Raw genomic sequence first — 57,316 nt, forward strand, 5'->3', positions numbered from 1 at the left:
CCAAAAATTAAGAGGATTACTAAAATAATAGCTGATAAAATTGCCCATTTCTTTTTATTTTGTGGTTCATCATCTGCTTGAGCAGAACGAGATAAGGGTTGAAGTTGATCTTCATTTTCTTCATAAACCACTGCAACTTCGGAGTTATCAACCTCAGCCATTTCCACAGCTTCCAATTCATCCTTAAAAGGTTGCTCGAGAACTCTCGTTTCCTCTTCTTCGGCTTCTTGGGCAACGATTTCAGTTGTATCTGTGGCTACTGCAAGAGCAATTGCTTCCTCTTCCGGACTTAACACATTTTCTTGTTCAGTAGTTTCTCTCACTTCTTGGATCATATCATCCAAGCTTTGAGTAGACTCCTCTTTTTTCGTTTGTAAATTTTCAAATTTGTCTGCTTCGATTTCTTCACGGTGTTGCTTGATATATTTATCTAAGATGGTATCATCTGGAGTCACACCTGCTTCAACCTCTTCGTTCTTACGAATAGCCTGACCAACCGTTAAATCTTTAGCTTCTTCAAATTCAAATTTAGATTCTTGCTCATCCTTGTGATGGCGATTGTGTCTTTTCTTACTCATTTGCATTCCTTTCTATTTCGACATCTTGTCTTTTCACTCGTTGACCAAAATATTGATATAAATCAACTTTCAAAGTACCATTATAGAGTTTCCGTTTTTTATCAGCCTGACTACCAAATTTACTTTCAAAAGCTTCATCACTGGTCAGGATAAATTTACTCCAGGTTTTGAGTGGAGCAAATACGTCTCCCATCTCAGCATAGAGCTTTGTTACTCCTGCGTCATCTGATAATCGTTCCCCATATGGTGGATTCGAAATAATAACTCCATTAATCTTATCTGTTCGCAAATCCTGCACGCGCATCTGCTTAAAGTGGATATCCTTAGAAACCCCCGCAGCCTGAGCATTTGCCTTAGCAATTTCCACCATGCGGCCATCGATATCACAGCCCATGATGTCTAGCTCAATCTCACGATTAATCTTCTTGCTAGCTTCCGTACGAATCTCCTGAATCAAACGATCACTAACCCAATTCCATTCTTCGAAAGCGAAGGAACGGCGTAAGCCTGGCGCCATATTACGAGCAATCATAGCAGCTTCAATACAGAAGGTTCCTGAACCGCAGGTTGGATCAATTAAGGGTTTATCTGGATACCAATTTGATAGTTGCAAAATCGCCGCTGCCATATTCTCTTTAATAGGAGCTCCACCTTTTTCAGTACGATAACCTCGTTTGAAAAGACTAGAACCACTGGTGTCAATCATGACCGTCGCAACATCTTTAAGAATTGAAACCTCTATTTTAAACTCTGGACCATTTTCCATCAGCGGAACACCTTCTGGTCGAGCATAATGTTTCTGCAATTTCTTGACAACTGCCTTTTTAGAAATAGCTTGAACACTAGGTTCATTATGAAGTTTTGATTTGACACACTTAGCCTTTGAAATTGGAAAACGCGCTCCAAGTGGTAAATAGTTTTCCCAATCTAAGGCAAAAACTCCTTGAAAAAGTTCTTCAAATGTTTTTGCAGGAAAAGTCCCAACAACAATCTTAATCCTATCTGCAGCTCTTAGCCACAAATTAGTTTCAATAATTGCCTTTACATCCCCTTCAAAGCGAACGCGACCATTCTCAACTTGACAATCATAGCCAAGTGCACGTACTTCACGACCTACAACAGCCTCTAAACCCGCTGCAACAGTCGCTATTATATTAAATGTTTGTTTCATGTCAGTCTTTAAAGACCTTTCTCTTGTTCACCTTTAAAAAATGAGGTTGAGAAAATTTCTCAGCCCCAACCTATATGCAATTTTCTATAAGCCATGTTTTGTTCCAGAAGTGACTAGGACCACTTCTTTCGATAATCATCTGTCTACCACTAACAGCTAGAAGCTGCTAGCAGTCAGAGTACTACGTTCGTTTCCGCGCACTCCATGCCCCGACCAAAATTTGGGTTGCTAGCTTGAGGGGTTTACCGCGTTCCACTCTCTCTGTTTCCAGAAAGACTACGTCACTGTGGCACTTTCAGAGCTACTAAAACATATCCGAAAACTTAGTCTCTTCACTCGCCGTAACGATCTCTCGTCCCTAGGCTTATGGTTTCGCCTAGCACAAACACTACAGGCATCACAGCCTGTGCTAGCATGGACTTTCCTCATGAAAAGATAAACTCTCCACGCGATTATCCAAAAATTGCACTACTGAATGATTCTTAGAAATCTGAGTTTTCTACGATTTGTTTACCAAATACTTCTTTTTCAAGACGATTCAAGCGTTTCAAGATATCAAAATTAGTCATAGAAGTCGTACTTCCAAGCTCAGCAGGTTCAGACGTTACAGATACAGGTGCCGCCTGAGGTTTGTTCGCCAATTCTTCTTTCAATTCTGCGACTTCCAAGCGTAGTGATTTAACCAACGCTGCATAGGTTTCATAGTCCTTGATAACATCATCTAAGAATTCATCTACCTCTGCTTTACTGTATCCACGTACTTCTCTTCCGAAATCCTGCTCAAAAATATCCTTTGCTGTAAAAATAATACTTGCCATGTCTCTCTCCATTCTCAGTTACTAGTATTATTATATAAAAAAAGGCAAACAAAAAGCAAGGTCAAAGCCTCAATTTTCGGAAAAATTTTCTGCTATTTCGTTTAAATCCTCAAATGTTAATCTTTTTGTCATATAGTTGTCTTTCTTTTTCATCAGTTCGTAAAAAAATCTCAGTTTTGTTTCGTTTTCTTCATCGTAAAAAAGATAGGCTCCATCTGTGTTTTCGAGTAAAAAAGTCTGATAATCTCTCAATTGGCCTTTGTGTTCATAGTTCGGATAGGCGTATTTAACAAAATCAACTTGTTTAAATCCACTAAGTTTGACCCGATTCCCCTCATTCCAGTTTGATCCATGTGTCTCAAAATCAAAAATGGTCGCTAGTTGAAATCCATAGTCTTCTTTCATATCTCTAGCCACTTCTAAGACCCAGTGCTCAAAACCAAGAGAGCCTGTGAAAACTAGCCATTTCAACCCTTCCTCAGCTAATCTTTTCAAATCTCTACGAATGGCTTTTTTGATAATTTTCAACCGAATATCCTTTTCATTAAATAATCCCAAATCAAAAGCTGAGTATCCCAAAACCAAGGCTGTATGCATTTTTTCACCCTTTCTGTTGACCTTTGTGGTATAATAAAGTGATGTTATTGTACCAATAAGGAGGACTATGGTCAACTATCCACATAAACTTTCATCTAAACCAAGTAAAACTTCTCTACCTCAAACTAAAAATTTCGCGAATCGAGGGATGAGCTTTGAAAAGATGATTAATGCTACCAATGACTACTATCTATCACATAGAGTAGCAGTCATTCACAAAAAGCCAACCCCAGTTCAGATTGTTCGGGTCGACTACCCTCAACGGAGTCGCGCTAAAATTGTTGAAGCCTATTTTAGACAAGCTTCAACTACTGACTACTCGGGTGTTTATGAAGGATTCTACATTGATTTTGAAGCAAAGGAAACTCGACAAAAAAATGCGTTCCCGATGAAGAACTTCCATTCTCATCAGATTCAGCATATGGAACAGGTCCTTGAACAAAAGGGGATTTGCTTCGTCCTAATCCATTTTTCTTCTTATCAAGAAACATATTTATTACCGGCGATTGACCTCATCCGTTTTTATCAACAGGATATGGGGAAAAAATCAATGCCGCTTGATTATATTCGAGAGCACGGTTATGTAATTGTACAACAAGCTTTTCCTCAAATACCTTATCTCGATATCGTCAAACAACATTTACTAGGTGGTAAAACAATATGAACAAACAATTTTTCTGGCGCATTGCTAAATATCTAGGAATTGGATTCTTTGTAGCCTTTATCGCTTCGATACTCATTGGTGGGAGTGTCTTCTTTTATTATGTATCTAAAGCACCAGAACTTTCGGAAAGCAAACTAGTCGCAACAACTTCAAGTAAAATTTACGACAGTAAAAACGAATTGATTGCTGACTTAGGAGCCGAGCGTCGTGTCAATGCTCAAAGCAATGAAGTTCCAATTGAATTGGTCAATGCAATTGTCTCTATCGAGGATCACCGTTTTTTTAACCATAGAGGAATCGATAGCATTCGAATAGCTGGAGCTTTCCTGCGAAACTTAACTAGTAGAGGTGGCCTCCAAGGTGGTTCAACCTTGACGCAACAGTTGATAAAATTAACTTACTTTTCAACTTCTTCGTCAGACCAAACAATCTCACGTAAAGCCCAAGAAGCTTGGCTAGCTATTCAGTTAGAAAGAACTGCAACTAAACAAGAAATTTTGACATATTACATCAATAAGGTATACATGTCAAATGGTAACTATGGTATGCAAACTGCAGCTCAAAGTTACTATGGTAAAGATTTAAAAGACCTATCAATTCCACAACTTGCTCTTCTAGCCGGAATGCCACAGGCACCTAACCAATACGATCCTTATTCTCACCCAGAAGAAGCAACAGAACGTCGTAATCTAGTCCTATCAGAGATGCAAAAGCAAGGTTATTTAACAGCTGAACAATATGAAACGGCTATAAATACACCTATCACTGATGGTTTACAAAGTCTAAAATCTGTTAATAGCTATCCACAGTACATGGATAACTATCTTAAAGAGGTTATTGACCAAGTAGAACAAGAGACAGGTTATAATCTATTAACAACAGGTATGGAAGTCTATACCAACGTCGACCAAGACGTTCAAAAACGACTTTGGGATGTATACAACACGGATGAATATGTAAACTATCCAGATGATGAAATCCAAGCAGCTTCTACCATTATTGATGTATCAAATGGTAAAGTTATTGCTCAACTTGGTTCTCGTCACCAAGCTAGTAACGTATCTTTCGGTATTAACCAAGCTGTTGAAACTAACCGTGACTGGGGTTCTACCATGAAACCAATCACAGACTATGCCCCTGCACTTGAATACGGAATTTACGACTCTACCGCAGCAATCATAAAAGATGCCCCTTATAACTATCCTGGAACAGATATTCCTGTTTATAACTGGGATAAAGCATACTATGGAAACATCACACTACAATATGCAATCCAACAATCGCGTAACGTACCTGCCGTTGAAACACTTGAAAAGGTTGGATTAGACCAAGCCAAGACTTTCCTAAATAGAATCGGTATTGACTATCCGGATATGCACTATGCCAACGCTATTTCAAGTAACACGACTGAGTCAAACAAAAAGTACGGAGCAAGTAGTGAGAAAATGGCTGCCGCCTACGCTGCTTTTGCTAACGGTGGTATCTACCATAAACCAATGTATATCAACAAGATTGTCTTTAGTGACGGTAGTTCAAAAGAGTACTCTGATCCTGGCTCACGTGCCATGAAGGAGACTACTGCCTATATGATGACAGAAATGATGAAAACCGTATTAACCTACGGAACTGGTCGTGGCGCCTATATGTCTTGGTTACCTCAAGCAGGTAAGACGGGTACATCTAACTATACAGATGATGAAATTGAAAATTACATTAAGAGATACGATTATGTCGCACCTGATGAAATGTTTGTAGGATATACCCGCAAATATTCAATGGCTGTCTGGACCGGTTATTCAAACCGCCTCACTCCAATCGAAGGAGATGGATTTAGAGTAGCGGCCAACATCTACCGATCAATGATGGAATATCTTTCCGAGGATGATCACCCAGGTGATTGGACAATGCCTGAAGGTCTGTATCGTAATGGTGAGTATGTCTTCAAAGTTGGCGCTCGTAGTAACTGGATCCCTCAAACAACCCAACAAGCTACTACAGAAGCTCCTACTACAACAACCGAAAATCAAACTACAGTAGCTGAAACTACTAGCCCAAATAATGGACAAAACCAAACTGTTCCAAATACAAATCAAAATCCTCAACAAAATCCAACTCCTCCAGGACAACAATAATCTTAAAAGACCTAGGAAACATCTTCCTAGGTCTTTTATTAATGAAAAAGTGGAGTTAATTACTAACTCCACCTTCTTTTATTTTACATGGTTTGCAAGATCTTCTTGCGCTTTTTTATTAGATTCTTCTTTTTCTTTCTTCCATTTATCTTGAGCTTTTTGATATTCATCAGCAGTTACTGGTTTATCTTGAAGTTCAAGGTACTTGTACAAGAGGGCTTCACTCATACCCTTGTTACCTGAGTATGCAAATGGAAGGGTGAATGGTACCATCTTAGACAACATTGGACGTCCAGTTTGAGAAGTTGTTGGAATAATCAATGCACTATCTGTCAACCAAGCTTGGGCAGCAGCATATTTATCATAACGTTTTGAAACATCTGTGTCTTCATTGTCAGCTTCAACAACCATCTTTTCGTAATCTTCCAAACCAACTTGTTTGGCAGCGGCGTTGTTTGTACCAGAATCAAATCCTAGATAAGTCTTAGTATTTTCACCTACAGACGGTTTGATGATATCAAGGTAAGTAGATGGGTCAATATAGTCTGGTGACCAACCAACGTTATCTGAGAGATCCCAATCTTCTCCAGCAGCTGTTTCAGCAAAGTAGGTAACATTAAGAACTTCATCTTTTTGAAGTTGTTGAATGTCAATAACAACATTGTCAGTTCCTAACGTTGCTTCAAGCGATTGTTTCAATGATTGAACACGTTGAACTTTAGTAGTATTAGTCTGGTCGACTGGCATATCCAAGTGGATTGGGAATTGAACACCTTCTGCTTGAAGAGCTGTCTTAGCCTTTGCAAATTCTGCTTTCGCTTTTTCAGGATTGTAAAGACCATCTTGAGCGTCATCTAGATTGACATCTTTCCACTCATCACCATAGGTTACCAATTTTTCTTTAACTAATTCACCAAAGTTTTTACCATCTGCTTGAACAAATGTTGGTGGTACGAACAAGTTGCGAAGAAGTTTGCTTGCTCCACTTTCTCCATTGACTTGAGAAGCATAGGCTGTTCTATCAAAACCAAAAGCAATGGCTTGACGGAAGTCTTTGTTTAGGAGAGCTTTTTTAGTTGATGTCTTTTGCTCATCTGTAGTCTTAGAAGTGTACTTGTAAGACTGACGGTCAATATTTGTCCCAACTAAGAAAGTAGCAGAATCCTGTGGTGTATAAACGATGTTATCCTTAAACTCTTTTTCAAGTTCAGGATATCCTGCACTTGTTGGGAAGAGACGAGCCATTGAGAAGCCGCCATCCTTAAAGGTGTCTGCAAGTTTGCCTGTATCTTGACCATCCCAGAATGATAGTTTTACTTTATCAATATGAACATTGTCCTTATCCCAGTAGTTTGGATTCTTTTCAAATTCTACTGAAGATTTTGCTACCAATGATTTCAACAAGAAAGGACCGTTGTAAAGAATACTGCTTGGATCAGTTGCTTTGGCAAAGTCACTTCCTTTAGAAGTAAGGAATTCTTCATTGACTGGTGCAAGAATACCCATGGTTGTCTTAGAGTTCCAGAAGCTTTCTGGTTTATTCAGAGTATATTGAACCGTCTGATCATCAATTGCCTTGATTCCAACTTCTGAGAAGTCTTTTACTTCACCTTTGACATAAGCATCAAGACCTTTAATGGATTCTTGAACAAGATAAAGGGCTTCTGACTTATTATCAGCTGCATATTTAAGACCTGTTACAAAGTCTTGAGCTTTCACAGGTGCATACTCTTCACCTTCAGAAGTGTACCACTTAGCATCTTTACGGATTGTATAAGTGTAAGTCAAACCATCTTGAGATACTGACCAGTCTTCTGCCATAGATGGCACGAAGTTCCCGTAACGGTCATTCTCCATCAAACCGTCAACAACATTACTTGTGATATTAGCAACCGCAGCCTTACCTGTTGTCAGATAGTTGAGGCTATCTGGATCTGTTTCATAAACGTAAGAAAAAGTTTTCTCACCTTTTGCACTAGAGCCTGAACCTGAACAAGCTGCCAAAACACCTGACGCTAACAGAGTCACTCCTGCTAGGGCCATTACTTTTGAAAATTTCATAATAAACTCCTTTTTGACTTTTTATACATTATAGTCCCTTTTTCGCCAAGTGTCAATACAATTTTCAGAATTTTTCAAATTGATTTGAAAATTTTTTCTTCCTATAGTTTTAATATGAAAATCTTTTTAGGAAAATTTCTATCATTGACATTTATCAACTATAGCTTTATGATATAATGAAAGAAGAAAGTTGAAAGGAAACACTATGTCAAAAGAAGTTATTGTTGAAAGTTTTGAACTAGATCATACGATTGTAAAAGCTCCTTATGTCCGCTTGATTGGAGAAGAGACTGGACCGAAAGGAGATATCATTTCTAACTTTGATATCCGCTTGGTTCAACCAAATGAGGACTCTATCCCTACTGCTGGACTTCATACTATTGAGCACCTCTTGGCTAAGCTGATTCGTACTCGCATTGATGGTATGATTGATTGTTCCCCATTTGGTTGTCGTACAGGGTTCCATATGATTATGTGGGGACGTCATTCTAGCGCTGAAATCGCGGCTGTCATCAAGGATTCACTGAAGGAAATTGCAGAGACAACAACTTGGGAAGATGTCCCAGGAACAACTATTGAATCTTGCGGAAACTATAAGGACCACAGCCTCTTCTCGGCTAAAGAATGGGCAAAATTAATTCTCCAACAAGGAATCTCAGACGATGCCTTTGAACGTCATGTCATCTAATAATAAAAAAAGAAACCAGCTTTTGAACTGGTTCCTTTTTTTATTTTCAAAATCTTGATTTAGGCTTTTTCGCGAATGACCAAAACACTATCTTCCATGTCAGCTTCAAGGTGTTTAGCATCAAGATTATCCAAATGGAAATCTGTTACTTTGTCACGGATTTGTTGTTCAACCACCCGACGGAGTGGACGAACACCCATCACTTCATCGTAGCCTTCTTCAGTCATGTATTCTTTGGCTGCATCGCTCACTGCCAAGTCAATTTCTTTCTTAGAAAGAGTCTTATTGACATCAATCAACATCAAATCAACAATCTTAGAAAGATCTTCCTTGCTCAAATGTGAGAATTCGATAACAGCATTGAAACGGTTCAAGAATTCTGGACGGAAGTATGGTTTCAAACGATCCATGAGTTCTGGTTTGTCCGCATCTTCTGTCAAGTTAGCTTCATAACCAAAGCCTGCATTTGAAGTTGCGATAATCACAGTATTCTTGAAGTTTACAGTGTTACCTTGACCATCTGTCAAACGACCATCATCCAAGACTTGGAGGAGAAGGGTGATGACTTGAGGGTCAGCCTTTTCAATTTCGTCGAGAAGGACGATTGAGTATGGATTGCGACGGACGCGTTCTGTCAAGGTATTGTTGTTGTCATCGTAACCAACATAACCTGCAGTTGTACCAATCAATTTAGATACGGCTGTACGGTCGCTATATTCTGACATATCTAAACGGATGATAGCATCTTTCGTTCCGAACATATCAAGCGCTAATTGTTTGGCCAACTCAGTCTTACCAACACCAGTCGGACCTACAAAGAGGAAGCTACCGATTGGACGGTTTCCTTCGTCAAAACCTGCACGGTTACGACGGATAGCTTTTGCTACTGCCTCAACAGCCTTGTCTTGACCGATAACTTTCGTTTGCAAACGATGACCCATATCTTTCAATCGTTCGATATCGGTTGCACCCATTTGTGATACTGGGATTCCAGTCATCCGTTCGACAGACTCAGCTACATCATTTACAGTAGCTGTAACCTTGTGATCTTCTGTATGATTAGCAATTTGCTTTTCAAGCTCTTCGATACGCACTTTTGCATTTAGAGCTGCTTCGTAATCTTCTTTAGCTGCTGCAGCTTCTTGCTTAGCTTTTTCTTCTTCAATTTCATGTTCCACAGCATGCACATCTGTCACTGGATGTTGTGCTGCCAAGTGAGCAGCTGTCACATCCACAAGATCAATAGCCTTATCCGGCAAGCTACGTTGTGGAATATATTGAACAGAGTAATCAACGGCAGCTTTCAAGACTTCATCTGGCAAAATAACATTGTGGTGTTGTTGATAAAGATCTCGAATACCTTGAAGAATCTTGAAAGTATCTTCAGCAGATGGAGCATTAACCTTCACTTCGTTGAAACGACGAGCAAGGGCTGCATTTTTCAAGATAGTATTACGGTATTCATCTTGAGTTGTTGCCCCAATCACTGTCAATTCCCCACGTGAAAGAGCTGGTTTCAAGATATCAGCAAGACCTTTAGACCCTTGACCATCACCTGTGCTACCAGCACCAAGAATTTGGTGAATTTCGTCGAAGAAAAGGATAATATTTCCAGCTTCTTTGACTTCGTTTACCAAGTTTTGAATGTTTTCTTCAAAGCTACCACGGTATTGAGTACCAGCTTCAAGTCCAGAAATATCAATAGAAATGATCTCTTTGTTCTTGATAGCTGCAGGAACGTCACCGTTCACGATAGCTTGGGCCAATCCTTCTACTACTGCAGTTTTACCAACACCAGCATCACCGACGAGAACTGGATTATTCTTTGTGCGACGAGAAAGAATTTCAGAAGTTTCTTGGATTTCTTTATTACGTCCAATAACCGGATCTAACTTACCTTCACGTGCTTCTGCTGTTAAGTTACGTCCAAGTTTTGCAAGAATCCCATCTTGTTTCATAGCTTTACCTTGAACGTACTGAGCTTGTTCACTTCCTTCGCTTGGAAGTTGACCAGTTTGACGGTAAATAGCGAATTCTTCAGGCGTTACTTCACGGCCGTTAATCAAGTAACGACGATTTTCTGAACTGTATCCACGCATACCACCCATCAATTGGTTAAATAGATCATCCATGTTGTTAAAGTTATTAAAGTTGTTATTCATATTTCATACCTCGTTTGTTTTCAAATTTACTTAGTCAAAATAATTTGACTTTCTCTGACCTTTGTTTTAAAAAATTTAGATTAGCTATTTGCTACTCTACGTATAATTTCAGGTTTTTCTTTATCCAATACAGGTTTTGCAATTGGACTTCTAAAAATACTAATGTTAACCATAGGTTGTACCTCTTTTCTAGGTTTTACCCATACTTTGATCTTAAGATAGTATATACAATCATCTTAAAATCAATGTTTTCTAAGGACTTTCTTATCCTTATGTTCTTAGTATATCACTTTGGTCAGTTTTAGTCAACATATTTGACCAAATTTGACTAATTTTTTTTTAAAAAAATTTTTATAACAAAAAACCAGTCAGAGTGACTGGTTTTTGATTTACTATTTATAAATCTTAGCTCAATGCATCATCCATTGAAAGAACTTCGTGGAAGACACGTTGTGTTAATTCAGTTTTTTGTTCTGGAGTGAGGTATTTAGTGTTTACACAGTATCCAGAGATACGTACGATTACGTCTTCACCTGACATGATCTTTTCGTAAACATCGTTCAAGTCCATAACGTTCAAGTTAACGTGTTGTCCACCGTTTTCGAAGTAACCATCAAGGATTGTTACTAAGTTATCAACTTGTTCGTCACGAGTTTTACCAAGAGCACGTGGTGAAACTTGAGTTGTCAATGAGATACCATCAGCTGCGTAACCAAAGTCAAGGCTAGCAAGTGAGTTCAAGTTTTGCAACCATCCACCTTTAGCTTTGTTAGATGGGTTAGCACCTGGTGAGAAGAATTCAAGTTTAGACAAGTTCACAGAACCATCTTCGTTGAGGTATACACCTTTGTGGACTGGTGAGTTACCAGTTTGTTTAGAGTAAGCAACGTTAGATGTGATTGTCAAAAGTGATACAGTAGCTTCTGCGTCTTTGTAAAGTTTGTGGCTACGTAGACGAGTTGTGTAAGCTTCGATCAACCATTCTGCCAATTCGTTTGAACGTGGGTCATCTTCACCCCAACGTGGGTATTCACCGATTGTTTCGTAATCGTAGATGTAGCCATTTTCGTCACGGATTGGTTTAACTGTAGCGTACTTGATAGCTGACAATGTATCAACAGTGTTAGCAAATCCACAGATACCGAATCCCATGTTAGCACGTTGTTTAGTTGGCAAGAAGGCCATTTGAACAGCTTCGTAGTTGTACTTATCAGTCATGTAGTGGATGATGTTCAAAGCATCTACGTAAGTGTCAGTCAACCAGTCAAGAGATTTTTCAAAGTTTGCTTTAACTGATTCGAATTCAAGAACTTCGTCGCGGATTGGTTCGATGTCAAATACTTTATAGTCTTTATGAACATCGTCGTAACCACCGTTCAAACCAGTAAGAAGAGCTTTAAGAACGTTAACGCGAGCACCGAAGTACTGGATGTTGTGACGTTGTTCTTCGTTTTCTGGGTCAAGTGGAGATACACAACATGAGATACAGCTCATTTCACCGTATCCGTCTTTAGCCATTGTTGTAACACCTTCGTATTGGATTGAAGAGTGTTTGTGGCTCATGTGCATACAGTAGCGGCGGAAGTTGTATGGCAATTTGTCAGTCCAAAGAACTGTCAAGTTTGGTTCTGGAGAGTTACCGATGTTATCAAGAGTGTTCAAGAAACGGTAGTCCATCTTAGTAACACGGTGACGACCGTCGTTACCCATACCAGCCATAGAAGTTGTGATGAAGGTTGGGTCACCTGAGTACAATTGGTCATAAGCTTTTGTACGAGCAAATTTAACTGTACGAAGTTTCATAACGAAATCATCAACAAATTCTTGGATTTCTGATTCAGTAAATGTACCACGAGCAAGGTCACGTTCTGCGTAGATATCCAATACGATTGGCACACGTCCTAGAGATGTAGCTGCACCGTTGATAACACGGCAGACAGACATGAAGGCAATGTTTACCCATTGGATAGCTTCTTTAACGTTCATCGCTGGTTTGCGAACGTCAACTCCGTAAAGATCACCCAAGCGTACAACTTGTTGCAATGCTTGATATTGAAGGTTGATTTCTTCACGAAGACGGATTGTTTCTTCATCGATTTCTTCGATTGAGTTCCAATCGTTCACTTTTTCTTGCATCAAGTAGTCTGCACCGTAAAGAGCAAGACGCGCATAAACACCGATGATACGTCCACGTGAATATGCATCTGGAAGACCAGTTACAGTGTGAGCGTGGCGAGCACGACGGATGTTTGAAGTGTAAGCACGGAAGATACCGTCGTTAACAGTTGTTACATATTTTGTGAAAATTTCGTGAACAGCTGGATCTGGTTCGTATCCATTTTCTTTCAAAGTAGTTTCAGCCATACGGATACCACCTTTTGGCATGAAGTTCAATTTGAAGAGTTCATCGTTTTGGATACCATAAATAACTTCGTTTTCTTTGTCGATGAATCCTGCAGGGATGTCAGCGATAGAAGTTGGACGAGTGTCCATTGGGAAACGAGTTTCTTCGTAGTGTGCTTTAGTTTCTTCTACGATTTTTTTGATGTGAAGTGAACGCTCTGTTGGTCCTGCAAGGAAGCTTTCATCTCCATCATAAGGTGTGTAGTTAGCTTGTACAAAGCGTGATACACTTGCTTTTTCTTTCCAGTCAACACCTTTAAAGCCTTCCCAGGCTTTGTCAAAAATGTCCTGTGCTTCAACAACTGTCTTAACAACCATGTTAATGTCCTCTTTTATCTTTCTAGTAACAGTCATCTGTTACATTCATGTATTCAGTATAACACACAGTAAACGATTTCAACAAGTGAAATCACTATTTTTCAACACTTTCTTTTATAATACAGTTGTTTTTTTAGTACAAACTGTAGTATATTTTTGAAAAATAATTAGCTATTTTCTATTTTTTCAGAAAAAAGGTATAATAAGGCTAGAAAAACTACCAAAGAAAGGCCATTTCATGCTGATATTTCCACTGATGAATGATTTATCCCGTAAAATTATCCATATTGACATGGATGCCTTTTTTGCTGCTGTAGAAATTCGTGACAATCCTAAACTTAAAGGGAAACCTGTTATTATTGGTAGCGACCCTAGGAAAACAGGTGGTCGGGGTGTTGTTTCAACCTGTAGTTATGAAGCCAGAGCATTCGGCATTCACTCAGCTATGAGTTCCAAAGAGGCTTATGAACGCTGTCCTCAAGCTATTTTCATTTCTGGAAACTACGAAAAATATACTACTGTTGGCCAACAGATTCGAGCTATTTTTAAACGATATACTGATAAAATTGAACCCATGAGTATCGACGAAGCTTATCTAGATGTAACTGAAAACAAGCTTGGTATCAAATCTGCTGTTAAAATTGCTCGTTTAATTCAGCAGGATATCTGGAATGAATTACAATTAACAGCTTCTGCTGGTGTATCATACAATAAATTTTTAGCTAAAATGGCAAGTGACTATCAAAAGCCTCGTGGTTTGACAGTCATTCTTCCTGATGAAGCTGAAGATTTTCTCAAACAAATGGATATCGCTAAATTCCACGGTGTGGGCAAGAAAACAGTTGAAAAACTCCATCAAATGGGTGTATATACGGGTACTGACCTTTTAGAAATTTCTGAAATTTCTCTCATTGATCGTTTCGGAAGACTCGGCTTTGATCTATATCGTAAGGCTCGAGGTATAGATAACTCTCCCGTCAAATCAAATCGTATCCGTAAGTCTATTGGTAAAGAAAAAACTTACAGTAAGATTCTAACTCTAGATGAAGATATTAAAAAAGAGCTAACTCTCCTTTCGGAAAAAGTTGCTCTTAGTCTTCAAAAATATGAAAAAAGTGGTAAGATCGTCATTTTGAAAATCCGCTATGCTGATTTTTCTACTTTGACAAAACGAAAAACACTGAATCAACAAACACAAGACTCTGAAGAAATTGCTCAAAGCATTATCCAACTCTATGAAACACTGAGTGATAAAGACAAGGGAGTCCGTTTATTAGGAGTCACTGTGACTGGATTTTAAAAACCTTGAAGGAATCTACCCACAAGGTTTCTTTTCTTATACAAATAATCGAACAAAGCTATAAAGTAGTAACACACTACCAAGTACAATACGGTATTTACCAAACACTGTAAAGTCGTGTTTTTTTACATAGCTGGTCAAGAAACGAATGGCAACCATGCTGACTGCAAAAGCCACTACCATGGCTACCAAGAGCAAGAAGAATTGACCAAAACTCAAGACTTCTCCAGCCTTGATGAATTTAAAAATCTTCAAAGCGCTGGCTCCAAACATAACTGGAATTCCTAGATAGAAGGTAAATTCTGTTACCACTGAACGACTAGTCCCATTCAACAAACCACCTACGATAGTTGCACCTGAACGGCTAGTCCCTGGTAGAAGGGCCAAGACTTGGAAAAGACCGATATACAATGCTGTTTTGTAAGGTAATTTGTCTAACTCAGTAACTGTTGGCTCAATTGCTTGCGCTTTGTTACGTTTTTCAAGATAGATAAAGGCAACCCCATAAACAATCAACATGATGGCTACTGAAACCATATTATGGAAGTGAGTATCAAACCAATCATCAAACTTAAAGACTAGGAGAAGAGGTAGGGTCGCAACAAAAACTTTGGACCATAATTGCCAGGTTCTACGAACTTGAACTTTATCCTTACCTGGTTTGAAAGGATTAAGCTTGTTAAAGTAGATAACCATAACGGCTAAGATTGCACCCAGCTGAATGACTACGTTAAACATAGACATGAAGGCTTCATTTTGATCTTTATACTGGATAAACTCTTCTGCTAAAATCAAGTGACCAGTACTTGAAATCGGCAACCATTCCGTAATTCCTTCAACAATACCAAAAAAGATTGATTTTAAAATTTCAAAAAAATACATAGATTACTCCTTTTTCTATACTCCATTATATCATACTTTTAAAGGCTGTGTTGAGTTTTCTTTAGAAAGCACCAACACTTCCACCACCGCCACCGCCTGAGAAACCACCACCAGAGCTACCGCTTCCGGATGATACAGAAAAGGTACTTGCTGTATTTGCGACCGATGTGTATAGATTGATTTGAGTAGCAGATGTGTGAAATTGTTTATCCCACCCACAAGATACATAAAGATTCATAGCAGCGTTTTCAAGTTGAATATTGTGAAGCTTCATGATTTTATTTACCTTCTTAGCGTATCCATAGAGAGTTGCGTAGACCAAAAGACGATTCCAAACAACAATACTCTCTAGTTCAGCCTTATCAAGATGAGCAATATCCCGAAGCATATTTTCAAAACTTGTCCAGAGATAAAAAACTTCTGCTCCTTCTTCATTTAAGACTCCATCACGAGAAGGTCCTCGAGTTACTAAATGAATCAAACCACTCGCTAGTAAACCAATTAAACCTAAGGAAAGTAAAGGAAGCGAGAAATAGCCATGTGTTCGAAAGCTATAGTAAAAAATGATAAGTCCGACAACACCTGTTACAGCCGAACAGACTTTCATTTTTTTCACAAGATTATTTTCTTTTTCCGTTAAAGGTCGATAATAACTTGGAATTCGTAAAATTTTCACCTTGTCTCGAACACAACTTTGCATGCGTTCAAGTCGTCTCTCAAAGGAACGCTTGAGGTGCATGCCGAATTCTCGAATATGCTTCTCATCAGCTTCCTTAGCTCCATGGAACAAACCAGAAGAAACTTGATATTCAGGGAAAAGGTCTGAAAGAGCCAATTCTTTATTTGTAGAAAGAGTCATCCGCAGGCACTCCTTCTCAAAATTAGACAAACCTTTTTCACTGTTAATTTTGATCCAAGGCTCTTCTTCACCTTGAAAAATGGATAAATGCCCTCGATCGACTAAATCTAACAAGGTTGCTTGGATTAGTTGTTCAAAGGTGAATTTACCAAACTTCTGCTTATTTAGAGGGCTAACTTCCTCTAAGGATGTTGAATAGATTGCTTCTGCCAAAACCATTGGAGGTAGGTCCATTGGGGGTTCGTAAAGACGATGATTCTTTGGATATACCTTTTTAAGAGTCGTATGCTGACGAAATTCTCTATAATAGTAGAACGTTACTAGTAAGAGAGCCATAAAGAAGATTGGAAAAATCCATTTTATCATGACCTTGGCGTGCACTTTATCAGCCTTTATTTCTATCTCAACTCTTTTGAAGTTACTTAAATCATCTTCATTCAACCCTTGACTTGGAGCACTCGAGAAAGCTTCTCTCGGCCAATAGGCATGTAGTTCAACTTGACGTTTTTTAGGAAGATCCTTCATCTTCACCCAGTAGATATCATTGACTTTTTCGACACTTCCCTCATTGAGGAGTTCACCAGTATGGAAAAAGAGTTTCTCTGCCGGACTATCTGAAGTTACTCGAAATTCCAGATCTTTGATATCCCCTGAACTATCTGTCAGTGGTTGCCAATTCAGCTCAGCAATATCCTGATATAAGAAAAGAAGGTTTTTAAGTTGCCAAGTAACAGTCACACGAACAGTATCTCCTGCGTTTCCCGGATTAAAAATGGTGACCTTGTAGCCATCCTCTTCTTCCTTAGTATATGAGAGGACGTCTTGAACAATCTGGCCATTTTTAGATACTAAAACAGTTGGATCGTCATCAATTTCAAATCCCTTCGGCATTTTCCCTGCTTTTCCGAGTCCAATCAATTGACCATTAAAATCATCTTTAAAGTGGTAGGTGATTGTTTCTTTGAAAACCGCTGTATTATCTGCATGAATATTCAAATCACCCTTATAGGACAGAATATCGAAGTCTACTGCAAAAACTAGACGAGGCACAAATAGCAAACAGGTAAATACCAGAGCAAGAAGCCATCTCTTTTTCATTTTACATTCCCTTTCATGTTTTTCACTATTATATCATTTTTTAGAAGTTAAGGTTTACTTGTATTGAAAATCTTACCATTTTTAGATACAATAGAGGGAGCCATTTTTAGACTAGAAATAGGAGAAAACATGAAAAAATTATGCTTATCTATCCTTGCTAGCTTAGCCCTTACTCTAGGACTAGTTAGCCAGGTCCAAGCCGATGAATATTTACGCATCGGAATGGAGGCAGCTTACGCACCATTTAACTGGACTCAAGATGACGACAGTAACGGCGCTGTCAAGATTGATGGAACAAACCAATATGCTAACGGTTACGATGTTCAAATTGCAAAAAAAATCGCTAAAGATCTGGGTAAAGAACCACTCATTGTAAAAACAAAATGGGAAGGACTCGTTCCAGCTCTGACTTCTGGAAAGATTGATATGATTATTGCAGGTATGAGTCCAACCGCTGAACGTAAGCAAGAAATTGCTTTCTCAAGCAGTTACTATACTAGTGAACCAGTACTTTTAGTCAAAAAAGATTCAGCCTATGCAAACGCCAAAACACTAGATGATTTTAAAGATGCAAAAATCACTTCTCAACAAGGGGTTTACCTTTACGACTTGATTTCTCAAATTCCAGGCGCTAAAAAAGAAACTGCCATGGGTGATTTCGCACAAATGCGCCAAGCTCTTGAAGCTGGTGTCATTGACGCTTATGTTTCTGAACGACCAGAAGCCCTAACTGCCGAATCAGCAAATGCAAAATTCAAAATGATTCAGCCTGAACCTGGTTTTAAAACTGGGGAAGAAGATACCTCTATCGCTATCGGTCTTCGTAAGGATGACGAACGTATCAGCCAAATCAATGCTAGCATTGAAACCATCTCTAAAGATGAACAAGTTGCCCTAATGGATCGTATGATTAAAGAGCAACCTGTAGAAGCTACAACTACTGAAGAAAACAGCAGTAATTTCTTTAGACAAGTTGCTAAAATTCTAACTGAAAACTGGCAACAACTCTTGCGTGGTGCCGGAATCACACTTTTAATTTCAATTATCGGTACCATCGTCGGTCTCGTTATTGGTCTTGCTATCGGTGTTTTCCGTACTGCGCCTCAATCTGAAAATCAATTTATCTACGTCATTCAAAATATAGTTGGTTGGATTCTCAATATCTATATTGAAATTTTCCGTGGAACTCCTATGATTGTACAATCTATGGTCATCTACTATGGAACTGCCCAGGCTTTCGGAATTAACCTAGACCGTACTCTCGCTGCTATCTTTATCGTTTCTATCAATACCGGTGCCTACATGACCGAAATCGTTCGTGGTGGTATCCTAGCTGTTGACAAAGGACAATTTGAAGCAGCTACTGCACTTGGTATGACTCATAATCAAACCATGCGTAAGATTGTTTTACCTCAGGTAGTTCGGAATATCCTACCTGCTACTGGTAATGAGTTCGTCATCAACATCAAGGATACTTCTGTATTGAATGTTATCTCTGTTGTAGAACTTTACTTCTCAGGAAATACAGTAGCAACACAAACTTACCAGTACTTCCAAACCTTTACTATTATCGCAGTTATCTACTTTGTCCTCACCTTTACAGTAACACGTATCCTACGCTATATCGAAAAACGGATGGATATGGATACTTACACTACAGGTGCTAACCAAATGCAAACGGAGGATTTGAAATAATGAATCAACCCATTCTTGAAATCAAACACCTCAAAAAATCCTATGGACAAAACGAGGTCCTAAAAGATATCTCCCTTACTATCCATAAAGGAGAAGTTATTTCTATTATCGGTAGTTCTGGTAGTGGTAAATCAACCTTCCTACGTTCGATCAACTTACTTGAAACACCAACTGAAGGTAAAATCCTTTATCACGGTGAAAATGTCCTCGAAAAAGGATATAACCTCACTCACTATCGAGAAAAACTAGGAATGGTCTTCCAGTCCTTCAACCTCTTTGAAAACCTTAACGTGCTTGAAAATACAATCGTTGCCCAAACAACTGTACTCAAACGTGATCGCTCAGAAGCAGAGAAAGTTGCTAAAGAAAACCTTGAAAAAGTTGGCATGGGAGAACGTTACTGGCAAGCCAAACCTAAACAACTTTCTGGTGGGCAAAAGCAGCGTGTTGCTATTGCTCGTGCACTTTCCATGAATCCTGATGCCATTCTCTTTGACGAGCCTACATCAGCCCTTGACCCTGAAATGGTTGGTGAAGTTCTCAAAATCATGCAAGATTTAGCTCAAGAAGGCTTGACCATGATCGTCGTAACCCACGAAATGGAATTTGCTCGCGATGTATCACACCGTGTCATCTTTATGGATAAAGGTGTCATTGCAGAAGAAGGCAAACCAGAAGATCTATTTACTAATCCCAAAGAAGAACGTACAAGAGAATTTTTACAACGCTATCTTCGATAAGAGAAAAGACTGCTATTGCAGTCTTTTTTTATATTCCAAAAAATTAAAAGGCAGATCCTTTTCGAACCTGCCTATATCCAAAGACTAATCTTCAAATTTTTCATGATTTTTATTGTAGAAATCAATTAAGCCGAGTGCTGTTTCAAAGGAAATGTTTTTAACTTTTGCACGTCCTTGAGCCAAAGCAATGATAGACATCTCACGCGCATTCGTTTCCTTAGAAATACGATACCCTGTGATCTTCTTATCACGAACCCAGCTAACAACTGCTTCTACTTTTTCAAAGTTAGACTTAGCCATGTTATTCTCCTATTTTTTTCTTTACGCAACTTCATTCTATATGTTTTTATGGTATTTGTCAATTGAAACACATATATTAATAAAGTTAATGCGTTAAGATTATAATTATTTAGCTTTCAAAGCTGATAATATATGGGTTCGAATATCTTCAACTCCATTAGGATTTGCTGGCAAGAATATTGTATTATTTCCTTGTTTATCTGCAAAATTATTCAATGTATCCAAATACTGATTGGTTAATAGGATTGACATAATTTGTTCTTCAGTTAATTCGACATTGGCTCCTTTTAACTCTTTAATAGAATCAGCAAGTCCATCAACAATTGCTTTCCGCTGCTCTGCGATCCCCACACCATGGAGGCGATCTTTTTCTGCCTCAGCTTCTGCCGCTGTAACGATCTTAATTTTATCTGCTTCAGCCAATTCTTGAGCTGCCACTCTCTTACGTTGGGCAGCATTAATTTCGTTCATTGATTGTTTGACTTCTGCATCCGGCTCAACTTTGGTAATGAGCGTCTTAACGATAATATACCCATACGTTGACATTTCTTCCGCTACTTGTTTTTGAACTTCTAATGCAATTTCATCTTTTTTCTCAAACAATTCATCCAAAGTTAACTTAGGAACAGATGAGCGCAATGCATCTTCAATATAAGATTTGATTTGAGCTTCAGGTCTCATCAATTTATAGTAAGCGTCTGTAACGTTTAACTCATTTACACGATACTGAGTTGCGACATTCATAGTCACAAAAACGTTATCTTGGGTTTTGGTTTCAACCACGATCTCACTTTGTAAAAGGCGTAGCTGCACACGAGCTGCAATTTTGTCAATGCCAAATGGTGCCCGTAGATGAATACCACTATTACTTAACTTTTGATACTTACCAAATCGTTCGATAATTGCAACAGACTGTTGACGAACGACATAAACAGAGCTCACTAACATAGCTCCTACAATAAGCATTAGAATCACTAGAACAAGTAAAACTTTTAAAACCATGGGAATCTCCCCCTTTCTTCACTTACATTATAGCACTCGTATATAGGTTAGGCAAATGATATGATAAAAATTTTATAGGATATTAAACAAGCATATTATATAGAGTTTCATTCCCATTCAAGTTAATATAAGACGGATCAAATTTCTCCATTCGGTGAATCAAGCCCGCATAATCATGCTTGTTAGCAAGAGCAATCCCGATTAAGACTGGTCCTGTTCCCTTGCTAGCACGTTTAATATACTCAAAACGTGTGATGTCGTCATTCGGTCCTAAGATATCATTTACAAACTCACGAAGAGCACCTGGACGTTGTGGGAAGTTTACCACAAAGTAATGCTTGATGCCATCATAAATCAAGGCACGCTCTTCCATCTCTGGCATACGGTTGATATCGTTATTTCCTCCAGAGATGATACAACAAATAGTCTTTCCTTTTATATAATCTGACAGTACTTCCAAGGCCGCCACACTAGCAGCACCTGCAGGCTCAGCTACAATCCCCTGTTTAGAGTAAAGATCTATCAAGGTCTCAGAGATTAAGCCTTCATCCACTCCGATAAGCGTTTCAACATTTTTACGGGTTGCTTCATATGTCAATTGTCCAACCTTCTGCACAGCAATCCCGTCTGCAAACTTATCAATTTCTTTGAGTTTAACCGGACCTCCAGCCTCAAAGGCCGCCTTCATGGAACGAGCTCCGTTGGCTTCTACACCCAGAACTTCAATAGCCGGATTTGTTTCCTTTATATAAGTAGAAACTCCTGCAATGAGTCCTCCACCTCCTACAGGCACCAAAATAGTATCAAAATCAATGGATTCTTTTCGCGCTTCTTCTAAAATTTCATAAGCTACTGTTCCTTGACCAGCTTGAACATAGGGATCATCAAAGGGATCAATAAACGTACGATTTTCAGCAACTGTATAGTCTTGAGCTGCCTTGGCCGAAGCATCAAAGGTATCTCCTACCAATTTGATAGTTACAAAATCTCCACCAAAGAAACGAACCTGACCAATTTTCTGTTGAGGCGTTGTAATTGGCATAAAGATTGTTGCAGGAATTTTCATCTCGTTACAAGTGTAGGCAACACCTTGAGCGTGATTTCCCGCTGATGCGCACACTACACCACGTTCACGTTCTTCCTTAGTCAATTGTGAGATGGCATAATAAGCTCCACGAATTTTAAAAGAGCGGACTCGTTGAGCATTTTCCTTTTTAAGATAAATTTTCGCTCCGTATTTTTCGGATAAATAATGATCGTAGTCAAGTGGTGTATTGGCTACGACACCACTCAGAACCTTGTGGGCCTTCACCACATCTTTTGCACTAAGCATAATCTTCTCCTTGATTCTTTTTCAAGATAAAAAGCGGGTTAGGTACCCCCAACTCGCCTTCTATTTCTATTCTCAAAAATTAGTTGTAGATTTTGAATGCGTCATCGTCGTTTTTACCAACAAATGGCATTGCTTTACGCAATTCTGCACCAACCTTTTCAATTTCAAGGTTAGCTGCTTGTTCACGGTAAGCAGTCAATTTTGGACGTCCAGCTTTGTAGTCGTTCACAAAGTCGTTAGCAAATGTACCATTTTGGATATCAGCAAGAACTGCTTTCATATTTTCTTTCACTTGTTCAGTGATGACACGTGGGCCTGACACGTAGTCACCGTATTCAGCTGTGTTAGAAATTGATTGACGCATTTTCTTGAATCCACCCTCGTAGATCAAGTCAACGATGAGTTTCATTTCGTGAAGCACTTCAAAGTAAGCCAATTCTGGAGCATATCCAGCTTCAGTCAAGACTTCAAAACCAGCTTCAATAAGGGCAGTCAAACCACCACAAAGAACTGCTTGTTCACCAAACAAATCTTCTTCGGTTTCTTCTTTGTAAGTTGTTTCCAAAAGACCAACGCGTGCTGCACCAACACCTTTACACCAGTCCATAGCGATGTTTTTAGCATTTCCTGTTGCATCTTGGTAGACAGCGTAAAGTGCTGGAACACCAAAGCCTTCTTCGTAAGTACGACGTACCAAGTGTCCTGGCCCTTTAGGAGCACACATGAAGACATCTACATCTTCAGGAACTTTGATGAATTCGAAGTGGATGTTAAAACCATGCGCAAATCCAACTGCATTCCCAGCTTCCAAGTTTGGAGCAATTTCTGCTTCGTACAATTCTTGTTGGATTTCGTCTGGTGCCAAAATCATGATAACATCAGCCAATTTAGTTGCTTCTGCTACTGTATAAGTATCAAAACCATCTTCTTTTGCCTTATCAAAAGATTTACCTGGACGAACACCGATGATCACATCGTGACCTGAATCACGCAAGTTTTGAGCATGAGCATGACCTTGTGAACCATAACCGATAACAGCGATTTTTTTACCATCAAGTGCTGCTACTTTCACATCTTTTTCGTATTCCATTTGAACTGCCATAGTTTTTCTCTCTTTTCTATATTTATTGCCTGATAGGCTAGATTAACAAATTTAGGTTGGATTTTTTTACTCAATGAAAATCAAAGAGCAAACTAGGAAGCTAGCTGCAGGCTGTACTTGAGTACGGCAAAGCGACGCTAACGTAGTTTGAATTTGATTTACGAAGAGTATTAATCGCGGGTAAACCCAGTTGCACCCGTACGGGCGATATTCTTGATACCGTATGGTCGAATAACCCGAATCAAAGCTTCACTCTTTTCAGCATTCCCAGTCATCTGAACAGTAATGGAGCTCGGAGCCACATCAACAACAGTTGCGCGGAAAGGCTGGATAATAGCTAAAATTTCTGCTCGCTTCTCAGCTGGTGCTGAGACCTTGATCAGAATCACTTCACGCTCGAGGTGCGGTTTATCTGTGATATCACGGACACGAATAACGTCGACCTGACGGTTGAGTTGTTTGATGATTTGCTCCACTTCATCGTGAGATGCAACATCAATGATAATGGTAATTCTAGACACATTAGGATTTTCTGTCGCCCCTACCGAGATACTCTCAATATTGACTTGGCGTCTAGACAAGACACCGGTAAAGCGATTGAGAACTCCTGACCGGTTTTGAAGTTTGGCTGTTAACATTCTACGCATTAAACTTCACCCCCAACATCTCATGATTACTCTTACCAGCTGGTACCATCGGTAAAACATGCTCTTTACGAGAAATATCTACCTCGATAAACATTGGTACATCTTCCAAGATGACTTCCAAATCCTTTTCTAAGGTTTCAGGATTATCAAATTTATAATTCTTAATTCCATAGGCTTGAGCCATCAATTGGAAATCTGGGAGGCTATCAAAGACTGACTCTGATGTTCGCCCATCGTAGAAGGCTTCTTGCCATTGACGAACCATCCCAAGTGAATGGTTATTAAGCATGATGACCTTGATTGGAATCTTGTAGATGTTCAAGATTGCCAATTCCTGATTGGTCATTTGGAAACCACCATCACCGACAAAGAGCACGACCTCCTTATCTGGGTTAGCAATTTTTGCTCCAATGGCTGCAGGAACTCCAAATCCCATGGTTCCTAGACCACCTGATGTTACGAGTTGTCGCTCGTTTTGATAAGGGTAGTATTGAGCCGTCCACATTTGGTGTTGTCCAACGTCTGTTACGACAATAGCATCACCCTTAGTCAATTCGCCTATACGTTCAATAACTGCTTGTGGTTGGACGACACGTTCCTTCTTATCATAAGAACGAACACGATTCTTATCTTTGGTAACTTTTTCAATCCATTTTTCAGTATTGTTACGAACGATTGGCTCCGCTAGTAACTGCTGCAATGCTTTTTTCGCATCACCAACAACCGGGATATCAACAGCGATAATCTTACCAATCTCTGCTGGATCGATATCAATATGCGCAACTTTGGCATTCTTCGCAAATGTCTTAGGATTACCAGTCAAACGGTCGTCAAAACGACACCCAATCGAAATCATAAAATCAGCTTCAGTCATTGCGATATTGGCTGCAAAGGAACCATGCATCCCACCCATCCCCAAAAACAGTGGATGGCTAGTTGCAATTGTTCCCTGTCCCAAAAGACTGGTAACAACAGGAATTTGATAACGCTCTGCAAATTCATTTAACTCCGCTGCAGCCTCTGCATAGCTAATTCCACCACCAGCTAACAAAACTGGCTTCTTAGCCTTAGAGAGTTGCTTCAAGATCTTCTTGATTTGCATCTCATTAGGTTCTAGAGTTGGTTGATAACTTGGTAAATCTATTTCTGAAGAATAGACAAAGTCCGTTTCAAGAGCAGAAACATCTTTTGGCAAGTCAATAACAACTGGTCCTGGACGACCGGTAGTCGCAATGTGCACTGCCTCTGTAATCACACGTGGAATATCTGCCGTCTCACGAACCTGATAGTTGTACTTGGTAATTGGCATGGTAATACCAACAATATCTGCTTCTTGGAAAGCATCCTTACCGATTCCCGCTCTTGCTACCTGACCCGTGAAGACCAAAAGGGGAACACTGTCACTCATAGCATCTGCAATACCAGTAATGGCATTGGTAGCTCCTGGTCCACTTGTGACGACTGCGACACCAAGTTTCCCTGTTGACTTAGCATAACCTTCTGCTTCATGAAGACAACCTTGTTCATGGCGACCTAGAATATGGCGGATACCTTTAAAATTATAAATAGCATCATATAAAGGCAATACAGCCCCGCCTGGATAACCAAAAATCGTATCGATTCCTAGGTCACGGAGCGTTTCCAAAACGAGTTCCGAACCTGACTTTGGTGAGTCTAAAATGATTTTCTCCATCGTTCCCCTTTCTCTTCTCAATAAAATGACTTGTTTCTATAATACCATTTTTTCAAAAATTTTCAAGACAAAAGAAACAATTTTCTGAATTTTCTATCTAGATACTTTACAATATCAAATAGATTAGAAAGTTTATACGTATTTTTACCTTTTAATAGAAAAAAGGTTGAGACAAGATGTCTCAACCTTTCGATTATTTACTGATTAAAGTGAGTTAACGTCAACCTTGATACCAACACCTTGAGTAGTTGTGATTGTCAAGCTTGTTACGTAAGTTCCTTTTGCTGTAGCTGGTTTAGATTTTTGGATTGTTTCGTTGAATGCTTTGAAGTTTTCAACTAACTTGTCAGCTTCAAATGAAACTTTACCGATGATAGCTTGTACGATACCTGCACGGTCAGCACGGTATGTGATTTTACCACCTTTAGACTCTTCAACTGCTTTAGCAACATCCATTGTTACAGTACCAGTTTTAGGGTTTGGCATCAAGTTACGTGGTCCAAGGACACGTCCAAGACGTCCAACAAGAGCCATCATGTCAGGTGTAGCGATAACTACGTCGAAGTCCAACCAACCGTCGTTGATTTTAGCAACAAGGTCGTCTTCACCAACGAAGTCTGCACCAGCAGCTTTAGCTTCTTCAGCTTTTGCACCACGTGCAAATACAAGAACGCGAGCTGTTTTACCAGTACCGTTTGGCAATACCATTGCTCCACGGATTTGTTGATCAGCTTTTTTCACGTCGATGTTCAAGTTGTATGCAACTTCTACAGTTGCGTCAAATTTTGCAAAGTTAGTTTCTTTTGCAAGAGCTACAGCTTCTTCTACGCTGTATGCTTTTGTGCTGTCGATTTTCTCAAGAGCAGCACGAAGTTGTTTGCTTTTTTTAGCCATTTTCTATTCTCCTTGTAAGTGGTTCAATCGATTTTCATCTCCCACGTCACTTCTCGAAATGATGAAGTCTTGCGGGTTATATAGGGAAGTTATTGATTAGTCAACAACAGTGAATCCCATAGAACGAGCAGTACCTTCGATCATACGCATTGCAGACTCAATGTTTGCAGCGTTCAAATCTGGCATCTTAGTTTCTGCAATTTCTTGTACTTGTGCACGAGTAACTGTAGCAACTTTAGTTTTGTTAGGTGTACCTGATCCTTTTTCAACACCTGCAGCTTTTTTCAAAAGAACAGCAGCTGGTGGTGTTTTAGTAACGAAAGTAAATGATTTATCTTCGTATACTGAGATAACAACTGGAATGATCATACCAGCTTGATCAGCTGTACGAGCGTTGAACTCTTTTGTGAATCCCATGATGTTGATACCAGCTTGACCAAGAGCAGGTCCAACCGGTGGAGCTGGTGTAGCTTTACCAGCAGGGATTTGCAATTTTACAAGTTTTTCGACTTTTTTAGCCATTTTTAAATCCTCCTTTGTGGTTTTGGCGGTAATTTAGAGATTTTTACCTCCCACAAGTATGTTTTACACATACCCTACTATTATACACTAATCTATCTCAAATGCAAGAGAAAAATCCTATTTTTAGAGAAATTTTATTGCTGAATTTGGCTATTATTTCTTTCGTGAAAGAGTTCTGAACTACAAACAAAAAACCGCTCTGTTTTGAGCGATTATAAGAAATAATAAAGTTTAGTAGGAATCCAGTTTTAAGAGCAGGCTTTTCCCTTTTTCAGTACTTCCACTTTCCACAAATCCAAGGGACTCAAAACATCTTCTAGAAATCCGATTAAAAGTGTAGATTTCCTGAACTTTCAACTGTTTCCACCCCTTTTGCTGGGCTAGATCAATTAAAGCCCTTAAAACCTTGCGTCCAATACCTTGATGCTGATAAGCTGGATTGCCAATCACAATAGGAATATTCTCCTGAGATAAGGTTACATCCCCAATTGGAAGCCACTCTCCCTTTTCTCGAAACTCAATCCAGAACAAATCCCCGTGACTCTCTAAATAGGAATACATAGCATTTAATCTTTCCGAACTATAAGGTATTCTAATACCGTCTACAAGTTCCACCAAATCCACATCTTGATACCAGGCCAAAGCTGCATCATGATGATCTGCTAAAAAATAGGGAACTAAACGTAAGGAATCATCTATCTGAATGATTTTTGTCATCATTTTCTACTCCTAATACTAGCTCCACTGCTTGATTAAAACCATCACACCAGTTGTACCATTTTGCTTCATACTCATCTTGGGTTAAGATACGATTTTTTAGATCTAAAATAGAATAAATCTTTCTTTCCTCGCAAGCTTGCGCATAGAGATGATATATTTCATCACCACCATCTTTATCCCACTCAGCAGAAATCGTATCTTGACCTGTCAACAAAGCTTGGTAAGCTCTGTGATGCCCATCTGTAATCAGCAAGCGATCTCCAAATGCAAGAACACTGATTGGATTAATACTTTGCTTTTCTACCGACTGATAAAGCATCTGAATCTCTTGCAACTTCTTTTCTGATAAGTATAGTTGAGTCGGATGAAGATCTTTTATCTTGACTTCCATTTTTATCTCCTCAAGAAGGGCTAAACCCTACTTTTGCTTGCCTGTAAAGCGCCATTGAAAGCGAAGTTTGTCATAAAATGGAAATTCAATGAATAGAATTCCAAGACCCAGACAGAGACTGGCAAGAACATCTGATGGGTAATGAACTCCCAGATAGACTCTGGAAATGATTACACTTACTAGATAGATTCCCAGTAAAATCTGAAGAATGAGCTTTACAGTCCTATCTTTCACTCTCTGTCCCACAATGATAATTAGAGAACCGATTAAGAGGGTTACTGCTAGCGAGTGACCACTAGGGAAAGAAAAACCCTCTTCTTCGACCAAGTGTAAAATTTTAGGTCGCGGACGTTGATAGAGGTGTTTTAAGGACACAATTAAAATTCCAGCCAAACTAAGATTGCCAGCTACTAAAAGGCTTTCTGACTTCCACTTTTTCAGATAAAAAATAACAGTCAATAGAATTGCCCAAGAAATAACGATTGGTAAGTCAATCAGACGAGTAATCCCACGAAAGATAGTTGTCAATATAGCTGGTAAATCTCCACGGATTGCTGTCTGGATAGACGAATCAAATGGTATCAATTGTTCTGGATAAAACTTAACGACATAACCCAGAATTACAAATAGTAAAAGGGCAAAAGAGCCCTTTGTTAAATATGTTTGTTTATCTTTCATAGTATTTCAAAGTTGGTTTCAAGAGGACAAATAATAACCAGAATGAGATGGCAAAGATGACTCCTTCAATCAAATTAAATGGTAAGACCATTGCCAACAAGTAATTACTAAGTCCTAGAATATTCTCTATATCGAAGTTAGCAAATTTTGCGTACAAAGGTACAGCATAAACGTAGTTTAGAACTAACATGGCTAAAGTAAGACCAATCGTCCCTGCTAATGAAGCTAGGACAAAACGCATGGTTGTACGCTCTTTTTTCCAAATCAGACCAAAAGCAAGAACAAAGACTCCTAAGGCTACGATATTCATCGGCAAACCAATGTAGGTACTAACTCCTTGGTTGTTCAGAAGGATTTTCAGCAAGGACCGAAGGAATAGTACTCCTAAAGCCGCTGGTAAATCCAAGACTACCAAACCTACAAGAACTGGTAAGATACTGAACTCAATCCTTAAAAAGGATGCTGCTGGTAGAAGCGGAAAGTCAAAGTACATCAACACAAATGAAAGTGCTGATAAAATTGCAATGGTCGAAAGTCGACGTGTGTTTGTCATAACAGGTTCCTCCAATTTTCTATAAAATCAGAAGAAGTTGGAAAGTTTCTCTCTATCTACTCTCTTAACTATCTCAAAAAATAACCTAAGCTTACAAAGAAACTGGTTTTATTTCTATTATAATGAAGCAGAATAGACAAAGCTATCCTTTCGTCTTCTCCCATCCAGACTATACTGTCGGTTGTGGAATCTCACCACATCAGCTTGCGCTCGCGGACTTCTTTTAGAGTAAGGAAATGGAGATTTTTCTTTTAGACTAGGCGACAAGCTGTAGGCATAACTTTTGATTAGGCAAAGCTTGGCAACAAAGTATAAAAGGAAAAGAACATTTCCGTGTAAAAGTCACCGCCGGTCGGGAATTACACCCAGCCCTGAAGACTCCTTTATGATAACAAAAAAAGCTTGCAAGCGCAAGCATTTTATCTCTTATCAGTGTTTATTTCAACTTATCCGTTTCGTAAGTATGAACCAGTTCGAGACCCGCAAAATTTTGTTGACGAAGGGCTTCATAGACTATCATACATACAGTATTGGATACATTGAGACTACGGACATGTTCATCATTCATAGGAATTCTGAAAGCTTTTTCAGGATGTTCCCGCATAAATTCCTCAGGCAAACCTTTATCTTCACGTCCAAAAAGAAAATAATGGTTTCCTTCTATCGTGAAGTCAGCATCTGAATAAACCTTTTCTGCAAACTTGGAAATCAAGTAGAGTTGACCATCCATTTTTTTCATAAATTCATCTAAACTATCATAAAAATAGATCTCAAGTTTGTCCCAATAGTCTAGCCCGGCTCGCTTCATTTTACGATCGTCAATAGGAAATCCCATCGGTTTGATAATATGAAGGGACGCATTCGTCGCCGCACAGGTTCGTGCAATATTTCCTGTATTTTGTGGAATTTGTGGTTCAAACAATACAATATGATTGGCCATGCCTTGCTTCCTCTCACTAGTGCAAAAAAATAGCCACACTGCCCGGAGTCAAGCTCAGCAAACAGCGTGGTTAAGGCATCGTTAACTTACCTCACAACAGGTTTGAAGTAAATCAGCGAAACTACTTTTTTAGTATAACACTTTCAGCCTGATTGTCAATAGAAATGACTTGATTTTTTCATTTTTTTTACAAGCATATTTACAAAAGTTGAAATTTCAACTTTCAGCAAGCAATATCATAGAATTTACATAGATTGAGAATTTTCGGAACAAGTTTTTTCATAAACATATAATGTTTAAAGCAAAATATTTGTTCGAATTCCCCCAATCCCTTTATTAAAGAAGGAAACAGTCGGTTGTTGAGTGCATTTTTTTCTAAAAAAAGGTATGATAAAGACATATTGAAAAAGTAGGTTAACTAACTATGAAGATTATTCTTGTCGGAGGGGGAAAAGTAGGTTCTGCCCTCTGTCGTTCACTTGTTGCTGACAACCATGATGTTGTCTTAATTGAACAGAACGAAACTGTTCTAAAATACTTGACCAGCCGTTTTGATATTATGGGAATCGCAGGTAACGGAGCTGACTTTGCAATGTTAGAAGCAGCCAATGTTCAAGATTGTGATATTTTCATTGCCATGACTCAATACGACGAGGTCAATATGGTTTCGGCTGTTTTAGCCAAAAAAATGGGAGCAAAGGAAACCATTGTTCGTGTACGCAATCCTGAATATTCCAACCCTTACTTTAAAGAAAAAAATATTCTTGGATTTTCAGTCATTGTAAACCCAGAACTCCTAGCAGCTCGTGCTATCGCTAATATTATAGACTTCCCCAATGCTCTTTCTGTTGAGCGTTTTGCAGGCGGATTGGTCAGTTTGATGGAATTTAAAGTTCGAAATAATAGCAATATTTGTCAGATGTCTATTGCAGATTTTCGTAAAAAGTTTGGTAATGTTATTGTCTGTGCTATCGAACGCGACCACAAACTCATGATTCCTAGTGGAGATATGATTTTAGAAGATAAAGACCGTATCTTTGTGACAGGACATCGTGTCGATATGATGCTCTTCCACAACTATATTAAGTCCAGAGTTGTTAAGAGTTTACTCATCATAGGAGCTGGGAAAATTGCTTACTATCTCTTAGGTATGTTAAAAGACAGTCGTATCGATACCAAGGTTATTGAGGTCAATCCTGAAAGAGCTGCCTTTTTCAGCGAAAAATTTCCTAAACTCTATATAGTCCAAGGTGATGGAACAACTAAGGACACCCTCTTAGAAGAAAGTGCTCAAAACTACGATGCCGTTGCCACTTTGACAGGAGTCGATGAGGAAAATATCATTACCTCTATGTTCTTGGACAACATAGGTGTTCAGAAAAATATTACTAAGGTAAACCGAACAAGCCTATTGGAAATCATTCATGCGACAGATTTCTCAAGTATCATCACCCCTAAAACAATCGCTGTTGATACCATTATGCACTTTATCCATGGTCGTGTAAATGCGCAATATTCTGACCTTCAAGCTATGCACCATCTAGCAAATGGACAGGTAGAAACTCTTCAATTCCTGATCAAGGAAGCCAATAAAATGACTGGCAAGCCTTTATCTCAATTGAAGCTCAAAAAGGATGTCTTGATTGCTGCTATTATCCGCAATGGAAAAACGATCTTCCCAACAGGAGAAGATACCCTCCAAGTCGGTGATAAGCTTGTGGTTATCACTTTGCTATCAAACATCACCAAGATTTATGATTTGTTAGAGAGGTAAGCTATGAATAGAAGTATGGTACGCTTTCTTCTTGCAAAGCTACTCTTGATTGAAGCTGGGCTACTTTTAGTTCCGGTTGGCATTGCTCTTTACTATCGAGAATCTAGTCAAGTTTTTACAGCTCTTTTCTCTACCATCGGGATTCTTGTTGTCCTAGGTCTTATCGGAATCATCAAAAAGCCTAAAAAACAACGCATCTATGCCAAAGAAGGAGTCTTAATTGTTGCCCTATGTTGGATCCTCTGGTCTTTCTTTGGCTCCCTTCCCTTTGTCTTTTCAGGTCAAATCCCCAATTTTATCGATGCCTTCTTCGAAACTAGTTCCGGCTTCACTACTACGGGAGCAACTATCTTAAATGACGTTTCTGTCTTAAGCCGTTCTCTTCTATTTTGGCGGAGCTTCACCCACCTCATTGGAGGGATGGGGGTGCTAGTTTTTGCCCTAGCTATTATGGACAATGCTAAAAACAGCCACTTAGAGGTTATGAAGGCCGAGGTTCCTGGACCAGTATTTGGTAAGGTTGTGTCTAAACTAAAAAATACAGCACAAATCCTCTACATCCTGTATCTGGCAATGTTCGCCCTCTTTGTAGTGATTTATTATCTTGCCGGTATGCCACTCTACGATAGTTTTGTCATCGCTATGGGAACTGCTGGGACTGGTGGTTTCACGGTTTACAATGATGGAATCGCCCACTATAATAGTTCTCTCATTACCTATCTGACGAGTGTTGGGGTCTTGATGTTTGGTGTCAATTTCAACCTCTACTACTATCTCATGCTTCGTCGAGTCAAGGAATTCTTTTTCGATGAGGAGCTTCGTGCTTATCTCTTGATTGTCGTCGTTTCTACCGGCTTAATTACTCTCAATACACTCCACCTTTATAGTGGCGTTTCACAAAGTTTTGAGATGGCCTTCTTCCAAGTTTCTAACATCATTACGACAACTGGTTTCGGTTACGGAAACATAACCAATTGGCCTTTATTTTCACAATATATTTTACTGATGCTGATGGCGATTGGTGGTTCTGCCGGATCTACTGCTGGTGGTCTCAAAGTGATGCGTGGAGTTATTCTAGCTAAAATTGCTAAAAATCAATTTTTGTCTACCATATCCCCTCACCGTGTTTTAACTCTCCATGTTAACCAAACGGTCATTGATAAGGATACCCAGCACAAGATTCTCAAGTACTTTGTAGTTTACGTCATGATTCTACTCAGCTTAATGTTCATTATCAGTTTAGATGCTGACAATTTAATGATTGTTACGAGTGCCGTTTTCAGTTGCTTTAACAATATCGGCCCAATTCTCGGAACAACTGCAAGTTTCTCAATTTTTAGTCCATTTTCAAAACTCCTCCTATCCTTTGCAATGATTGCAGGACGTCTTGAAATTTATCCAATCATATTACTCTTTATGAAGCGAACCTGGTCTAAGCGTTAGCAATGTTATTATCAAAAAGCACATCCCTCAAAAAATGAGGGATGTTTTTTCTGTTGATAAGATTTTTAAAAGACAGTTGAGAGTCAAAAAATAACACTTGAGAAAATGATGATTTTTCATGAATCATTTTAGTTATAATTTTAAAAAAACGTAGGGGTTTTATATGGAAAAAATGAACAAATCAATCCAACTTCTTTTATTGATTTCCTTGGTCTACTTAGGCTGCTGTAGTTGCTTAGCTTGGCCTGGTATTGCTTTAACACTCAAACAATCCTGCTTTTACTTTTTACTCCTCTTAATGTTATTAGCAGGTATCTGTACATTTATCCACTATCTTTCAGTTCATAATCATGTGAGTAGTCATTTTCGCAATCCTAGCCGCTCTTTCTTTTTATTGTATAGTAGTATGGTTATCATTAACCTTACCGGAGTAAGTCTTATCTTATTTGAAAACATAAGTACTGAAACTCTACTACAAAAGGAAATCGTGGACTTATTGCTAATCTCCTTCTTCTTCCTTTTCGGACTTGATATCGCTACCTTTTCTGCCTTTAAACAAATGGAACAAATTGCCAACTCATAAAAAGAGAGGAAAACTAACTATCCTCACCTGTTTTAGTTTATTTTTTCTGCACAATCCTTTAACAATACTGTCTGTCGGCTTCTATATCCTCTTGGGAGCTAGCTTTCTCAATTTTTTATTTCCTAAAACCTTAAGACAAGATTTATCCTTCTATAGTCATTTAATTCGAAACATCTTACTTGTTTTATCTACACTTATGTTCTGGTAATTAATAGAATTCCTATCAGAAGTATGCTATAATGAAATAAATTTTTTAGGAGATATATGAATGAATTTTTTTAAAGATTATCGTAAACGATTGATTTGGCTAGGAATCTTTCTTGTCGCTATGTGCCTATCGCAAGTTCCTATCGTAACTTTAATGTTACTTCAAAAAACTCAACTTGGATCTATCTGGTCATCTCTAATAGTGGGGCTTGTCTCTACCGCTATTGTTACACTCTTTTTATATGGTGCTCACAAAAGTAAGTTATTAAACCTAAAATCGAAACTCTTTACTATTAATGACGCCCCTCGAATCGCTCTTAGTTATGTAGCCGTTGTCGCTGGAAATATGATTGGTGCGATTTGGTTGCAACTTCTGAAGCAAACAACTACTTCAAATCAAGAGGCTATCAATAGCATCATGTCAGAAAGCTCTCTAATTTCCAGCATTTTCGTGGTTGCAATAGTGGCACCTATTTGTGAGGAAGTTATCTGTCGAGGTATCATCCCTACTAAACTCTTCGAAGGATACGAGAAAATTGGATATATTTTCGGTTGGTTTCTCTTCACTATAGCCCATATACCAAATAATCTTCCTTCTTTCTTGATCTATGGCTGGATGTCTGCCGTCCTAACTTGGACTGCTTATCGCACCAAACGTCTAGAGATGTCTATCTTCCTCCATTTAGTAATTAATGGAGTCAGCATTCTATTGCTTATCCTCCTTACATTCCTTATCAAGGTTGTTAGTATAGATGCCATTCAATAAATGAAGGTTCCACTACTAATATAATTTAAAATAAAAAGACTAGAAATCTATCTAATTTCTAGTCTTTTTTGTCTATTTAAGAACGAAACACAAATTAGGTGCGAGAAGTTACAATACGGAGATAGTGACAGTAAGCTAGTCCACTCCTAAATATTACGACATGAAGAGGCGAAAACGATTATTTTTCGCCGATGAGTTAGTGAGGCAGTTAGCTAATCCACTTTTTAACTGTTACGACGAAAAAGTCCACGAATCGATACCATCCGTGGACTTTTCCTAGTGAAACGTTTAGGTGAACTGCCATAACTGTTACCGTTTATTAGATTACGACACGGAGTTTGGCAAATCGATTATATTTGCCAAACGTAGTTAGTAAGGCAGTTAGCTAGTTCGCCGAATAGCGGCTAGCGTCCAACAATTAAGAACTTTAGTTCCAATTGTTGGTACTGAGTTACATCTTTTCCTCTAACTCCACATCTGGATACTTGTCCGCAAACCAGCGGAGAGCAAAGTCATTTTCGAAAAGGAAGACAGGTTGGTCAAAGCGGTCTTTAGCCAAGATGTTTCGACTTGAAGACATACGCTCATCTAAGTCTTCTGGTTTGATCCAACGAACGGTCTTTTTACCCATTGGGCTCATGACCACTTCGGCATTGTACTCATTTTCCATACGGTGTTTAAAGACTTCGAACTGGAGTTGTCCAACAGCACCTAGCATGTACTCGCCTGTTTGGTAGTTGGTATAAAGCTGAATGGCTCCTTCTTGCACCAATTGCTCAATCCCCTTGTGGAAGGATTTTTGCTTCATGACATTCTTAGCAGATACCTTCATGAAGATTTCAGGGGTAAAGGTTGGCAAGGGTTCAAACTCAAACTTGTTTTTGCCAACAGTCAGCGTATCTCCAACCTGGTAGGTACCTGTATCATAAACCCCGATGATATCTCCAGCTACGGCATTGGTCACATTTTCACGACTTTCAGCCATAAACTGGGTGACATTAGAAAGTTTAGCTCCCTTACCAGTACGAGGGAGATTGACACTCATACCACGCTCAAATTCTCCCGATACAATACGGACAAAAGCGATGCGGTCACGGTGGCGAGGATCCATGTTGGCTTGGATTTTAAAGACAAAACCTGAGAAGTCCTTGTCATAAGGATCGACAAGTTCACCGTCTGTTTTCTTGTGTCCATGGGGTTCTGGAGCAAACTTGAGGAAGGTTTCAAGGAAGGTCTGCACCCCAAAGTTAGTCAAAGCTGAGCCGAAGAAGACCGGTGTCAAGTCACCTGCAAGAATGGCTTCCTCTGAGAATTCATTCCCTGCTTCATTCAGGAGTTCGATATCTTCTTTTACTTGCTCATAGAATGGGTTGCTAGCAAAGAGCTTATCCCCATCTTCTAGGCTGGCAAAACGTTCATCCCCTTTATAAAGTTCTAAACGTTGGTTATAAAGGTCATAAAGTCCTTCAAAGGCTTTCCCCATCCCGATCGGCCAGTTCATCGGGTAACTTGCAATACCAAGAACTTCTTCCAATTCCTGCAAGAGGTCTAGTGGCTCACGACCGTCACGGTCCAGCTTGTTCATAAAGGTAAAGACTGGAATTCCGCGGTGTTTAACAACCTCAAACAATTTCTTAGTTTGGGCCTCGATACCCTTGGCAGAGTCCACGACCATGACCGCAGCATCCACCGCCATCAATGTCCGATAGGTATCTTCTGAGAAGTCCTCGTGCCCTGGTGTGTCAAGGATATTCACGCGCTTGCCATCGTAGTCAAACTGCATAACTGATGAGGTTACCGAAATTCCACGTTGTTTCTCGATATCCATCCAGTCAGACTTGGCAAAGTTTCCTGTTTTCTTCCCTTTTACAGTACCTGCCTCACGAATCTCTCCCCCAAAGTAGAGCAATTGCTCTGTAATAGTCGTTTTACCAGCATCCGGGTGGGAGATGATGGCAAAGGTACGGCGTTTCTTAATTTCTTCTTGAATGTTCATAAGTTCTCTTTCTTTGATTATAAGATAATAGTGAATGTTTGTATGTGTTTCTTATTTCTACATTGGACTCTAACATTCCTTTCAACACTCCATTATATCGGATTTAGCCTTTTTTTTCAAATATCTAAAGAATAAAAAATCGCTCTATTCGAGCGATTCTATCTTTTTATTTGAATGTATTTTATTAGATATTAACAATAAAGCTACTGAAAAGAAAAATTGCGAAAATGATGTTCAAAATCAATAAATAAAGTAGGCGTTTTTTTCTATTTTCCAGTTCTTCTTGTTCTTCAATTTCCATTGAATAAATAGCTTTATTCCGCGTCAATAGATAGAGCAATAACCCTTCACCTCTTTGTCCACCTGCTGTTAAGAGCCCCCAGAATTTAGGGTGTCTCATCCCACGAATCGAAGCATCTAATTCAACCAATTTAAACAATTGATAAACGAACATCCCATTTGTCACTACAAGTAAACAAATCAAAGTCAATACATACCAAGTCATGATAAACCTCCTATATTTTACTAATAATCTGCACTAATATATAGCCTGTTGTACTAATGACAAGTGTTACAGCTAACAAGGTTAGCAGGTAACTTTTCGATATTGGAATAATAAAAATAAAGAAGAGAAATAGCAAGCAAATATTACATAAAAAAGCTAGTAAAATCTTGCGATTACTCTTAACAGTATTGGTTGAATCTTCCAAATGCTGAATCATGCTCTCATCTCCTTTCAACAATTCATCCAAGCTAACTTGGTACAAGTCGCTTAGTTGTAAAACATATAAAATATCCGGATAAAATTTTTCTGTTTCCCAATTTGAAATAGTCTGTCTCGATACATTTAATTTCTCTGCAACACTTTCCTGTGTCATACTACACATTAGTCGAGCTTCTTTTAATTTTTTTCCAATTTCCATCTCTTTTCTCCTTGTTTTTATATCTACATTTTACTCTTTTCCTGTCTAAAATCTAGCAAAATTTTTTTACATCGGCAAAAAATAACCAAAAATCCTGTCAAATTATCTTGACAGGAGTGTAAATTATGAGTTGATTTGTTTTTTGTTAAAATTTAATTGTTTTTCCCAGCGTTTCTTAAACAAGATATCAAAGAGAACTAAAGCCGAAGAAAGAATGATTGAAACCAGAAGATACTTTATCCATATAGGAGCATCTGGAATAAAAGGCGTGGTATTCAAAAGCCCATAATTTCCACCTGTCACTTGATTGACTCCAACTAGAAAAAGATTAAGAACAAAAGTATAAGCGATGATTCGATACTTTTTCAGCAAGGTCTTATCGTAGTGATTCATGAGATAGACCAGGGAATTGACCAAAAGGGCATAATGACCAATGAGAAAAGAAAAACTGGTAATATGCGGGAAGTCATAGGGGTCAAAAACAGGGTAGCCCAAGGCAAATACTGCTCCACTGGCTCCCATAAGGGCAAAATACTGCTTGGTTTTCCATTTATCTGGCAAGAATACTACTGCAAACATGGCCAAGCGGCAATGGTAAAGAGGCAGACTATTTGAAAATGGAATGCTAAAACCTATATACCAAGCGTAAAGAGCTAGCAGTTGCGCAATTTGAATCCACTTAAACAATCGAACAAATTTGGGATTTTTGTAGTAAGTAAGGGACCCATATATAGATAGTGCAAGAAGGCCTATCATAACTCCATACCAAAAAATCGGAATAGGCGGTGGCGTCGTTTGGGTTCTTGTAATAAAATGATGCATAAAGTCTCCTTAAGGTAACGAATTCAGTTGTATATTAACTATTCTTATGTTTATATTTAACGAGTTGATTGATAAGGATGAGAATACCTATCATCAAACTGGTTACTATCAAATAGTTAAGCAAACTACCATGATCCCCAATCACAGGTGGCTTGCTCATAAAGCCATAATTTCCTCCTGTCAAGAGGTTGGCAAGAAAGATAATAGCATTGACTCCAAAAGTCATCTGGCATATTTTCCAAGTATCCCCTTTTTCAACTTTATAATATCTAACAAGATAAATCAAGCAGTTAGCCAAGAGGGCCCAGTGTCCAAAAACATTGTTCACAGACGAAACATGAGGGAAAGGAAAAGGATAAAAGACTGGATAAACTAAAGCCATGATAGAACCAAAAACTCCCACTAAGGCAAAATATTGCTTGAAAAAGGTCTTATTAGGGGCAAAAAGAATTATCCACATAGCCATGCGACTATGGTAAAAAGGGAGAGCCTCAGATAGGGGCAGGCGTGCAGCAATATACCAAGCGTTGATAATGAGCAACTGAATCAATTGTCCCCAATACCAAAAGTTTCTGTAACCTTTAGATGATGCGAAACGAATCGATAAAACAGCTATGATTACCAAAGAAGTAGGTAATAAAAAGTACCAGGCTCCCAAATGAGGAGGAACTGTCTTTTTACTGGTAAAAAGCAACTCCCAAAGCGTCATATGTCATCCTTAACGTGTTCTAGTTGAGTCAATGCTACATCCTTTTTACCAACTAGAAACGACTGTTATTCTTTCTTCTAATTTCAACCATTATATCGAAATAAAAAGTATTTTTCAATTTCTGTTTCTTTTTAACTTGGCTTGCCTTATTTATAGGAAAATATGGTAAAATAGAACAGATAAAGAATCATCATTTCACGAAAGGATATCCGATGAAAATTACGCAAGAAGAGGTAACTCACGTTGCCAATCTTTCAAAATTAAAATTCTCAGAAGAAGAAACTGCAGAGTTTGCAACAACACTCTCAAAAATTGTTGATATGGTCGAATTGCTCAGTGAAGTCGACACTACTGGTGTTGCACCTACTACAACGATGGCTGACCGTAAAACTGTTCTCCGACCTGATGTGGCCGAAGAAGGAACAGACCGTGATCGCTTGTTTAAAAATGTACCTGAAAAAGATAACTACTATATCAAGGTGCCAGCTATCCTAGATGATGGAGGAGATGCCTAATGACTTTTAATCATAAAACCATTGAAGAGTTGCACAATCTCCTTGTCTCTAAGGAAATTTCTGCAACAGAACTAACACAAGCAACTCTTGAAGATATCAAATCTCGTGAGACAGCTATCAATGCTTTCGTCACTATCGCTGAGGACCAAGCTCTTGCTCAGGCTAAAGCTATTGATGAAGCTGGAATCGATGCTGACAATGTTCTTTCTGGAATTCCCCTGGCTGTTAAGGACAACATTTCTACAGACGGCATCCTAACAACTGCAGCCTCAAAAATGCTCTATAACTACGAGCCAATCTTTGATGCGACAGCTGTTGCCAATGCAAAATCTAAGGGTATAATCGTTGTTGGAAAAACTAACATGGACGAGTTTGCCATGGGTGGATCAGGTGAGACTTCTTACTACGGTGCTACTAAAAATGCTTGGGACCACAGCAAGGTCCCTGGTGGATCATCAAGTGGTTCAGCTGTAGCTGTAGCTTCTGGACAAGTCCGTTTATCACTTGGTTCTGATACTGGTGGTTCTATCCGCCAACCTGCTGCCTTTAACGGGATTGTTGGTCTCAAACCAACTTACGGAACAGTTTCACGTTTCGGTCTCATTGCCTTTGGTAGCTCATTAGACCAAATTGGACCTTTTGCTCCAACTGTTAAGGAAAACGCCCTCTTGCTAAATGCGATTGCTAGTAAAGATGTCAGAGACTCTACTTCTGCTCCAGTTCGCATTGCCGACTTTACTTCAAAAATCGGTCAAGACATCAAGGGCATGAAAATTGCTTTACCTAAGGAATATCTTGGTGAAGGAATTGACCCAGAAGTTAAGGAAACCATCCTCAAAGCCGCTAAGCACTTTGAAAAACTTGGTGCTATCGTTGAAGAAGTGAGCCTTCCTCACTCTAAATACGGAGTTGCGGTTTACTACATCATCGCTTCTTCAGAAGCTTCCTCAAACTTGCAACGTTTTGATGGTATTCGTTACGGCTACCGCGCAGAGGATGCGACTAACCTTGATGAAATCTATGTAAACAGCCGCAGTCAAGGTTTCGGTGAAGAAGTTAAACGCCGTATCATGCTAGGTACTTTCAGCCTTTCATCAGGTTACTACGATGCCTACTACAAGAAGGCTGGACAAGTTCGCACCCTTATCATCCAAGATTTCGAAAAAGTCTTTGCGGATTATGACTTGATTTTGGGCCCAACTGCTCCTAGCGTTGCCTACGACTTGGATTCGCTCAACCATGATCCAGTTGCTATGTACTTAGCTGATCTCTTGACAATCCCTGTCAACTTAGCTGGTCTCCCAGGTATTTCGCTTCCTGCTGGATTTGTTCAAGGTCTACCAGTAGGACTCCAATTGATTGGTCCTAAGTATTCAGAAGAAACTATCTACCAAGCTGCTGCTGCTTTTGAAGCAACAACAGACTACCACAAACAACAACCCGTGATTTTTGGAGGTGATAACTAATGAACTTTGAAACAGTCATTGGACTTGAAGTCCACGTAGAGCTCAACACCAATTCAAAAATTTTCTCACCTACTTCTGCCCATTTTGGAAATGACCAAAATGCCAACACTAACGTGATTGACTGGTCTTTCCCAGGCGTACTGCCAGTTCTCAATAAAGGTGTTGTCGATGCTGGTATCAAGGCTGCACTCGCTCTTAACATGGACATCCATAAGAAGATGCACTTTGACCGCAAGAACTACTTCTACCCTGATAATCCTAAAGCCTACCAAATTTCTCAGTTTGATGAACCAATCGGTTACAACGGCTGGATTGAAGTGGAGCTAGAAGACGGTACAACTAAGAAAATCGGTATTGAACGTGCTCACTTGGAAGAAGACGCCGGTAAAAACACGCATGGTACAGATGGTTACTCTTATGTTGACCTCAACCGTCAAGGAGTGCCGTTGATTGAGATTGTGTCCGAAGCAGACATGCGTTCACCAGAAGAAGCTTATGCTTATCTAACAGCCCTCAAGGAAGTGATCCAATACGCTGGTATTTCTGACGTTAAGATGGAAGAAGGTTCCATGCGTGTGGATGCTAACATCTCCCTTCGTCCTTATGGTCAAGAGAAATTCGGTACCAAGACTGAGTTGAAAAACTTGAACTCCTTCTCAAATGTTCGTAAAGGTCTTGAATACGAAGTGCAACGTCAGGCTGAAATCCTTCGCTCAGGTGGTCAAATTCGCCAAGAAACACGCCGGTACGATGAAGCTAATAAAGCAACTATTCTCATGCGTGTCAAGGAAGGAGCTGCTGACTATCGCTACTTCCCAGAACCAGACCTACCACTCTTTGAAATCTCTGATGAGTGGATCGAAGAAATGCGCACTGAGTTGCCAGAGTTCCCAAAAGAGCGCCGAGCTCGCTATGTCTCTCAACTCGGATTATCAGACTACGATGCTAGTCAGTTGACTGCCAATAAAGTCACTTCTGACTTCTTTGAGAAAGCTGTTGCCCTTGGCGGTGACGCTAAGCAAGTCTCTAACTGGCTCCAAGGTGAAGTCGCTCAGTTCTTGAATGCTGAAGGTAAGACACTAGAACAAATTGAGTTAACTCCAGAAAACTTGGTAGAAATGATCGCTATCATCGAAGACGGCACTATTTCATCTAAGATTGCCAAGAAAGTCTTTGTCCACCTTGCTAAAAATGGTGGAGGTGCTCGTGAATACGTTGAAAAAGCCGGTTTGGTTCAGATCTCAGATCCAGATATCTTGATTCCAATCATCCATCAAGTCTTTGCTGATAACGAAGTTGCTGTTGCCGACTTCAAGTCAGGAAAACGTAACGCTGACAAGGCCTTCACAGGATTCCTCATGAAAGCAACCAAGGGCCAAGCCAATCCACAAGTTGCTCTTAAACTACTTTCCCAAGAATTGGCTAAGTTGAAAGAGAACGAGTAAATATACTTTCGTTAATAGCCTTTTCTACTAAAAAATAGAATAAGGAGAATAAATGAACAAATTTTTACGAGTACTATTTATTTTAGTTATTGTCGCCATGTTGGGTGCTTCTATTCTACAAATCTTTCTCCCATCCTATATGGGAGAGCATTCTGGTTACGGTATTTCTGCAGGATGGCAAAGAGAAATTGGAATTTGGAATCTAGCTGTCTTAATTATTATTCTTGCCGTTAATATTAAGTACGATTGGTTTTACCTGAGAATTGCCCTTCTTGCCCTCATTATTGGTGGTATAGGAATAGGAACAAATCATTTGTTAAATTTTATTGAATATCATTCTCCTGTTAATGCGATTGGTGCTATCGAGAATTATATACTCGTATTTGGTTGGATTATAGGGTGGTTTATTGAAAATAAAACTATAAAACTCCAAAACTCTTTATAGACATAAAATTTAGTAAAAACTATTTTTGTACTCACATAGTTAGGAGACATATGAAAAAGTTATATACTCTTATCGCTACTTGCTTGCTTCTTCTCTTTGTGACACCCCTGCAATCAATTGATGCAGGTGTCGGCCATTCCCGAAGTGGTAGTTCTAGCCGCAGTAGCTCACGAAGTAGTAGCTCTAGCCGAAGTCGTTCAAGTGGTAGTTCTTCTTCTAGAAGCAACTATCGTTCTGGCGGTAGTTACTCAAGTTTAGATGGTTCTCTAGGGACAGGAATGAGCATTCTTATCATGTTTGGTGTTGGAGCTTTCTTACTCTTCATGCTCATTAAATATTTGAGTGACCAGAATTCATCATCTGGTAAATCTTATGGAAGCTCTCCTGGCTATACTGTTGAACCAACACTTCACCGTCGAGTAGAAAACAACAATTTAGCTATCGATCGTGTTCGATATGATGATCCAAACTTTGATGCCTCTGCTTTCACTTCATGGGTTAAAGAAGTCTACATCCAGTTACAGGCAGCCTGGACTAAAAAGGATTGGAATCTGGTTCGTTCTCTTGAAAGCGCCAGTCTCTATTCTCAACACAGTTCTCAACTAGAAGAACATATCCAATCCCAAACAACCAATGTCTTAGAACGAGTTTGTGTTGAAAATGTTCGAATCAAAGATTTCAATAGTAATCCAGATGGAAACGATACTTTAGTGGTTATCCTTTCATCTACCTTGAGAGATTACGTCATCGAAGACAAGACTCGTAAGGTTATTGAGGGAGACCCTCAAAAAGATCTATTTACAGTTTATCAAATGAACTTCATCCGCAAACATGGCAGTCAAACTGAAAGTTCTGTTCAAGATGAAGCCGTTAGCGACCGCTGTCCAAACTGTGGCGCTCCACTGAAAATATCAGCAATCAGCAAATGTGACTATTGCGGATCTGATATCACCCGTAGTCCAAACCAATGGGTTCTTGACACCTATGACGTTGTGGATGAAGACGAACTATATAATTAGGAGGAAATTATGGGATTTATTCGTATTGCCGCAGAGCAAATTAAGGGAGTTGTTGATGTTGCCAAATCTGCTGGAATTAATAGTATTAATGACAGTAAATTTAAGGAAGCCGTTGTGCTTCCAGACCACGTATCATCAGATGCATTAGCTGTTAAGGGAACTCTTCTTACAAAAGACCCTGACGGAGTTTCTAGACAAGGTAATCAACATACAGGACTTTTAACAGATGGTTCTGTTGTAATTGTGCCACAAGGGTATGTTGCTATCCTTGTAAATAACGGTACTTTCCTTGGTGATGTTTTAGAAGCTGGTAGCCATGAATGGCGCTCTGGCGACAACGCTTGGCTTCTAGAAAAAGGCGGAATAAGAGGAACTTGGGAAAACTTCAAGCACCGCTTCTCATTCGCTGGTCAAGTCGTTACTCAACAAGAAATTATATTTGTACGTGTCCAACCGATTGCGGGTAATAAATTTGGTACCCAAAACGCTGTAGAATACTTCAGTGAACGTTACCAACAATTGCTCAATATCCGTTTCTATGGTTTGTTTGATATCAAGATTTCCGACCCAGTCCTTTTCTACGTTAGCTCTATCAGTCAACAAATTGACGAACATAAACCATTTACGCTTCAAGATATCGCTCAAGGTACTTTACGTCAAAATATCTCTCCTAAAATTGCGATTGCGATTTCAAAATTCACAAATGAGTACCGAGTTGATATCTATAGCCTAAATGCTAATCAGGATACCTTCAATGAAATCGCTAAACAGGAAGTCAACAAGGTATGGACTGGCCTTTACGGAATTGAAGTAACCAATATCCTTCTTGAGGATTTGAGCTACGATAAAGAAAGCTTGGAACTTGTTCGTAAACTTGATAGCGAACTCGTTGCTATGAAATACAATACCATCGAAATTGAAGAACGTCGTGCTCGTAACGAAGCTCTTATTGCTGCAGCTAATAACGAAGGTAATGGCAATGGTATGAATATGTTTATGGGTATGAATCTCGGTCAAACTCTCGGTGGTCAACTCACCCAACAAGCTCAACCTGTTAGCCCAAATCAAACCGTTCCCCCAGTACAACCCGCTGATCCAAACCAAGCTTTTACTCCGGTACAAACTGCAAGTCCTGAGCAAGCTGCTAGCCCAGTAGAGACTGTTAGCCCTGAACAAACCTCTAACTCAGTAGAATCTACTACTCAAGAAGTCACAACTTCTGCAGAAGAACCTACTAGTCCTGAACAAACTACCAACTCTAAACAAACCGCTAATAAAAACTTCTACATCGAAGTCGATGGCAAGTACGTATTGGTAACCAAGGACGAAGAAGGAAACATCGTTCCTGTCAACTAATCTCACTTCCCTGATATTTGAGAAATCTTACGACTTATGATACAATAAAGAGTAAATTATTTTATTAAAGAGGTAAAAACATGATCGAAGCAAGTAAATTAAAGGCTGGTATGACCTTTGAAACAGCTGACGGAAAATTGATCCGCGTTTTGGAAGCTAGCCACCACAAACCAGGTAAAGGAAACACTATCATGCGTATGAAATTGCGTGATGTCCGTACTGGTTCAACATTTGAAACTAGCTACCGTCCAGAGGAAAAATTTGAACAAGCGATTATCGAAACTGTTCCAGCACAATACTTGTACAAAATGGACGATACAGCTTATTTCATGAACACTGAAACTTACGACCAATACGAAATTCCTGTTGTAAATGTTGAAAATGAATTGCTTTACATCCTTGAAAATTCTGAAGTTAAAATTCAATTTTATGGAACTGAAGTAATCGGTGTAACAGTACCTACAACTGTTGAATTAACAGTTGCTGAAACTCAACCTTCTATTAAAGGGGCTACTGTTACCGGTTCTGGTAAACCAGCTACAATGGAAACTGGACTTGTCGTTAACGTTCCAGACTTCATCGAAGCAGGACAAAAACTCGTTATCAACACTGCAGAAGGAACTTACGTTTCTCGTGCCTAATCTCTAGAAAGAGGTCATTCTATGGGAATTGAAGAACAATTAGGCGAAATCGTTATCGCCCCACGTGTACTTGAAAAAATCATTGCAATCGCTACAGCTAAAGTTGATGGTGTCCACTCTTTTTCAAACAAATCAGTATCTGACACCCTTTCAAAACTTTCACTCGGTCGTGGCGTCTATCTAAAAGAATCTGAAGAAGAACTAATAGCTGATATCTATCTCTATCTTGAGTATGGTGTCAAGGTTCCTAAGGTTGCAATGGCTATTCAAAAAGCTGTAAAAGATGCCGTTCGTAATATGGCTGATGTAGAACTCAATGCTGTGAATATTCACGTTGCTGGTATTGCACCAGATAAAACACCAAAACCAGCATTGACAGATTTATTTGATGAGGACTTCCTCAATGACTAGTCCATTATTAGAATCTAGACGCGAACTACGAAAATGTGCCTTCCAAGCACTGATGAGTCTTGAATATGGTTCTGATATTGAAACTGCTTGTCGCTTCGCTTATACTCATGATCGAGAAGACGACGAGGTAAAACTCCCTAGCTTCCTAATCGATCTTGTATCTGGTGTTCAAGCTCAAAAAGAGGAACTAGACAAACAAATCACTCAGCATTTAAAGTCTGGTTGGACGATTGAACGTTTAACCTTAGTTGAAAAGAATTTATTGCGTTTAGGAGTTTTCGAAATCACTTCCTTTGATACTCCTCAACTTGTAGCTGTGAATGAAGCTATTGAACTTGCAAAAAGCTTTTCAGATCAAAAATCAGCCCGTTTCATTAACGGACTGCTCAGTCAATTTGTAACTGAAGAAAATTAAATATAAAAAGTGTTTGATAAATATCAAACACTTTTTTATTTGTCTCCTCAAATTCTATCTAAAAAAACGATTATAGATTAAATTAGAAAGCAACAACCAGATGAAATCTGCATGGATGAGAAAGTTAATAAAACTATGGCACAGGATGGTGATTTTTAAATTCTCTGTCCAACGGTAGACTAAAGCAAAGAAAAGACCAGAAAAACTATAAACCATCAAACTGATGGGGTCGCGATGGGATAATACCAAATGACTGAGCCCAAATATAAGAGCTGATAAGATGACATCCAAGTAGTATTTGGACTTAGGGAAAAAGCTATTCATAAAATAACCTCTATGAACAATCTCCTCCAATATGGGCCCCAAAATGACAACGGAAATAAAAGAGAAGCAAGTAGTTAAAATAGTAGATTCCCCACTGATAGATATGACTGAAAGAAGATCTTCAAAGATATAGTGATTATTAATGAAACGACTAAACTGTAAGTAAAAAGCACTTAACAACTGACGGACAAAATAAGTAGCCACTAGACTAACTACAAGGTAAAAGAATCTGCATCTTTTCGAGCCTCTTTTCTCAAAAATATAGAGCATTTTTTTCTTTTTAAGCCAATAGATAAATAGTCCTAAAAGAGCTAGTTGCTCTACTGCTACAATAATAGAATAGCCATCCATACTCCAGACAAACATCTTAGCCAAATAAAGACTACTGAAATCTAGGAGATAAATTGATAGAAATATCAGTAATTGATAGAAATATCAGTAATGTATAGATTCCCAAATTGCCTAGTTTTTTCATACTTACTCCTAAAAATCGTTGTCGACTTATTTTTATAGCACACGTAATCCTTGTTATATTAACAGATATTTTTATAAGAGTCAATTTTTCATTCTGAAATGTATTTTATAGAATCTAAAAAGCTAGAACTATATCTCTGTTCTAGCTTTCTTTTTAGTATTTTCTAAAGCGTTGGTAACGTTCCTCAATGAGCTGCTCTAGTGGCAGTTTACCAAGTTCATCAAGTTCTGCTCGGAGCTGTTCTTTGACTTGCTTGATTAGATCTTTACTTGATAGACCTACCTCAGAGATAACCTTATCAACAATTTTCATATCTAGCAATTCGAATGAAGTAATTTTCATCAACTCTGCAGCCTCCATGGCACGACTGCCATCCTTCCAAAGAATAGACGCAAAGCCCTCAGGACTGAGAACTGCATAGATCGAGTTTTCTAACATCCAAACACGGTCAGCTACTGCAAGAGCTAAAGCTCCTCCTGAACCACCTTCACCGATAATAATAGCGATAATCGGTACCTTGAGGTCGCTCATCTCCATAAGGTTACGAGCAATAGCTTCACCTTGGCCACGCTCCTCTGCTCCGACACCAGGATAGGCACCAGCTGTGTTGATAAAGGTTACAACAGGACGACCAAATTTTTCAGCCTGCTTCATCAAGCGAAGGGCTTTTCGATAACCTTCAGGATGAGGTTGCCCAAAGTTACGGTTAAGATTATCTTGTAAGCTTTTACCTTTTTGAATTCCAACAACAGTTACTGCTTGGTCTCCCAACCAACCGATACCACCAATAACAGCACCATCATCTCGGAAAGAGCGATCACCATGGAGCTCTACAAAGTCATCAAATATTCCGGTTGCGAAGTCCAAGGCAGTTAAGCGGGTTTGTTCACGTGCTTCTCTGACGATTTTTGCAATATTCATAAACAATCCCCCTTATGTAACCTTACTAATCGAGCAATCATATCTGGCAATTCTCTCCGTTTAACAATCGCATCCACAAAGCCATGTTCTAACAAAAACTCTGCCTTCTGGAAATCCTCTGGCAAATCTTCCCTTACGGTATTTTCAATGACACGGCGTCCAGCAAATCCTACTAAACTTTGAGGCTCTGCCAAGATGATATCACCCTCCATAGCAAAGGAAGCTGTAACACCACCAGTTGTTGGATCAGTAAGGATTGTTAGGTAAAATAAACCTGCATTGGAATGACGTTTGACTGCTGCAGAGATTTTAGCCATCTGCATCAAACTCATGATTCCTTCTTGCATACGTGCTCCACCAGATGCTGTAAACAAGACGACTGGTAATTTTTCAGCTGTCGCGTATTCAAACAAACGAGTGATTTTTTCACCAACTACTGTTCCCATAGATGCCATGATAAAATTAGAATCCATGATTCCGAGAGCAACTTTCTCACCCTTAATCAAAGCAGTTCCTGTGACAACAGCCTCATCAAGACCTGTTTTTTCACGCATAGAGGCTAATTTTTTCTGGTAACCTGGAAATTCCAATGGATCTTGCGTCTCAATTCCTGTGAACATCTCTAGGAAGCTTCCCATATCAATGGTTAAAGCAAGGCGCTCTTGAGCTGAAATACGGAAGGTATAGCCACAGTGAGGACAAATACGTTCACTCCCCAAGTCCTTTTGGTAAATCGTATATTTGCAACCTGGACATTGGGAGAAGAGCTCATCTGGAACCTCTGGCTTGATCTGAGGTTGATTTACAGTCGAACGATTGGGATTGATTCGAATATATTTATCTTTTTTACTAAATAGAGCCATACATCCCCCTTTTCAGTCTTATACTATTTTTACATTATTCTTTTTCTTGATAGTGTGGTAAGAAAGTTTCCATCAAGAATGAAGTATCGTAGTCTCCTGCTATCACGCGACGATCTGAAATCAAATCGAGTTGGAAATCAGCATTAGTGACAACTCCTTCAATTTCGAGTTCATAAAGAGCTCGTTGCATTTTCATAAGTGCATCAAAACGATTTTCACCATGAACAATAATTTTAGCAATCATACTATCATAGTATGGCGGAATGGTATAACCAGGATAAACTGCTGAGTCCACTCGCAAGCCCACACCACCACTTGGTAGATAAAGATTGGTAATCTTACCTGGACTTGGTGCAAAATTAAAGGCTGGGTTTTCTGCGTTGATACGGCACTCAATAGCATGTCCTTTTAGAACAATGTCTTCTTGTTTCAAGGTCAAAGGTTGACCTGCTGCAATACGGATTTGTTCCTTGACAATATCCACACCAGAAACAAATTCGGTTACCGGGTGTTCTACTTGGACACGCGTATTCATCTCCATAAAGTAGAATTTGCCAGTTGCTTCATCTAGTAGGAATTCAATGGTACCAGCATTCTCATAACCAACCGACTCCGCTGCACGGACTGCTGCAGCACCAATTTCATTACGCAGTGTTTTCCCAATGGCAATCGAAGGACTTTCTTCTAAAACCTTTTGGTTATTCCGCTGAAGCGAACAGTCACGCTCTCCTAGGTGAATAACATGTCCCATCTGGTCAGCAAGAATCTGTACTTCAATGTGGCGAGCAGGGTAAATCACACGCTCAAGGTACATCGCCCCATTACCAAAGTTGGCTTTAGCTTCACTAGAGGCTGTTTCAAAGGCTGACACAAGATCCTCTGCCTTTTCAACCTTACGAATCCCTTTACCACCACCTCCAGCTGAAGCTTTCAGCATAACTGGATAACCAATTTTTTCGGCAATAGCCAGAGCCTCTTCTGCAGTATGGACTTCTCCATCTGATCCTGGAATGACAGGCACGTTTGCCTTAATCATTTGAGCACGGGCGTTAATTTTATCTCCCATGACATCCATTACTCGAGCTGATGGTCCGATAAATTTGATACCGACTTCTTCACACATAGTTGCAAATTTGGAATTTTCACTTAAGAAACCAAATCCAGGGTGAATAGCTTCAGCTTCAGTCAAGACCGCAGCTGAAAGGATGGCATTGATGTTCAGATAAGATTCTGTAGCCTTCCCAGGTCCGATACAGATAGCTTCATCAGCCAAAAGCGTGTGGAGAGCTTCCTTGTCAGCAGTCGAATAGACAGCGACTGTTGCGATTCCTAACTCTCGTGCCGCACGAATAATACGAACAGCAATTTCACCACGATTGGCAATTAAAATCTTACGAAACATGGAAAACCTCCCTAGTTTCCAATAGCAAAGGTTAGAATACCGCTTGCTGCAAGCTTACCATCTACTTCTGCCTTCGCTTCTACTACGGCGATTGTGCCACGACGCTTGACAAAAGTTGCTGTCATGACAAGCTGATCACCAGGAACAACTTGTTTCTTAAATTTCACTTTGTCCATACCAGCATAGAAAACAAGCTTCCCTTTGTTTTCAGGTTTTGATAATTCCAAAACACCTGCTGTTTGTGCCAAAGCTTCCATGATTAAGACACCTGGCATTACAGGGTAGGCTGGAAAGTGTCCGTTGAAGAAAGGTTCGTTAATCGTCACATTTTTAATGGCAACAATGGTGTCTTCGCTAACTTCCAAGACACGATCCACCAAGAGCATGGGATAACGGTGTGGCAAAGCTTCTTTAATTCCTTGAATATCAATCATTTGATACGTACCAAGCCTTTCCCGAACTCAACCATTTCTTCATTTTCAACAAGAATTTCTGTTACGACACCGTCTTTAGGTGCTGGAATTTCGTTCATGACCTTCATAGCTTCGATGATGACCAAGGTTTGGCCTTTTTTGACAGTATCACCGACCGAAACAAAATTAGGTTTGTCTGGTCCGGCAGCCAAGTATGCAACTCCAACAAGCGGACTTTCTACAAGGTCTCCTTCAGCTACAGATTCAGTAGTATTTGATTCTGGAGCAGTTTCTACAGCTGGTGCTGTAGTTTGAGCTTGTGGTGCAACTGTAGGTGCAACTGCTGGAACCACTGGTTGAGGTGCTGGACTTGTTTCTGTAACAAGTTTTGCTTCATTCTTACTGAAGACCAACTCGTCCGTTCCATTTTTATAAGAAAATTCTTTCAAGCTTGACTGGTCAAATTGTGCCATCAAGTCTTTGATTTCATTTAAATTCATCTTTACTTATTCTCCCAACGTTTGAAAGCAAGAACTGCATTATGCCCACCAAATCCAAAAGTATTTGAGATAGCATAAGGAATTTCACGTTCCACACCTTGTCCATAAATAACGTTTGCTTCGATGTAATCTGATAATTCTGTTGTTCCAGCTGTCATTGGAACATAGTTGTTACGGATGGCTTCAATGGTTGCAATGGCTTCAACTGCACCTGCTGCACCGAGCAAGTGTCCTGTAAATGACTTGGTTGAAGATACAGGTACTTCCTTACCAAGAACCGCTACGATAGCACCACTCTCTCCCTTTTCATTAGCAGGAGTTGATGTACCGTGAGCATTAACGTAGGTTACTTGGTCTGGTGTAATCTCAGCTTCCTCCAAGGCAAGTTTGATAGCTTTAATAGCACCTTGGCCTTCTGGATGTGGTGAAGTCATATGGTAGGCATCACAAGTGTTCCCGTAACCAACAACTTCAGCTAGGATAGTTGCACCACGTTTTTCAGCATGCTCTAAACTTTCAAGGACTAACATACCTGATCCTTCACCCATGACAAATCCATTACGGTCTTTGTCAAATGGAATAGAAGCACGAGTTGGATCCTCTGTTGTTGAAAGAGCTGTTAAGGCTTGGAAACCTGCAATCGCAAATGGAGTAATAGATGATTCTGAACCACCAACCAACATGATATCTTGGAAACCAAACTTGATAGAACGGAAGGCATCTCCGATAGCATCATTTGATGAAGCACAAGCTGTATTGATAGATTTACAGATACCATTGGCACCAAAGCGCATAGCTACATTCCCTGCAGCCATATTTGGCAAGGCTTTGGGAAGTGTTAATGGTTTAACACGTTTTGGCCCTTTTTCGTGCAGTCGAAGGACTTGGTCTTCGATTTCTCTGATTCCACCGATACCTGATGCAACGATGACACCAAAGCGGTCTTTATCAAGTGCTTCTACGTCAAGATTAGCATGGTCAACTGCTTCTTGAGCAGCATACAAGGCATACAAAGAATAATCATCGAAACGATTGGTATCTTTTTTTACAAAATATTTGTCAAAAGGAAAATCGTTAATTTCTGCTGCATTATGGACGTCAAAAGCACTGTGATCAAACTTGGTGATTTCACCAATCCCAATCTTTCCATTCTTCAGACTGTTCCAAAATTCTTCTGGCGTATTCCCAATTGGAGATGTTAATCCATAACCTGTTACTACTACACGATTTAGTTTCATTTTCATACCTCTATTTTAACTCTTATTGCATGGTAAGTCCACCATCAATTGCAATGACTTGTCCCGTTAGATAATCTTGGCTTGCAAGAAAGGCTGTGACCTCTGCCACTTGCTCAGCTTGGCCAAATTGTTTCATCGGAATTTGTGCCAACATGGCATCTTTTACCTTATCAGATAGGACTGCAGTCATATCTGATTCGATCATTCCTGGTGCAATGGCATTGACACGCACATTACGATTGGCTACCTCACGAGCTACTGATTTGGTAAATCCAATCAAACCAGCCTTAGATGCAGCGTAGTTTGCTTGACCGATATTTCCCATCAAACCAACGACACTAGACATATTGATAATGGCCCCTTCACGTGCTTTTATCATCTGTTTCAAAACAGCTTGTGTCATATTGAAGGCACCTGTCAAATTGATTTTCAAGACCTTCTCAAAATCTTCTTCTGTCATCTTCAGCATGAGGGTGTCTTGAGTAATCCCAGCATTATTCACTAGGACATCAACTGAACCTAGTTCTTCAATCGCTTGATCCACCATGCGTTTTGCATCTGTGAAGTCTGAGACATCACCAGAAATAGCAAGTACCTTGACCCCGTAAGGTTTAAATTCGTCTAGAAGCTCCTCGGAGATTTCACCACGACTATTCAAGACAACGTTGGCTCCCAAGCTGGCAAATTTATGAGCTATGGCGAGACCAATTCCTCGACTTGAGCCTGTAATAAAGACATTTTTCTGTTCTAGTTTCATTTTTCTCCTTTCAGAACTTCTACTATTTTGATCTAATTTTCTAAGAGTGCTTGTAAACTTGCTTGATCTTCAACATTTGCAAGTTGAGCAGTTTTATCAATCTTTTTGACGAATCCTGACAAGACTTTTCCAGGGCCAATCTCGATAAAACGAGTGACTCCCGCTTCTTTCATGACTGCAATGCTCTCATAAAAACGAACAGGTTCCTTAACTTGACGAGTCAAGAGTTCTGCAATTCGTTCTTTTTCCATGACCTTTGCTTCTGTATTTCCAACAAGAGGACAAGCAAAATCAGAAAATTCAACTGCTGTCAGGGCTTGTGCTAATTTTTGACTTGCAGGCTCCAATAAAGCTGTATGGAAAGGTCCAGAAACATTTAGAGGAATCAAGCGTTTTGCTCCCGCTTCCTGCAAAAGTTCAACTGCACGATCTACAGCAACCACCTCACCACCAATAACAATTTGACTTGGGGTATTGTAGTTAGCTGGAGTCACAACACCAAGTTGAGAAGCTTCTTGACAAGCTTGTTCAATAACTTCAACTGGAGTATTGAGTACGGCTACCATTTTACCAGACCCAGCAGGTGCCGCTTCTTCCATATAAGATCCACGCTTAGCAACTAGAGCCACCGCATCCTCAAAATTCAAAGCGCCACTAGCTACAAGGGCTGAATATTCTCCAAGAGACAGACCTGCCACCATATCTGGTTGGTAACCCTTCTCCTTTAGTAGTCGATAAATGGAAACGGATGTAGCCAAAATAGCTGGTTGTGTGTAACGTGTCTGGTTTAGCTTCGTTTCATCGTTATCAATCAAGTCACGAAGATCATAACCTAAGACCTGGCTAGCTTGGTCGATTGTTTCCTTGACGATAGCATATTGGTCATATAGTTCACGTCCCATTCCAAGGTACTGGGCTCCTTGACCTGCAAATAGAAAGGCTGTTTTAGTCATTTCTTGTAACTCCTGCCCATCGAGCGGCTTCTTTTTGAATTTTCTCAGCTGCACCATAGTAGATATCTTTTAAGATTTCTTCAACTGTTTCTTCTTTCGATACCAAACCTGCAATCTGGCCGGCCATTACTGAACCGCCATCCACATCACCATGGACAACAGCCTTAGCTAAGGCTCCAGCACCCATTTGCTCAAAGATTTCTAAGTCTGGATTTTCTTGTTTAAAAGCATCTTTTTCAGCTTGCTCGAAATCACGAGTCAATTGATTTTTGATGGCACGAACTGCGTGACCAAAATGTTGTGCTGAAATCGTTGTATCGATATCACGAGCTTTTAAAATTTTAGCTTTATAGTTCGGATGAGCATTTGATTCTTTGGCAACTACAAAACGAGTTCCTACTTGCACAGCTTCCGCACCAAGCATAAATCCAGCGGCAGCTCCCTCACCGTCTGCAATACCACCTGCAGCGATAACAGGAATTGAAACAGCCGCCGCAACTTGACGAACCAAGGTCATAGTTGTTAGTTTACCGATGTGTCCTCCTGCTTCCATACCTTCTGCAATGATAGCGTCTGCACCGATTTTTTCCATGCGTTTCGCCAAAGCAACACTTGGAACTACAGGAATAACGGTAATCCCTGCTTCATGGAATCGCTCCATGTATTTACTTGGGTTCCCTGCGCCAGTTGTGACTACCTTAACCCCTTCTTCAATAACGAGGTCAACAATATCATCAACAAATGGAGACAAGAGCATGATATTGACACCAAAAGGCTTGTCTGTTAAAGATTTAATCTTATCGATGTTGGCTTTAACCACTTCTTTAGGTGCGTTTCCTCCACCAATGATACCGAGACCACCAGCTTTTGAAACAGCTCCAGCCAAATCGCCATCTGCCACCCAGGCCATTCCACCTTGGAAGATAGGATAATTAATATTTAATAGTTCAGTGATACGTGTTTTCATATTGCCTCCATAAGTCTTGCTTACGTAATAGTTCGACTGTATTATAATTTGACGGTCAAACTATTACCTAAACAAGAGGGAGTGGGTCTCCCCTACTCCTTCTTTATTTATTCTAATTATTTTGTTTGCTCTTCAACGTAAGCAACCAAGTCGCCAACTGTTTTCAAGTTGTCTTCTGCTTCGATTTGGATATCAAAAGCGTCTTCGATTTCTGAAATAACTTGGAACAAGTCCAATGAATCTGCATCTAAATCATCAAAAGTAGATTCAAGTGTTACTTCTGATGCATCTTTTCCAAGTTCTTCAACGATAATTTCTTGTACTTTTTCAAATACTGCCATGATAGACTCCTTTAAAATAAATAGTTTTTTTATAACAATGTGATCACCACATGATTACCTAAATTGTAACAATAAGTGTGCCCCATGTCAAACCTCCACCGAAACCTGACAAGAGAATTTTTTGGCTACCATCCAAATGGATGAGCCCTTCTTCTACACACTCAGAAAGTAAAATCGGAATACTTGCCGCACTGGTATTTCCATACTTCGTCATATTAGCAGGAAGTTTGTCACGATCGACACCGATCTTTCTAGCCATCTTATCTAAAATTCGAATATTAGCTT

58 protein-coding genes, 1 other RNA gene and 1 riboswitch (2 of these 60 only partly in view) are annotated in these 57,316 nt (G+C 39.4%); of the genes, 19 read left to right on the top strand and 40 right to left on the bottom strand.

Going from position 1 to position 57,316, the window contains the following annotated elements; genetic code table 11:
* From mapZ to QM857_RS02570, 5 genes are all read right to left on the bottom strand, one after another.
* Positions 1-578, bottom strand: the beginning of a protein-coding gene (gene mapZ / locus QM857_RS02550) for a cell division site-positioning protein MapZ (protein ID WP_414274970.1). The gene continues 862 nt to the left of window position 1, outside the view; 578 of the gene's 1,440 nt are visible here — the first part of the coding sequence; its start codon is at positions 576-578; its stop codon lies beyond the left edge, outside the window.
* Positions 571-1,749, bottom strand: a complete 1,179-nt coding sequence (locus QM857_RS02555) for a THUMP domain-containing class I SAM-dependent RNA methyltransferase (protein ID WP_414274971.1) — start codon at positions 1,747-1,749, stop codon at positions 571-573. The genes mapZ and QM857_RS02555 overlap by 8 nt, the downstream gene beginning before the upstream one ends.
* A gap of 82 nt (positions 1,750-1,831) precedes the next feature.
* Positions 1,832-2,213, bottom strand: an RNA gene (rnpB, locus tag QM857_RS02560) — RNase P RNA component class B.
* Between the two features lie 18 nt (positions 2,214-2,231).
* Positions 2,232-2,567, bottom strand: a complete 336-nt coding sequence (gene gpsB, locus QM857_RS02565) for a cell division regulator GpsB (RefSeq protein WP_324248683.1) — start codon at positions 2,565-2,567, stop codon at positions 2,232-2,234.
* Positions 2,568-2,636: 69 nt separating this feature from the next.
* The gene (locus tag QM857_RS02570; protein WP_414274972.1) at positions 2,637-3,164 is read right to left on the bottom strand and encodes a DUF1273 domain-containing protein; all 528 of its coding nucleotides are present in this window, start codon (positions 3,162-3,164) and stop codon (positions 2,637-2,639) included.
* Between the two features lie 67 nt (positions 3,165-3,231).
* Between QM857_RS02570 and recU the strand changes: the two genes are divergently transcribed.
* The gene (gene recU / locus QM857_RS02575) at positions 3,232-3,828 is read left to right on the top strand and encodes a Holliday junction resolvase RecU (protein WP_414274973.1); all 597 of its coding nucleotides are present in this window, start codon (positions 3,232-3,234) and stop codon (positions 3,826-3,828) included.
* Entirely contained in the window at positions 3,825-5,960 is a 2,136-nt protein-coding gene (gene pbp1a / locus QM857_RS02580) for a penicillin-binding protein PBP1A (RefSeq protein ID WP_414274974.1), read from the top strand. The genes recU and pbp1a overlap by 4 nt, the downstream gene beginning before the upstream one ends.
* A 78-nt stretch (positions 5,961-6,038) precedes the next feature.
* Here the strand turns inward: pbp1a and QM857_RS02585 are convergent, their stop codons facing one another.
* The gene (locus QM857_RS02585; RefSeq protein ID WP_414274975.1) at positions 6,039-8,021 is read right to left on the bottom strand and encodes a peptide ABC transporter substrate-binding protein; all 1,983 of its coding nucleotides are present in this window, start codon (positions 8,019-8,021) and stop codon (positions 6,039-6,041) included.
* A 205-nt stretch (positions 8,022-8,226) separates the two neighbouring features.
* On the opposite strand from QM857_RS02585, the gene QM857_RS02590 reads away from it, so the two are divergent.
* Positions 8,227-8,709 (top strand): S-ribosylhomocysteine lyase, encoded by a 483-nt coding sequence (locus tag QM857_RS02590; protein WP_004251981.1) that lies wholly within the window; start codon positions 8,227-8,229, stop codon positions 8,707-8,709.
* 59 nt (positions 8,710-8,768) lie between these two features.
* Here the strand turns inward: QM857_RS02590 and QM857_RS02595 are convergent, their stop codons facing one another.
* Together QM857_RS02595 and pflB are read right to left on the bottom strand one after the other, a co-directional pair.
* Entirely contained in the window at positions 8,769-10,871 is a 2,103-nt protein-coding gene (locus QM857_RS02595; RefSeq protein ID WP_414274976.1) for an AAA family ATPase, read from the bottom strand.
* Positions 10,872-11,276: 405 nt separating this feature from the next.
* Positions 11,277-13,592 (bottom strand): formate C-acetyltransferase, encoded by a 2,316-nt coding sequence (pflB, locus tag QM857_RS02600; RefSeq protein WP_414274977.1) that lies wholly within the window; start codon positions 13,590-13,592, stop codon positions 11,277-11,279.
* 238 nt (positions 13,593-13,830) lie between these two features.
* Here pflB and dinB point away from each other — a divergent pair, with 238 nt between their 5' ends.
* Complete coding sequence (gene dinB / locus QM857_RS02605; RefSeq protein ID WP_414274978.1) at positions 13,831-14,892, top strand: DNA polymerase IV; 1,062 nt, start codon at positions 13,831-13,833, stop codon at positions 14,890-14,892.
* Positions 14,893-14,928: 36 nt separating this feature from the next.
* Here the strand turns inward: dinB and QM857_RS02610 are convergent, their stop codons facing one another.
* Entirely contained in the window at positions 14,929-15,774 is an 846-nt protein-coding gene (locus QM857_RS02610; protein WP_247912752.1) for an undecaprenyl-diphosphate phosphatase, read from the bottom strand.
* 61 nt (positions 15,775-15,835) lie between these two features.
* Positions 15,836-17,731 carry a DUF2207 family protein gene (locus tag QM857_RS02615; protein ID WP_414274979.1) on the bottom strand — a complete coding sequence of 632 codons (1,896 nt, stop codon included), beginning with the start codon at positions 17,729-17,731 and terminating at the stop codon, positions 15,836-15,838.
* A 129-nt stretch (positions 17,732-17,860) separates the two neighbouring features.
* Between QM857_RS02615 and QM857_RS02620 the strand changes: the two genes are divergently transcribed.
* A complete protein-coding gene (locus QM857_RS02620; RefSeq protein ID WP_414274980.1) occupies positions 17,861-19,426 on the top strand; it encodes an ABC transporter substrate-binding protein/permease in 1,566 nt (521 codons plus the stop codon).
* Positions 19,426-20,166, top strand: a complete 741-nt coding sequence (locus QM857_RS02625; RefSeq protein WP_004251965.1) for an amino acid ABC transporter ATP-binding protein — start codon at positions 19,426-19,428, stop codon at positions 20,164-20,166. Before QM857_RS02620 ends, QM857_RS02625 begins: the two co-directional genes overlap by 1 nt.
* Before the next feature lie 84 nt (positions 20,167-20,250).
* Here QM857_RS02625 and QM857_RS02630 read toward each other — a convergent pair whose 3' ends face one another.
* The 13 genes from QM857_RS02630 to QM857_RS02690 form a co-directional block, all read right to left on the bottom strand.
* Complete coding sequence (locus QM857_RS02630; protein WP_004251963.1) at positions 20,251-20,466, bottom strand: hypothetical protein; 216 nt, start codon at positions 20,464-20,466, stop codon at positions 20,251-20,253.
* A gap of 105 nt (positions 20,467-20,571) precedes the next feature.
* Positions 20,572-21,468 (bottom strand): SPFH domain-containing protein, encoded by an 897-nt coding sequence (locus tag QM857_RS02635; RefSeq protein WP_414274981.1) that lies wholly within the window; start codon positions 21,466-21,468, stop codon positions 20,572-20,574.
* Positions 21,469-21,550: 82 nt separating this feature from the next.
* Complete coding sequence (gene ilvA, locus QM857_RS02640) at positions 21,551-22,801, bottom strand: threonine ammonia-lyase IlvA (protein ID WP_414274982.1); 1,251 nt, start codon at positions 22,799-22,801, stop codon at positions 21,551-21,553.
* A 79-nt stretch (positions 22,802-22,880) separates the two neighbouring features.
* On the bottom strand, positions 22,881-23,903 hold the full coding sequence (gene ilvC / locus QM857_RS02645; protein WP_303404186.1) for a ketol-acid reductoisomerase: 1,023 nt from the start codon (positions 23,901-23,903) through the stop codon (positions 22,881-22,883).
* A gap of 170 nt (positions 23,904-24,073) precedes the next feature.
* Positions 24,074-24,550, bottom strand: coding sequence for an acetolactate synthase small subunit (gene ilvN / locus QM857_RS02650; protein WP_004251957.1), 477 nt, complete (start codon positions 24,548-24,550; stop codon positions 24,074-24,076).
* Positions 24,543-26,243 (bottom strand): acetolactate synthase large subunit, encoded by a 1,701-nt coding sequence (locus QM857_RS02655; protein ID WP_006152123.1) that lies wholly within the window; start codon positions 26,241-26,243, stop codon positions 24,543-24,545. Before QM857_RS02655 ends, ilvN begins: the two co-directional genes overlap by 8 nt.
* A 204-nt stretch (positions 26,244-26,447) precedes the next feature.
* Positions 26,448-27,137: a 50S ribosomal protein L1 gene (gene rplA, locus QM857_RS02660; RefSeq protein ID WP_254733615.1), complete on the bottom strand. Its 690-nt coding sequence runs from the start codon at positions 27,135-27,137 to the stop codon at positions 26,448-26,450.
* A 96-nt stretch (positions 27,138-27,233) separates the two neighbouring features.
* Positions 27,234-27,659: a 50S ribosomal protein L11 gene (gene rplK / locus QM857_RS02665; RefSeq protein ID WP_001085808.1), complete on the bottom strand. Its 426-nt coding sequence runs from the start codon at positions 27,657-27,659 to the stop codon at positions 27,234-27,236.
* A 231-nt stretch (positions 27,660-27,890) separates the two neighbouring features.
* Complete coding sequence (locus tag QM857_RS02670) at positions 27,891-28,376, bottom strand: GNAT family N-acetyltransferase (RefSeq protein WP_414275096.1); 486 nt, start codon at positions 28,374-28,376, stop codon at positions 27,891-27,893.
* A complete protein-coding gene (locus tag QM857_RS02675) occupies positions 28,351-28,770 on the bottom strand; it encodes a ParB N-terminal domain-containing protein (RefSeq protein WP_414274983.1) in 420 nt (139 codons plus the stop codon). The genes QM857_RS02670 and QM857_RS02675 overlap by 26 nt, the downstream gene beginning before the upstream one ends.
* 27 nt (positions 28,771-28,797) lie before the next feature.
* Entirely contained in the window at positions 28,798-29,448 is a 651-nt protein-coding gene (locus tag QM857_RS02680) for a phosphatase PAP2 family protein (protein WP_414274984.1), read from the bottom strand.
* The gene (locus QM857_RS02685; RefSeq protein WP_414274985.1) at positions 29,438-30,001 is read right to left on the bottom strand and encodes an ECF transporter S component; all 564 of its coding nucleotides are present in this window, start codon (positions 29,999-30,001) and stop codon (positions 29,438-29,440) included. The genes QM857_RS02680 and QM857_RS02685 overlap by 11 nt, the downstream gene beginning before the upstream one ends.
* Positions 30,002-30,149: 148 nt before the next feature.
* Positions 30,150-30,384: riboswitch (FMN riboswitch) on the bottom strand.
* A 53-nt stretch (positions 30,385-30,437) separates the two neighbouring features.
* Positions 30,438-30,941, bottom strand: coding sequence for a tRNA (cytidine(34)-2'-O)-methyltransferase (locus QM857_RS02690; RefSeq protein ID WP_414274986.1), 504 nt, complete (start codon positions 30,939-30,941; stop codon positions 30,438-30,440).
* Positions 30,942-31,365: 424 nt separating this feature from the next.
* On the opposite strand from QM857_RS02690, the gene trkA reads away from it, so the two are divergent.
* The 4 genes from trkA to QM857_RS02710 all read left to right on the top strand — a co-directional run bounded on the left by trkA (position 31,366) and on the right by QM857_RS02710 (position 35,714).
* Positions 31,366-32,715 carry a Trk system potassium transporter TrkA gene (gene trkA / locus QM857_RS02695; RefSeq protein WP_414274987.1) on the top strand — a complete coding sequence of 450 codons (1,350 nt, stop codon included), beginning with the start codon at positions 31,366-31,368 and terminating at the stop codon, positions 32,713-32,715.
* Between the two features lie 3 nt (positions 32,716-32,718).
* Positions 32,719-34,158 (top strand): TrkH family potassium uptake protein, encoded by a 1,440-nt coding sequence (locus QM857_RS02700; protein ID WP_414274988.1) that lies wholly within the window; start codon positions 32,719-32,721, stop codon positions 34,156-34,158.
* Positions 34,159-34,321: 163 nt separating this feature from the next.
* Complete coding sequence (locus QM857_RS02705) at positions 34,322-34,741, top strand: hypothetical protein (RefSeq protein ID WP_414274989.1); 420 nt, start codon at positions 34,322-34,324, stop codon at positions 34,739-34,741.
* Between the two features lie 268 nt (positions 34,742-35,009).
* Positions 35,010-35,714, top strand: a complete 705-nt coding sequence (locus tag QM857_RS02710) for a lysostaphin resistance A-like protein (protein ID WP_414274990.1) — start codon at positions 35,010-35,012, stop codon at positions 35,712-35,714.
* Between the two features lie 451 nt (positions 35,715-36,165).
* Here the strand turns inward: QM857_RS02710 and QM857_RS02715 are convergent, their stop codons facing one another.
* From QM857_RS02715 to QM857_RS02735, 5 genes are all read right to left on the bottom strand, one after another.
* Positions 36,166-37,710: a peptide chain release factor 3 gene (locus tag QM857_RS02715; RefSeq protein ID WP_414274991.1), complete on the bottom strand. Its 1,545-nt coding sequence runs from the start codon at positions 37,708-37,710 to the stop codon at positions 36,166-36,168.
* A gap of 184 nt (positions 37,711-37,894) precedes the next feature.
* Positions 37,895-38,215, bottom strand: a complete 321-nt coding sequence (locus tag QM857_RS02720) for a hypothetical protein (RefSeq protein WP_006150410.1) — start codon at positions 38,213-38,215, stop codon at positions 37,895-37,897.
* A 10-nt stretch (positions 38,216-38,225) separates the two neighbouring features.
* The gene (locus QM857_RS02725) at positions 38,226-38,633 is read right to left on the bottom strand and encodes a helix-turn-helix transcriptional regulator (RefSeq protein WP_414274992.1); all 408 of its coding nucleotides are present in this window, start codon (positions 38,631-38,633) and stop codon (positions 38,226-38,228) included.
* Between the two features lie 123 nt (positions 38,634-38,756).
* Positions 38,757-39,455 carry a TIGR02206 family membrane protein gene (locus QM857_RS02730; protein WP_414274993.1) on the bottom strand — a complete coding sequence of 233 codons (699 nt, stop codon included), beginning with the start codon at positions 39,453-39,455 and terminating at the stop codon, positions 38,757-38,759.
* Between the two features lie 34 nt (positions 39,456-39,489).
* Complete coding sequence (locus QM857_RS02735; RefSeq protein WP_414274994.1) at positions 39,490-40,164, bottom strand: TIGR02206 family membrane protein; 675 nt, start codon at positions 40,162-40,164, stop codon at positions 39,490-39,492.
* Positions 40,165-40,376: 212 nt separating this feature from the next.
* Between QM857_RS02735 and gatC the strand changes: the two genes are divergently transcribed.
* The 9 genes from gatC to nusB all read left to right on the top strand — a co-directional run bounded on the left by gatC (position 40,377) and on the right by nusB (position 47,877).
* Positions 40,377-40,679, top strand: coding sequence for an Asp-tRNA(Asn)/Glu-tRNA(Gln) amidotransferase subunit GatC (gene gatC, locus QM857_RS02740; protein WP_006147946.1), 303 nt, complete (start codon positions 40,377-40,379; stop codon positions 40,677-40,679).
* On the top strand, positions 40,679-42,145 hold the full coding sequence (gatA, locus tag QM857_RS02745) for an Asp-tRNA(Asn)/Glu-tRNA(Gln) amidotransferase subunit GatA (protein ID WP_414274995.1): 1,467 nt from the start codon (positions 40,679-40,681) through the stop codon (positions 42,143-42,145). Before gatC ends, gatA begins: the two co-directional genes overlap by 1 nt.
* Positions 42,145-43,590, top strand: coding sequence for an Asp-tRNA(Asn)/Glu-tRNA(Gln) amidotransferase subunit GatB (gene gatB / locus QM857_RS02750; protein WP_414274996.1), 1,446 nt, complete (start codon positions 42,145-42,147; stop codon positions 43,588-43,590). The genes gatA and gatB overlap by 1 nt, the downstream gene beginning before the upstream one ends.
* 52 nt (positions 43,591-43,642) lie before the next feature.
* On the top strand, positions 43,643-44,035 hold the full coding sequence (locus QM857_RS02755; protein ID WP_045763692.1) for a hypothetical protein: 393 nt from the start codon (positions 43,643-43,645) through the stop codon (positions 44,033-44,035).
* Between the two features lie 50 nt (positions 44,036-44,085).
* Positions 44,086-45,054, top strand: a complete 969-nt coding sequence (locus tag QM857_RS02760; RefSeq protein ID WP_414274997.1) for a zinc-ribbon domain-containing transport protein — start codon at positions 44,086-44,088, stop codon at positions 45,052-45,054.
* A gap of 9 nt (positions 45,055-45,063) precedes the next feature.
* Complete coding sequence (locus QM857_RS02765; RefSeq protein ID WP_414274998.1) at positions 45,064-46,410, top strand: SPFH domain-containing protein; 1,347 nt, start codon at positions 45,064-45,066, stop codon at positions 46,408-46,410.
* An 80-nt stretch (positions 46,411-46,490) separates the two neighbouring features.
* Positions 46,491-47,051, top strand: coding sequence for an elongation factor P (gene efp / locus QM857_RS02770; protein WP_004251910.1), 561 nt, complete (start codon positions 46,491-46,493; stop codon positions 47,049-47,051).
* Positions 47,052-47,072: 21 nt separating this feature from the next.
* Positions 47,073-47,462 (top strand): Asp23/Gls24 family envelope stress response protein, encoded by a 390-nt coding sequence (locus QM857_RS02775; RefSeq protein WP_036756919.1) that lies wholly within the window; start codon positions 47,073-47,075, stop codon positions 47,460-47,462.
* Positions 47,455-47,877, top strand: a complete 423-nt coding sequence (gene nusB / locus QM857_RS02780; protein ID WP_004251901.1) for a transcription antitermination factor NusB — start codon at positions 47,455-47,457, stop codon at positions 47,875-47,877. The genes QM857_RS02775 and nusB overlap by 8 nt, the downstream gene beginning before the upstream one ends.
* A gap of 54 nt (positions 47,878-47,931) precedes the next feature.
* Here the strand turns inward: nusB and QM857_RS02785 are convergent, their stop codons facing one another.
* The 12 genes from QM857_RS02785 to QM857_RS02840 all read right to left on the bottom strand — a co-directional run.
* Positions 47,932-48,567 carry a lysostaphin resistance A-like protein gene (locus QM857_RS02785; protein WP_414275097.1) on the bottom strand — a complete coding sequence of 212 codons (636 nt, stop codon included), beginning with the start codon at positions 48,565-48,567 and terminating at the stop codon, positions 47,932-47,934.
* A gap of 262 nt (positions 48,568-48,829) precedes the next feature.
* The gene (locus QM857_RS02790) at positions 48,830-49,597 is read right to left on the bottom strand and encodes an acetyl-CoA carboxylase carboxyl transferase subunit alpha (RefSeq protein ID WP_004251895.1); all 768 of its coding nucleotides are present in this window, start codon (positions 49,595-49,597) and stop codon (positions 48,830-48,832) included.
* Positions 49,594-50,460, bottom strand: coding sequence for an acetyl-CoA carboxylase, carboxyltransferase subunit beta (gene accD / locus QM857_RS02795; RefSeq protein ID WP_049527076.1), 867 nt, complete (start codon positions 50,458-50,460; stop codon positions 49,594-49,596). The genes QM857_RS02790 and accD overlap by 4 nt, the downstream gene beginning before the upstream one ends.
* Before the next feature lie 34 nt (positions 50,461-50,494).
* A complete protein-coding gene (gene accC / locus QM857_RS02800) occupies positions 50,495-51,862 on the bottom strand; it encodes an acetyl-CoA carboxylase biotin carboxylase subunit (RefSeq protein ID WP_049508931.1) in 1,368 nt (455 codons plus the stop codon).
* 11 nt (positions 51,863-51,873) lie between these two features.
* Entirely contained in the window at positions 51,874-52,296 is a 423-nt protein-coding gene (fabZ, locus tag QM857_RS02805) for a 3-hydroxyacyl-ACP dehydratase FabZ (protein WP_414274999.1), read from the bottom strand.
* Positions 52,293-52,775, bottom strand: coding sequence for an acetyl-CoA carboxylase biotin carboxyl carrier protein (gene accB, locus QM857_RS02810; RefSeq protein ID WP_414275000.1), 483 nt, complete (start codon positions 52,773-52,775; stop codon positions 52,293-52,295). Before accB ends, fabZ begins: the two co-directional genes overlap by 4 nt.
* A 2-nt stretch (positions 52,776-52,777) precedes the next feature.
* Positions 52,778-54,013, bottom strand: coding sequence for a beta-ketoacyl-ACP synthase II (gene fabF, locus QM857_RS02815; RefSeq protein ID WP_414275001.1), 1,236 nt, complete (start codon positions 54,011-54,013; stop codon positions 52,778-52,780).
* Positions 54,014-54,035: 22 nt separating this feature from the next.
* On the bottom strand, positions 54,036-54,770 hold the full coding sequence (fabG, locus tag QM857_RS02820; RefSeq protein WP_414275002.1) for a 3-oxoacyl-[acyl-carrier-protein] reductase: 735 nt from the start codon (positions 54,768-54,770) through the stop codon (positions 54,036-54,038).
* A 32-nt stretch (positions 54,771-54,802) separates the two neighbouring features.
* The gene (gene fabD / locus QM857_RS02825; protein ID WP_414275003.1) at positions 54,803-55,723 is read right to left on the bottom strand and encodes an ACP S-malonyltransferase; all 921 of its coding nucleotides are present in this window, start codon (positions 55,721-55,723) and stop codon (positions 54,803-54,805) included.
* Positions 55,716-56,690, bottom strand: a complete 975-nt coding sequence (fabK, locus tag QM857_RS02830) for an enoyl-[acyl-carrier-protein] reductase FabK (RefSeq protein ID WP_414275004.1) — start codon at positions 56,688-56,690, stop codon at positions 55,716-55,718. Before fabK ends, fabD begins: the two co-directional genes overlap by 8 nt.
* Positions 56,691-56,806: 116 nt before the next feature.
* The gene (locus QM857_RS02835; protein WP_000257840.1) at positions 56,807-57,031 is read right to left on the bottom strand and encodes an acyl carrier protein; all 225 of its coding nucleotides are present in this window, start codon (positions 57,029-57,031) and stop codon (positions 56,807-56,809) included.
* 58 nt (positions 57,032-57,089) lie between these two features.
* Positions 57,090-57,316, bottom strand: the end of a protein-coding gene (locus tag QM857_RS02840; RefSeq protein WP_414275005.1) for a beta-ketoacyl-ACP synthase III. The gene runs 748 nt beyond the window's last position; the window shows 227 of its 975 coding nt (coding positions 749-975); its start codon lies beyond the right edge, outside the window — the gene reads right to left on this strand; it ends in the stop codon at positions 57,090-57,092.

Origin of the sequence: Streptococcus infantis (assembly GCF_047463315.1) — a bacterium.
Lineage (GTDB): Bacteria > Bacillota > Bacilli > Lactobacillales > Streptococcaceae > Streptococcus > Streptococcus infantis_AB.

Excerpts from the sequence above, each read along its gene's own strand:
- QM857_RS02775 (WP_036756919.1), top strand. The coding sequence starts at position 47,073 with ATGGGAATTGAAGAACAATTAGGCGAAATCGTTATCGCCCCACGTGTA.
- fabK (WP_414275004.1), bottom strand. The coding sequence starts at position 56,690 with ATGAAAACACGTATCACTGAACTATTAAATATTAATTATCCTATCTTC.
- QM857_RS02735 (WP_414274994.1), bottom strand. The coding sequence starts at position 40,164 with ATGACGCTTTGGGAGTTGCTTTTTACCAGTAAAAAGACAGTTCCTCCT.
- accC (WP_049508931.1), bottom strand. The coding sequence starts at position 51,862 with ATGTTTCGTAAGATTTTAATTGCCAATCGTGGTGAAATTGCTGTTCGT.
- QM857_RS02725 (WP_414274992.1), bottom strand. The coding sequence starts at position 38,633 with ATGGAAATTGGAAAAAAATTAAAAGAAGCTCGACTAATGTGTAGTATG.
- rplA (WP_254733615.1), bottom strand. The coding sequence starts at position 27,137 with ATGGCTAAAAAAAGCAAACAACTTCGTGCTGCTCTTGAGAAAATCGAC.
- dinB (WP_414274978.1), top strand. The coding sequence starts at position 13,831 with ATGCTGATATTTCCACTGATGAATGATTTATCCCGTAAAATTATCCAT.
- pbp1a (WP_414274974.1), top strand. The coding sequence starts at position 3,825 with ATGAACAAACAATTTTTCTGGCGCATTGCTAAATATCTAGGAATTGGA.
- QM857_RS02555 (WP_414274971.1), bottom strand. The coding sequence starts at position 1,749 with ATGAAACAAACATTTAATATAATAGCGACTGTTGCAGCGGGTTTAGAG.
- QM857_RS02730 (WP_414274993.1), bottom strand. The coding sequence starts at position 39,455 with ATGCATCATTTTATTACAAGAACCCAAACGACGCCACCGCCTATTCCG.
- QM857_RS02720 (WP_006150410.1), bottom strand. The coding sequence starts at position 38,215 with ATGACTTGGTATGTATTGACTTTGATTTGTTTACTTGTAGTGACAAAT.
- nusB (WP_004251901.1), top strand. The coding sequence starts at position 47,455 with ATGACTAGTCCATTATTAGAATCTAGACGCGAACTACGAAAATGTGCC.
- QM857_RS02835 (WP_000257840.1), bottom strand. The coding sequence starts at position 57,031 with ATGGCAGTATTTGAAAAAGTACAAGAAATTATCGTTGAAGAACTTGGA.
- fabG (WP_414275002.1), bottom strand. The coding sequence starts at position 54,770 with ATGAAACTAGAACAGAAAAATGTCTTTATTACAGGCTCAAGTCGAGGA.
- ilvC (WP_303404186.1), bottom strand. The coding sequence starts at position 23,903 with ATGGCAGTTCAAATGGAATACGAAAAAGATGTGAAAGTAGCAGCACTT.
- fabD (WP_414275003.1), bottom strand. The coding sequence starts at position 55,723 with ATGACTAAAACAGCCTTTCTATTTGCAGGTCAAGGAGCCCAGTACCTT.
- QM857_RS02610 (WP_247912752.1), bottom strand. The coding sequence starts at position 15,774 with ATGTATTTTTTTGAAATTTTAAAATCAATCTTTTTTGGTATTGTTGAA.
- QM857_RS02685 (WP_414274985.1), bottom strand. The coding sequence starts at position 30,001 with ATGACAAACACACGTCGACTTTCGACCATTGCAATTTTATCAGCACTT.
- QM857_RS02755 (WP_045763692.1), top strand. The coding sequence starts at position 43,643 with ATGAACAAATTTTTACGAGTACTATTTATTTTAGTTATTGTCGCCATG.
- accB (WP_414275000.1), bottom strand. The coding sequence starts at position 52,775 with ATGAATTTAAATGAAATCAAAGACTTGATGGCACAATTTGACCAGTCA.
- gatB (WP_414274996.1), top strand. The coding sequence starts at position 42,145 with ATGAACTTTGAAACAGTCATTGGACTTGAAGTCCACGTAGAGCTCAAC.
- gatC (WP_006147946.1), top strand. The coding sequence starts at position 40,377 with ATGAAAATTACGCAAGAAGAGGTAACTCACGTTGCCAATCTTTCAAAA.
- QM857_RS02690 (WP_414274986.1), bottom strand. The coding sequence starts at position 30,941 with ATGGCCAATCATATTGTATTGTTTGAACCACAAATTCCACAAAATACA.
- QM857_RS02785 (WP_414275097.1), bottom strand. The coding sequence starts at position 48,567 with ATGTTTGTCTGGAGTATGGATGGCTATTCTATTATTGTAGCAGTAGAG.
- QM857_RS02570 (WP_414274972.1), bottom strand. The coding sequence starts at position 3,164 with ATGCATACAGCCTTGGTTTTGGGATACTCAGCTTTTGATTTGGGATTA.
- trkA (WP_414274987.1), top strand. The coding sequence starts at position 31,366 with ATGAAGATTATTCTTGTCGGAGGGGGAAAAGTAGGTTCTGCCCTCTGT.
- recU (WP_414274973.1), top strand. The coding sequence starts at position 3,232 with ATGGTCAACTATCCACATAAACTTTCATCTAAACCAAGTAAAACTTCT.
- QM857_RS02655 (WP_006152123.1), bottom strand. The coding sequence starts at position 26,243 with ATGGAGAAAATCATTTTAGACTCACCAAAGTCAGGTTCGGAACTCGTT.
- gatA (WP_414274995.1), top strand. The coding sequence starts at position 40,679 with ATGACTTTTAATCATAAAACCATTGAAGAGTTGCACAATCTCCTTGTC.
- QM857_RS02680 (WP_414274984.1), bottom strand. The coding sequence starts at position 29,448 with ATGAAAGATAAACAAACATATTTAACAAAGGGCTCTTTTGCCCTTTTA.
- QM857_RS02675 (WP_414274983.1), bottom strand. The coding sequence starts at position 28,770 with ATGGAAGTCAAGATAAAAGATCTTCATCCGACTCAACTATACTTATCA.
- ilvA (WP_414274982.1), bottom strand. The coding sequence starts at position 22,801 with ATGCTTAGTGCAAAAGATGTGGTGAAGGCCCACAAGGTTCTGAGTGGT.
- QM857_RS02760 (WP_414274997.1), top strand. The coding sequence starts at position 44,086 with ATGAAAAAGTTATATACTCTTATCGCTACTTGCTTGCTTCTTCTCTTT.
- QM857_RS02715 (WP_414274991.1), bottom strand. The coding sequence starts at position 37,710 with ATGAACATTCAAGAAGAAATTAAGAAACGCCGTACCTTTGCCATCATC.
- ilvN (WP_004251957.1), bottom strand. The coding sequence starts at position 24,550 with ATGCGTAGAATGTTAACAGCCAAACTTCAAAACCGGTCAGGAGTTCTC.
- QM857_RS02590 (WP_004251981.1), top strand. The coding sequence starts at position 8,227 with ATGTCAAAAGAAGTTATTGTTGAAAGTTTTGAACTAGATCATACGATT.
- QM857_RS02625 (WP_004251965.1), top strand. The coding sequence starts at position 19,426 with ATGAATCAACCCATTCTTGAAATCAAACACCTCAAAAAATCCTATGGA.
- QM857_RS02710 (WP_414274990.1), top strand. The coding sequence starts at position 35,010 with ATGAATTTTTTTAAAGATTATCGTAAACGATTGATTTGGCTAGGAATC.
- fabF (WP_414275001.1), bottom strand. The coding sequence starts at position 54,013 with ATGAAACTAAATCGTGTAGTAGTAACAGGTTATGGATTAACATCTCCA.
- QM857_RS02595 (WP_414274976.1), bottom strand. The coding sequence starts at position 10,871 with ATGAATAACAACTTTAATAACTTTAACAACATGGATGATCTATTTAAC.
- QM857_RS02615 (WP_414274979.1), bottom strand. The coding sequence starts at position 17,731 with ATGAAAAAGAGATGGCTTCTTGCTCTGGTATTTACCTGTTTGCTATTT.
- efp (WP_004251910.1), top strand. The coding sequence starts at position 46,491 with ATGATCGAAGCAAGTAAATTAAAGGCTGGTATGACCTTTGAAACAGCT.
- QM857_RS02765 (WP_414274998.1), top strand. The coding sequence starts at position 45,064 with ATGGGATTTATTCGTATTGCCGCAGAGCAAATTAAGGGAGTTGTTGAT.
- QM857_RS02790 (WP_004251895.1), bottom strand. The coding sequence starts at position 49,597 with ATGAATATTGCAAAAATCGTCAGAGAAGCACGTGAACAAACCCGCTTA.
- rplK (WP_001085808.1), bottom strand. The coding sequence starts at position 27,659 with ATGGCTAAAAAAGTCGAAAAACTTGTAAAATTGCAAATCCCTGCTGGT.
- QM857_RS02585 (WP_414274975.1), bottom strand. The coding sequence starts at position 8,021 with ATGAAATTTTCAAAAGTAATGGCCCTAGCAGGAGTGACTCTGTTAGCG.
- accD (WP_049527076.1), bottom strand. The coding sequence starts at position 50,460 with ATGGCTCTATTTAGTAAAAAAGATAAATATATTCGAATCAATCCCAAT.
- QM857_RS02620 (WP_414274980.1), top strand. The coding sequence starts at position 17,861 with ATGAAAAAATTATGCTTATCTATCCTTGCTAGCTTAGCCCTTACTCTA.
- fabZ (WP_414274999.1), bottom strand. The coding sequence starts at position 52,296 with ATGATTGATATTCAAGGAATTAAAGAAGCTTTGCCACACCGTTATCCC.
- QM857_RS02635 (WP_414274981.1), bottom strand. The coding sequence starts at position 21,468 with ATGGTTTTAAAAGTTTTACTTGTTCTAGTGATTCTAATGCTTATTGTA.
- gpsB (WP_324248683.1), bottom strand. The coding sequence starts at position 2,567 with ATGGCAAGTATTATTTTTACAGCAAAGGATATTTTTGAGCAGGATTTC.
- QM857_RS02630 (WP_004251963.1), bottom strand. The coding sequence starts at position 20,466 with ATGGCTAAGTCTAACTTTGAAAAAGTAGAAGCAGTTGTTAGCTGGGTT.
- pflB (WP_414274977.1), bottom strand. The coding sequence starts at position 13,592 with ATGGTTGTTAAGACAGTTGTTGAAGCACAGGACATTTTTGACAAAGCC.
- QM857_RS02700 (WP_414274988.1), top strand. The coding sequence starts at position 32,719 with ATGAATAGAAGTATGGTACGCTTTCTTCTTGCAAAGCTACTCTTGATT.
- QM857_RS02670 (WP_414275096.1), bottom strand. The coding sequence starts at position 28,376 with ATGACAAAAATCATTCAGATAGATGATTCCTTACGTTTAGTTCCCTAT.
- QM857_RS02705 (WP_414274989.1), top strand. The coding sequence starts at position 34,322 with ATGGAAAAAATGAACAAATCAATCCAACTTCTTTTATTGATTTCCTTG.